This window comes from Enterobacter cloacae complex sp. P47BA (assembly GCF_014930485.1).
Classification (GTDB): domain Bacteria; phylum Pseudomonadota; class Gammaproteobacteria; order Enterobacterales; family Enterobacteriaceae; genus Enterobacter; species Enterobacter bugandensis.
Genome location: NZ_JADBRF010000001.1, coordinates 1 through 55,950, shown reverse-complemented (window position 1 = coordinate 55,950; position 55,950 = coordinate 1). Strand labels below are relative to the sequence as shown.

Sequence of the window (55,950 nt, the reverse complement as noted above, 5' to 3'; positions counted from 1 at the left end):
GTCAGGAGCTGCTCGACCGCCAGCCGGTCGGTACCGGCCCGTTCCAGTTGGCCGAATACCGCGCGGGGCAATATATTCGCCTGCAGCGCCACGAACATTTCTGGCGCGGTACGCCGCTGATGCCGCAGGTGGTGGTCGATCTCGGGTCTGGCGGAACGGGACGGCTCTCGAAACTGCTCACCGGGGAATGCGACGTGCTCGCCTGGCCCGCTGCCAGCCAGCTCACCATTTTGCGCGACGATCCGCGTCTGCGTCTGACGTTACGCCCGGGGATGAACATCGCTTATCTGGCCTTTAACACCGATAAGCCGCCGCTGAACAACCCTGCCGTACGTCACGCTCTGGCGCTGGCGATCAACAACCAGCGTCTGATGCAGTCGATCTACTACGGCACGGCGGAAACCGCCGCCTCAATTTTACCGCGCGCCTCGTGGGCCTACGACGGTGAGGCTAAAATTACGGAATACAATCCGGCAAAAGCGCGTGAACAACTGAAAGCGCTGGGCGCGGAAAACCTGACGCTCCAGCTTTGGGTGCCCACCAGCTCCCAGGCGTGGAACCCGAGCCCGCTCAAAACCGCTGAACTGCTGCAGGCGGACATGGCGCAGGTGGGCGTAAAGGTGATCATCGTACCGGTTGAGGGCCGTTTCCAGGAGGCGCGCCTGATGGATATGAATCACGACCTCACCCTGACAGGCTGGGCTACCGACAGTAACGATCCGGACAGCTTCTTCCGGCCGCTGCTGAGCTGTGCTGCGATAAATTCGCAGACCAACTACGCCCACTGGTGTAACCGGGAGTTCGACGCCGTGCTGCAAAAAGCGCTCTCTTCCCAACAGTTGGCCTCGCGCATTGACGCTTACGATGAAGCGCAAAAGATACTCGCTCAGGAACTGCCGGTGCTTCCGCTGGCCTCTTCCCTGCGCCTTCAGGCCTACCGCTATGATATTAAAGGCCTGGTGCTGAGCCCGTTCGGCAACGCCTCGTTCGCCGGCGTATCGCGTGAAAAAGAACAAGAGGTGAAAAAACCATGATTATTTTTACCTTGCGTCGGCTCCTTTTACTGCTGGTGACGCTCTTTTTCCTGAACTTTGTCGGCTTCAGCCTGAGCTATTTCACGCCGCACGCCCCGCTACAGGGCTCATCGCTGTGGGATGCCTGGCTGTTCTGGTTTAATGGTCTGCTGCACTGGGATTTCGGCGTGTCGAGCATCAACGGGCAGCTTATCTCCGAGCAGCTGAAAGAGGTGTTCCCGGCCACGATGGAGCTGTGCATTCTGGCCTTCGGCTTTGCCCTGATGGTAGGTATTCCCGTGGGCATGCTGGCCGGGATCTACCGCAACAAATGGCAGGATAAGTTTATCAGCGCCCTTGCCCTGCTCGGCTTCTCTATCCCGGTATTCTGGCTGGCGCTGCTGCTGACGCTGTTCTTCTCGCTGACGATGGGTTGGCTACCGGTCTCTGGCCGTTTTGACCTGCTCTATACGGTTAAAACGGTAACGGGTTTTGCCATCATTGACGCCTGGCTGTCCGATTCCGTCTGGCGCCATGAGATGATCGTCAGCGCCCTGCGTCATATGGTACTGCCGGTGCTGACGCTGGCGGTTGCGCCGACAACCGAGGTGATCCGCCTGATGCGCCTGAGTACCATCGAGGTGTTTGAGCAGAACTATGTCAAAGCTGCCGCCACGCGCGGATTGTCGCGCCTGACCATACTGCGCCGCAACGTCCTGCACAACGCTCTGCCGCCGGTAATTCCGCGCCTGGGGCTGCAGTTTTCCACCATGCTTACGCTGGCCATGATCACCGAGATGGTCTTTAGCTGGCCCGGGCTGGGACGCTGGCTGATTAACGCCATCCGTCAGCAGGATTATGCTGCTATCTCAGCGGGTGTGATGGTGATTGGTTCGCTGGTCATTATTGTTAACGTGTTGTCCGATATTTTGGGTGCGATGGCTAACCCATTGAAGCATAAGGAATGGTATGCCTTACGATAACGTTTACAGTGAAAAGCGCACGCCCGGTGCGCTGCGTACCGTGTGGCGTAAGTTCTATGGTGACACCACGGCAATGATCGGCCTTTATGGCTGCGCCGGTCTGGTATTGCTTTGCCTCTTTGGTTCGTGGTTTGCGCCTTATGGCATCGATCAGCAGTTCCTTGGCTATCAGCTGCTACCGCCTTCCTGGTCACGCTACGGCGAAGTCTCATTCTTCCTCGGCACTGACGATCTCGGACGCGACGTATTGAGCCGTCTGTTAAGCGGGGCTGCCCCGACGGTGGGCGGCGCGTTTGTCGTGACGCTCGCGGCGACGCTCTGTGGACTGGCGCTCGGTATTTTCGCGGGCTCCACGCATGGCCTGCGCTCGGCGGTGCTGAACCACATTCTGGACACGCTGCTGTCGATTCCGTCTCTGCTGCTGGCAATCATTGTGGTTGCCTTTGCCGGTCCGCATCTGTCGCATGCCATGTTCGCCGTCTGGCTGGCTATCCTCCCCCGCATCGTGCGCTCGGTTTACAGCATGGTGCATGACGAGCTGGAAAAAGAGTATGTCGTTGCGGCCCGTCTGGACGGCGCGACGACCTTCAATATTCTGTGGTTTGCCGTTCTGCCAAACATCGCCGCCGGGCTGGTCACCGAGATCACCCGTGCGCTGTCGATGGCGATTCTGGACATCGCTGCGCTCGGATTCCTCGACCTCGGTGCGCAGCTGCCGTCCCCTGAATGGGGTGCGATGCTCGGTGACGCGCTGGAGTTGATCTACGTGGCGCCGTGGACGGTTATGCTGCCGGGGGCGGCGATTATGGTAAGCGTGTTGCTGATCAACCTGCTGGGCGACGGTATTCGCCGTGCAATTAACGCGGGGGTGCAATAATGCCGCTTCTTGATATTCGCAACCTCACCATTGAATTCAAAACCGGTGAAGGCTGGGTTAAAGCCGTCGATCGCATCAGCATTACTCTCGCCGAGGGCGAGATTCGCGGGCTGGTGGGTGAATCTGGTTCGGGAAAAAGCCTGATCGCCAAAGCGATCTGCGGCGTGGCGAAAGACAACTGGCGCGTGACCGCCGACCGCATGCGGTTCGACGATATAGACCTGCTGCGCCTCTCTCCGCGCGAGCGTCGCAAGCTGGTCGGCCATAACGTCTCGATGATTTTCCAGGAGCCACAGTCCTGCCTCGATCCGTCCGAGCGCGTAGGCAAACAGCTGATGCAGAACATTCCCGGCTGGACCTATAAAGGCCGCTGGTGGCAGCGTTTCGGCTGGCGCAAGCGCCGCGCCATTGAGCTATTACACCGCGTCGGGATCAAAGACCATAAAGACGCGATGCGCAGCTTCCCGTATGAGCTGACCGACGGTGAATGCCAGAAGGTGATGATTGCCATCGCCCTGGCTAATCAGCCGCGTTTGCTGATTGCGGATGAACCCACCAACGCGATGGAGCCGACCACCCAGGCACAAATTTTCCGCCTGCTGTCGCGCCTGAACCAGAACAATAACACCACCATTTTGCTGATCAGCCATGACCTGCAAATGCTCAGCAAATGGGCGGATAAAATTGACGTGATGTACTGCGGGCAAACGGTCGAAACTGCCCCGAGTGAGGAGCTGATCGCCGCGCCGCACCATCCATATACGCAGGCGCTTATCCGCGCTATTCCTGATTTTGGCAGCGCCATGCCGCACAAGAGCCGTCTGAATACCCTGCCCGGAGCTATTCCGCTGCTGGAATCGTTGCCGATAGGCTGTCGGCTGGGGCCGCGTTGTCCGTATGCTCAGCGTAAATGTATCGAAACGCCGCGCCTGACCGGCGCCAAAAATCATCTTTACGCCTGTCATTTCCCGCTGAACATGGAGAGAGAGTGAAATGGTCGAAACCTTGCTGGAAGTCCGCAATCTGACTAAGACCTTTCGCTATCGCACGGGGCTGTTTCATCGTCAGACTGTCGAAGCGGTTAAACCGCTGAGTTTTACCCTGCGTGAAAAACAGACGCTGGCGATCATCGGCGAAAACGGCTCCGGTAAATCCACGCTGGCGAAAATGCTTGCCGGCATGGTCGAGCCCACTGCTGGAGAAGTGTTGATTGACGATCATCCTCTGCAGTTTGGCGATTACTCTTTCCGCAGCCAGCGCATCCGCATGATCTTCCAGGATCCGTCTACCTCGCTTAATCCACGCCAGCGCATTTCGCAGATCCTTGATTTCCCTCTGCGTCTGAATACCGAACTGGAGCCAGAGGCGCGCCGCAAGCGTATCTTCGAAACGCTGCGTATGGTTGGGCTGTTACCGGATCACGAAAGCTACTACCCGCATATGCTGGCCCCCGGTCAGAAACAGCGTCTGGGTCTGGCCCGCGCGTTGATTCTGCGCCCGAAAGTGATCGTTGCAGACGAAGCGCTTGCCTCGCTGGATATGTCTATGCGCTCGCAGCTGATTAACCTGATGCTCGAATTACAGGAAAAGCAGGGTATCTCCTACATCTACGTTACCCAGCACCTGGGGATGATGAAGCACATCAGCGATCAGGTAATGGTCATGCACCAGGGGGAAGTCGTCGAGCGCGGCAGCACGGCGGATGTGATGGCCTCCCCGCTTCATGAGCTGACGAAAAGGCTGATTGCCGGGCATTTCGGTGAAGCATTGACCGCCGATGCGTGGAGAAAAGACCGTTAAGCGCGGCGGTAAACGCGGATTGCTCCGCTCAAATAAGGATTAAATAGCCTGCGTGCGCTATTTAATCCTTTTATTTTTTATCTCCATCCCTGCTCCATATTTTAAGCAATATCCATCAATAGTTCTTCTCCAGAATACCGGGATATTACGGAGGAGAAGAAATGAACACCACCACATATGTTCTAAAATATACGGAGTATCTCATCAGAAAATGCCGTTCATATTTCATGACGGACCTCAATTTTCATACTGCAAAACTCAAAAAGACATCAGGCATAACCCCTGACATTAAATCACCCACTACGTTGAGTGAAAAAATATGTCATCGCCTGGTCTATGACCATAATAATCTCTACACAATGCTTGCCGATAAACTCGCCGTCCGCGAATACGTTGCGTCCAGAACAACGCGAGTAAAAGCGGTGCCTTTGATTGGGGTATACCGCAGGTTTTCGCATATCGATTTTTCAACACTGCCCGATCAATTCGTCCTTAAGTGCAATCATGACAGCGGAAGCACAATAATCTGTACAAACAAAGACCAGTTCAATTACCGGCAGGCCCGAAAAAAGCTCACTCTCGCATTAAAGAAGAATTTGTATTACACCACGCGCGAGTGGCAGTACAAAAATATTACACCCGTTATACTGTGTGAGCCCTATGTCGATCTTTTCAATAATGCGGACAGGAACAGCACGCCGGAAATGCTGAGAATTCACTGTTTTCACGGGGTCGCACACTATGTTGAGGCCGATTTTACGGATGACCTCGGCAGAGAGTTTATCAACGTTTACGACCGACACTGGAATTTACAGCCCTTCCAGATGGAATATCCTAATACGCCGGTTGCGCCCGGCGAGCCGAAATTGTTCCGTGAGGCTCTGCTGGCCGCTCAGGAGCTGGCGAAGGGTCTTGACTACTGCCGCGTTGACCTCATGTTGAAAAGCGATGAAATTTACTTCAGTGAAATAACCTTAAGCCCAAAACGGGGCAAACTGCGAATTACCCCTCTGGAATGGGATACAAAGTTAGGCGATATATGGCAGTTGCCGCTATCGGCGGGCAGGCCAGGCTGACCTGCCGCCAGGACTCAGGCATCGGGCCAGGTCAGTTTGAACAGGGAGTGGTTTTGCTTCGATAAGGTATACGTTACATCGCCACCATGAGCCAGCATGATGGCTTTTACCACCGATAACCCTAAACCACATCCTTCAGGATTCACATCTCTGGCACCATTATCCCGCTGGAAGGGTTGAAATAAGAAATCATGAAATTCCCTGGGGATGCCCGGCCCGCCATCCTCAATAAGGATATAATTGCCTTTATCAGAGACGCCATTTTTTACGATGAGTTTCCGCGAAGTTGAATAATGTAATGCGTTGTCAAACAGAACGGCCAGACACTGATTGATGCGCAACGGATCGAACACGCATCGCTGTTCCCTCAACGCTGTTTTAATCGCAAACTGGTTGCGCTTGAACTCGGGCATGAAAGTATCAAGCGCATCCTGGATTGTGCCTTTGAGGTCCGTTCTGGATTTATACAGCGTATAACCCGCCCCGCCGTCAGAGCTGATCACCCGAAGATCTTCAATCAAACGGGTTAACCCCTCAGTCTGCTTGAGAAGATTATTAAAAAGCAGCGGATCCGGCTCAAAAACGCCGTCTACCAGCCCCTGAAGCCGCCCGCGTAAAATCGTGACCGGGGTTCTCAGCTCATGGGCAATGGCGGCGTTCCAGGATTTCCTCTGAATATCCAGCGTCTGGAGTTTTTCCGCCATTTCATTGAAATCCGTGACCAGATGATTGACCTCTCCCAGACGGGAGCTGGTGCAATAAGCACGGGCATCCAGCTGGCCCTGAGAAATTTTTCTCAGGCTGGACGCTACCGCGTTTAACGGGGTGAGTATTCGTGAAGAAAGTTTTATCGTTAAAAATATCGCGATTATCAGACTGATTGTTGTCGCGGTCCCGATCCACACCCAGTCCCACATCGTCATTTGCTCGTCATCGCCCTCAACGGCACCGCCGGGGAGGTGATCGAGAATAAAAGAGTAAAAAAACCAGGAGCCCAGTACCGCAATGGCAATGATCATAAACGTCAGCAGCAGCATATACGTTAAGATCTGCCGACTCAGGACAGAATCTCTGTTCATTTTTTCTCCCCGAGTCGATAGCCCATCCCCCTGATGCTCTCAGGAACGCCATAAAGGCCTGCAAGCTCCAGCTTTTTACGCAGCTTGCTCATATGGCTGTCTACCGTTCTGTCGAGCGTATCGCCTTCCGGCAGACACGCGTTAAGTAACTCTTCCCGGGAACAGACCTTTCGCGGGTATCTCACCAGGTAAGTAAGAAGTTTAAATTCCGTCGTCGTTAATACTGGGGAGACTACCTCTTCGCCCACGGTGACCTCAACGTAGAAATCGTCCGGGTAGACCGTAATAAAAGGCGTCCTGAGAGGCACGGCACCCGCCTGCTGGAGAGCGGGTCTGGTTCTGCGCAGCACGGCTTCAACTCGCGCGACCACTTCGGAAGGATTGAATGGTTTGATGACGTAATCGTCCGCGCCAAGCCTGAGCCCCATCAGCTTATCCACGTCCTGATCGAGTGCGGACACCATAATGACGGGCACAGAACTTTCCTGACGGAGCGTCGTGAGTACGCTCCAGCCATCGCATACGGGCAGATGGATATCCAGCAAGATAAGATCGGGTTTATGGAGCCGATTAAGTGCTATCGCCTGCTCGCCCTGCCGGGCTCTCAGCGTTTTCATCCCAGAACGCTCTAAGTATCTCATCAGTATATCGGCAATTTCGTTTTCATCTTCAACAACAAGGATTAGAGTATTTTTGTTCATTTTATCTCCGCGGGTGAAATCCCTTTGAGCACGCTATCAGATATCTTTAGCACAATAAGACACAGACTCCGGGAAAAAGTGCCGTGGCCGCGAAAATTTCCTGGATTAATTTAAGTGCCCGGCAATTTCTCCATACAGCCTACACATTCAGTCAATAAAGACTCGACAATGTCAGCCCACAATAGTTATTCGGAGTTAAACCGTCTTTCGTTTAACGTGGTAAATACCCCTGTCGCTTAATGGCTTTCTGAATTTGGCTGAGATAATGAACATGGAACTTTCGAAATACTTCTCTCCTAAAAAAATCGGCATATTTTCTCTCTTCCTGCTGCTATCGTGGGGATTACTTTATACCTGGCTGGTATTGATGCATAAAATGGATGAGAAAGTCGCCGCAACGCTACTCTCTTCCCCCATGATCTATGGCTGCATTGCCTTGTCGGTTGTCTCTCTGATAATACAAAACAAAGCAGGCGCGTTCACTGAATTACTTCTCATCGCCTTCTGGCTAATGGTGATTTTTGTTTATCTCATTATTACGTTCACTGTGCTGCTGAACGCTACGCCAGATTTTAACGATTTGGTGTTTTACTATGAGTGTTATTTAATTCTCTTTTTTGGCGGTTCACCGTTGTACCTCATCGTGAGAATGATTTAAACAACCGTGTTGTTTCGCTCCACACTCTCTCCATAAACCGCCCATGTCCGCTAAACAGGCGAGTTGTAGACTCTCCATCACACCATCTTGAACAAAATAACTCACTGAAATAGTCACATATCTGGAAGTTAAATTAATGCCTCATTTCTTTATTGAACGTCCCATTTTCGCCTGGGTCGTGGCGCTTTTTATCGTCCTGGCGGGCGCATTGTCTATCCCCCGGCTGCCGGTTGCGCAGTATCCGGCGGTGGCACCGCCTGGGATTATTATTTCTGTCACCTACCCGGGTGCCAGCCCCGATATTATGAATACGTCGGTGGTGTCGTTACTTGAGCGCGAAATATCTGGCGTCGATAATTTGCTTTACTTCGAATCATCCAGTGACACAACCGGTTCTGCGTCTATTACCGTGACGTTTAAGCCCGGCACGGACATCAAGCTGGCGCAGATGGACCTTCAGAACCAGATTAAAATTGTGGAGCCGCGTTTGCCACAGGCGGTCAGGCAAAATGGCATCAACGTCGAGGCGGCCAATTCCGGTTTTTTAATGATGGTGGGGCTCAAGTCCGCAACCGGTAAATTTGAGGAAGCCGATTTAAGCGATTACTTTGCCCGGCATGTCAGCGACGAGCTTCGCCGCGTACCTGGAGTAGGGAAAATTCAGCTGTTTGGTGGCGAAAAAGCGCTGCGCATCTGGCTGGACCCGATGAAGCTTCATAGCTACGGACTTTCGGTGAGCGATGTGCTTACCGCCGTTGGCCAGCAAAATGCCCTGGTTTCGCCCGGCAAAACGGGAGATGAACCGGCATCTGAAGGGCAAGGCGTAACGTATCCGATCACCGTGAAGGGGCAACTCACTTCCGTAGAGGCTTTCAGGAATATTACTCTGAAATCAGAGGCCTCCGGCGCAAGGCTGAAGCTGTCCGACGTCGCGCGCATTGAGTCCGGCCTGCAAAGCTACGCTTTCGGTATCCGCGAAAATGGGGTTCCCGCAACGGCTGCGGCGGTCCAGCTATCGCCTGGCGCCAATGCGATGAGCACGGCTGCAGGCGTACGCGCACGCATCGACGAACTTTCTCAGGTGTTGCCGGAAGGAATGACGTTTACAGTTCCCTTCGATACCGCGCCTTTTGTGAAGCTCTCCATCATGAAGGTGGTGCAGACATTTGTGGAAGCGATGGTTCTGGTCTTCCTCGTAATGCTGCTCTTTCTGCATAAGATACGCTGTACGCTTATCCCGGCGATTGTTGCCCCCGTCGCACTGCTTGGCACCTTCACGGTGATGCTATTGAGTGGATACTCCATCAATATTCTGACCATGTTCGGCATGGTTCTGGCGATAGGGATTATCGTAGATGACGCCATTGTGGTCGTGGAGAACGTTGAGCGCCTGATGGAAGAAAAACAACTCTCTCCGCGCGACGCGACCCGGGAGGCCATGAAAGAAATCACGCCGGCAATTATCGGGATCACGCTGGTGCTTACCGCCGTCTTTATTCCCATGGGTTTCGCCGAAGGATCCGTCGGGATTATTTATCGACAATTTTGTATTTCCATGGCGGTACCCATACTGTTGTCGGCATTTCTTGCCCTCACGCTTACCCCCGCACTATGCGCGACGCTACTTAAGCCTCACAGCGCAGCAAAGCACGTTGGTGGCAGGTTCGCAGCAGGGTTTAACGCCCGCTTTCGTACCCTCACGACGTGGTACGAATCCGGGCTGGGCGCGGTGCTGAGACGTACCGGGCGTATGCTGCTGTTGTACGTTGCGCTATGTGCTGCCCTATGTTTGGGGCTTTCTTCGCTGCCCTCGTCCTTTCTTCCGGATGAAGATCAGGGCTATTTTATGTCCTCAATCCAGCTGCCTTCCGATGCCACAATGCAGCGCACCCTGAGAGTGGTTAAAAAATTTGAAGAGGAAATTGCGGCCCGGCCGGATATTGAAAGCAACATTATGATTCTGGGATTTGGGTTTTCAGGCTCGGGACCGAATTCGGCCATGGCCTTCACCACGCTGAAGGACTGGAAAGATCGGCAGGGTACGACTGCACAGAATGAAGCCGACCATATACAGGCCAGCATGGCTAACGTCTCTGATGCCGTCACGATGAGCCTTCTCCCGCCGGCCATTTCGGATATGGGCACCTCCTCGGGCTTCACCTGGTACGTACAGGACAGGGCGGGACTGGGCTACGAGGCGTTAAAGAGAGCGGCCGATGCGCTGGTTGTGAAAGCTAATCAACGTCCTGAACTGAGTGACGTGTATATAGACGGTCTGCCGGAAGGAACAAGCCTGGCCCTTCAGATTGACCGGGAAAAAGCGGAAGCGCTGGGCGTTTCATTTGATGAAATCAACCAGACGCTCTCGGTCAACATGGGGTCGAACTACGTTAATGACTACACGAACAAGGGCCGTGTTCAGCAGGTCATTATTCAGGCCGACGCCCCTTACCGCATGCAGCCTGAGCAGATCCTGAAATTATCGGTAAAAAACCGTATGGGGCAGATGGTGCCAGTATCTACGTTTGCGACGCTTTCCTGGAACGTTGCGCCGCAGCAGTTGACGCGTTATCAGGGATATTCTGCTATCCGCATTACCGGCAGTGCGGCCCCGGGCAAATCCAGCGGCACTGCAATGAAAGCCATGGAGACGTTGTCACGGGATTTACCGCAGGGGATGGCCGGCGAGTGGGCCGGGAGCTCATTGCAGGAGAGAAAATCCGAATCTCAGCTCCCGGGTCTGATCGTTCTGTCGATACTGGTCGTGTTCATGGTGCTCGCCGCCCTGTATGAGAGCTGGTCAATTCCCTTTGCGGTCATGCTGGTCGTTCCCCTGGGGCTTATCGGTGCGGTGGTTGCCGTCTCCGTTGCGGGCATGACGAATGATGTTTTCTTTAAGGTCGGTCTTATCACCCTGATAGGCCTGTGCGCCAAGAACGCCATTCTGATTGTCGAGTTTGCAAGGCAGCTCCACCGGGAAGGACAACCCCTGCTGGCGGCAACAATACAGGCCGCAAGCCAGCGTATGCGCCCTATTTTGATGACATCGTTAGCCTTTACGTTAGGCGTGGTGCCACTGATGCTGGCGCGTGGCGCGAGTGACAGCACGCAGCACGCTATCGGCACCGGGGTGTTTGGCGGCATGATCAGCGGCACGCTTCTCGCGATCTTTTTCGTCCCGGTATTCTTTATTGTCATTGCGCGTTTCGTTGAAAACGCCAGGAAAGTGTGAATACCGCTGACGGATCGCGGAACCTTGCTGGTTGGATGAGGCGAAGCTGCTGCCGGGTGATATACTGGACGAATGCTGAAATTTTGAGCCCCCGCCAGCCCGCGCCTCACCTTTTGGGGCATTCCTCTTCGGAGATCGACGAGAAATATCGTGACACAAGGGGCCGTGAGTGGGCTATAATTTCGAGCTAATTTCGAATGATTTTGAAATACTGCCTGTAACGCTATGAATTACAAGGCAAAATAAGCAATGAATATAAGGATTAAAGCTATGGGTTTTCTTTCCGGTAAGCGCATTCTGGTGACTGGCGTTGCCAGCAAACTGTCCATCGCATACGGCATCGCACAGGCAATGCATCGCGAAGGCGCTGAGCTGGCGTTCACCTACCAGAACGACAAGCTGAAAGGCCGTGTTGAAGAGTTTGCCGCGCAGCTGGGTTCCAGCATTGTTCTGGAATGTGACGTTGCACAAGACGAAAGCATCGACGGCATGTTTGCTGAACTGGCAAAAGCATGGCCGAAATTCGACGGTTTCGTTCACTCCATCGGCTTCGCTCCTGGCGACCAGCTGGACGGCGACTACGTGAACGCGGTAACCCGTGATGGCTTTAAAATCGCGCACGACATCAGCTCCTACAGCTTCGTTGCAATGGCGAAATCTTGCCGCGCAATGCTGAACCCGGGCGCAGCGCTGCTGACCCTGTCCTACCTGGGCGCAGAGCGTGCTATCCCTAACTACAACGTTATGGGCCTGGCGAAAGCATCTCTGGAAGCCAACGTCCGCTACATGGCGAACGCAATGGGTCCAGAAGGCGTGCGCGTTAACGCCATCTCTGCTGGCCCTATCCGCACCCTGGCGGCGTCCGGCATCAAAGATTTCCGTAAAATGCTGGCACACTGCGAAGCGGTTACCCCGATTCGTCGTACCGTTACCATTGAAGATGTGGGTAACTCTGCTGCATTCCTGTGCTCTGACCTTTCCGCAGGTATCTCCGGCGAAGTGGTTCACGTTGACGGCGGCTTCAACATCGCTGCAATGAACGAGCTGGAAATTAAATAAGCTGTGGCTCTCTTCCCGCACGGGAAGAGAGCTTTCCCCCTCCGCACTCCCCTTCGTTATTCCGTTCTGCTATTTGTTATCACCTAACAATATTTTTCCCTTTATCTGCCTTACGCCAGGATATTGATCGCCATTTTGAGATCAAGGAACGCCCATGGAACAACGCCGTTTTTCCGGCAAAGGCCACTGGTATCACGAAACCCAGTCAAACCACGCGCAGCCGGATGTGCTGCCCCTGGTGCCCGAAGCCGCTAACGTCGACGATCGTTTTTTGCTCGATTTAGCCCTGCCAGATGAAATTGTCGCCGCCTGTACCGGCTGGCTCGCTCCTGCCAGATCCTTATGTCACCAGCTGTTCCCGCTCTCACTTCCCGTAAACCGCCTGCGAACGCTTAGCGCCTACGATCGGTTAAGTACCGCGCTGACGGTGGCGCAGGCCTGCGGCGTTCAGCGGCTGTGCAACCACTACGCCGCCCTCCTCGCCCCGCTGCCGGGCCCTGACTCCTCCCGCGAAAGTAACCGACGGCTGGCACAAATCACGCAGTATGCCCGCCAGCTCGCCAGCTCACCTGACATCATTGATGATAAGGCGCGAAACCAGCTTGATGAGGTAGGTCTGTCTATCTATGACGTTGTGGTAATTAACCAGATAATCGGCTTTATCGGTTTTCAGGCGCGCGTGGTCGCCGTCTTTCAGGCACTGCTAGGCCATCCCGTCCGCTGGCTGCCGGGCCATCATATTCAGCCGCACACCCTGCCAACGTCCTCCGACGCGTGGATCTCGCTTCTGCCCGTGGTCGAGCTTCGCTATGCCAGTGCGCATCAGCTTGAGTCCCTCTCCCGCTGGCAGGCAGAGCCCACGCTTGAGGCGCTGACGCCGGTCCTGTGCCATGAACCGACCTTGCTCGACCTGATGGGGGAGATCCTGATAAACAGCCGGGAAACGATTTCGCTGCCTCCTCCGGCGCTTTCGGCAGCAGCCGAATTGCTGACACGCTCGCCGGACCGCTTCAGCGCCGCACAATTTACCCCGCTCACGGAAGAAGGACTTACTGCCGTTCAGGCGATCAACCTGCTCAGCCAATGCGCGCTGGAGGGCTGGATCAATCGACTAAAAGTCGCGTCCGGCAAAGCGGAATAACCACACTCTTTCCCCAAAGAGCGCTTGCTGTAGCAGTGAGAATCGCGTAAAACTGTCAGCCGCTCAATGGCTACGAAAATAGAACATTATGTTTCAGGACAACCCGCTGCTAGCGCAGCTTAAACAGCAACTGCATTCCCAGACGCCGCGTGCAGAAGGGGTCGTGAAAGCCACGGAAAAGGGCTTTGGCTTCCTTGAAGTTGACGCGCAGAAAAGCTACTTCATTCCGCCACCGCAGATGAAGAAAGTGATGCATGGCGATCGCGTCATGGCCGTCATCCATACCGAGAAGGAACGTGAGTCCGCCGAGCCGGAAGAACTGATCGAGCCGTTCCTGACCCGCTTTGTGGGCAAAGTGCAGAGAAAGGACGATCGTCTTTCTGTCGTGCCGGATCACCCCCTGCTGAAAGATGCCATTCCCTGCCGCGCCGCCCGCGGCGTTGAGCATGATTTTAAAGAAGGTGACTGGGCCGTGGCAGAAATGCGCCGTCATCCTCTGAAAGGCGACCGCGGTTTCTATGCTGAACTGACCCAGTTCATCACCTTTGGCGACGACCATTTCGTCCCGTGGTGGGTCACGCTGGCGCGCCATAATCTTGAAAAAGAAGCGCCGAACGGCGTGGCAACTGAGATGCAGGATGAAGGCCTGGCGCGCCGCGATCTTACCGCGCTGGAGTTTGTCACCATCGACAGCGCCAGCACAGAAGATATGGACGATGCGCTCTACGCTGAAGAGAGCGCCGATGGCAAACTGCATTTGACCGTCGCCATTGCCGATCCAACCGCCTGGATTGTGGAAGGCAGCAAGCTGGACGAAACGGCGAAAATCCGCGCGTTCACCAACTACCTGCCGGGCTTTAACATCCCGATGCTGCCGCGCGAACTGTCTGACGACCTCTGCTCGCTGCGCCCAAATGAGGTGCGCCCGGTTCTCGCCTGCCGCATGACCATTGCCGCAGATGGCACGATTGAAGACGATATCGAATTCTTTGCCGCCACCATCGAATCCAAAGCCAAGCTGGCCTATGACAATGTCTCCGACTGGCTGGAAAACACCGGCAGCTGGAAACCTGAATCCGATGCTATCGCGGCACAGATTCGTCTGCTGCACCGCATCTGCCTGAACCGCGGCGAGTGGCGTAAGACTCACGCCCTGGTCTTCAAGGATCGTCCGGATTATCGTTTTGTTCTCGGTGAAAAAGGCGAAGTGCTGGATATCGTGGCCGAGCCGCGACGCATTGCTAACCGCATCGTCGAAGAAGCGATGATTTCCGCCAACATCTGTGCCGCGCGCGTGCTGCGCGACAGGCTGGGCTTCGGTATTTACAACGTTCATACCGGATTCGATCCGGCCAATACCGAAGCGCTCGCGGCCCTGCTGAAGAATCACGATGTGCATGTTGATCCGGAAGAAGTGCTGACACTGCCGGGCTTCTGCAAGCTTCGCCGCGAGCTGGACGCTCAGCCGTCTGGTTTCCTGGATAGCCGTATTCGCCGCTTCCAGTCCTTCGCGGAAATCAGCACCGAGCCAGGCCCGCACTTTGGCCTCGGTCTGGAAGCCTACGCCACCTGGACCTCCCCGATCCGTAAGTATGGCGATATGGTTAACCACCGCCTGCTGAAAGCGATTATTAAGGGCGAAACCATTGCCCGTCCTCAGGACGACACGACCCTACAGATGGCCGAGCGTCGCCGTCTGAACCGCATGGCGGAACGTGACGTTGGAGACTGGCTATACGCGCGCTTCCTGCAGGATAAAGCCGGTACCGATACCCGCTTCGCGGCAGAAATTATTGATATCAGCCGCGGGGGAATGCGCGTACGTCTGGTGGATAACGGTGCGGTCGCCTTTATCCCTGCCCCGTTCCTGCACGCCGTTCGTGACGAACTGGTCTGCAGTCAGGAAAGCGGCACCGTGCAAATTAAAGGCGAGACGGTTTACAAAGTCACTGACGTGATTGATGTAACTATCGCTGAAGTTCGCATGGAAACCCGCAGTATTATTGCGCGCCCTGTCGCCTGATAACCTGCTCAATTGTCGGTCATTTCCGTTCAGAAAGGCCGACAATTTTCTCCCTGTCTTTCCCCCCGCAAAAGCATCATTTTTCTTACTTTTTCCGCCCCTGCCCGCCCAAAATAGCCATAATTATCTACAGTTAAAGAGTGCTCCCCTGTTCGGGCACGTGGATTTTATACGCTCAGCATTTTTATCTGCCTGATGCGTTTTATTATAAAAAAGCTGCGAAAAACAATACCTTCACTGCGGCTTTGCCGCTATTTTCAACGGAAAAGTCGACGACTAATGAATAATTTGTTCGCTAATGCGTCGCGGCGGGAGAAATCATGATCGACGAACTTGAGCAAAATTTGCTGTTTCGTTACATGGGTACTCACAGCCCGTGGTGGCGATTGTCGGCTGACAGCAACGCTCTGCACCTTGCCGCCAGCGAAAATGCTGACGTGACTCAGGAGATCGTACTGGATGATGAACAGGCCGCACAGATCCGCCAGCTAACGGTAATGACCACCAGCATTTCCCTTAACCTCTCTCTTTACGGCGAGCAAGTTCCCGTCCATCTTGTCGGACGCAAAATCACCCGAAACGAGTGGGCCGGAACGGCTTCCGCCTGGAACGATACGCCCTCCGTGGCACGCGATCTGGCTCAGGGACTCTCCTTTGCGGAACAGGTTGTTTCTGAAGCGAATTCCGTCATTGTCATTCTCGATCAAAACGGCAATATCCAGCGCTTTAACCGCCTGAGCGAAGAGTATACCGGTCTGAAAGAACATGAAGTCATTGGTCAAAACGTGTTTGAACTGTTCATGAGCCGCAGCGAAGCGGCAGCCTCGAAGCGCAACATTGCGGGTTTCTTTCGCAACGGCAGCTCCTACGAAGTCGAACGCTGGATTAAAACGCGAAAAGGGCAACGCTTGTTTCTGTTCAGAAATAAATTCGTTCACAGCGGCAGCGGTAAAAATGAAATTTTCCTTATCTGCTCCGGGACCGACATTACCGAAGAACGGCGGGCACAGGAGCGCCTGCGCGTGCTGGCCAATACCGATACCATCACCGGCCTGCCCAACCGCAATGCGATCCATGAGCTGATTTCAGACGCCATCAATAGCCGCGGCGACACGCAGGTTGGCGTGGTGTACCTCGACCTCGATAACTTCAAAAAGGTTAACGATGCCTACGGGCATATGTTCGGCGATCAGCTCCTGCAGGCGGTTGCACTTGCCCTTCTGAGTTGTCTGGATGAGGGGCAGGTTTTAGCGCGGCTCGGCGGCGATGAGTTTATCGTTATGGCCACCAATACCTCTCAGGGCTCGCTGGAAGCGATGGCGTCGCGTATTCTGACCCGCCTGCGCCAGCCGTTCAGAATCGGTCTCATTGAGGTTTACACCGGTTGCTCCCTGGGGATCGCCCTCGCGCCGCAGCATGGGAACGATCGGGAAAGCGTGATTCGCAATGCCGACATCGCCATGTACACCGCCAAGGAGAATGGCCGTGGCAAATTCTGCGTCTTCTCCCCCGAGATGAACCAGCGCGTGTTTGAGTACCTGTGGCTGGACACCAACCTGCGTAAAGCGCTGGATAACGATCAGCTCCTGATCCACTACCAGCCGAAAATGACCTGGCGCGGCGAAGTCAGAAGCCTTGAAGCGCTGGTCCGCTGGCAGTCGCCCGAGCGCGGGCTGATCCCCCCTCTGGAATTTATCTCTTATGCCGAGGAGTCCGGTTTGATTGTGCCGCTGGGTCGCTGGGTGATGCTTGATGTGGTTCGCCAGGTGGCAAAATGGCGTGACAAGGGAATTAACCTGCGCGTGGCCGTGAACGTCTCTGCACGTCAGTTGGCCGACCAGACGATTTTCAGCGAACTAAAGCAGGCGCTTAAGGATCTGCATTTTGAGTACTGCCCTATCGACGTTGAGTTAACCGAAAGCTGTCTTATCGAAAACGAAGAGCTGGCGCTCTCGGTGATCCAGCAATTCAGTCGGCTCGGGGCACAAATTCATCTGGACGATTTTGGTACCGGCTACTCCTCCCTTTCCCAGCTGGCGCGTTTTCCTATTGATGCCATTAAACTCGATCAGGCTTTTGTCAGAGATATTCACAAGCACTCTGTCTCCCAGTCTCTGGTACGCGCCATTGTCGCAGTGGCGCAGGCGTTAAACCTGCAGGTGATTGCCGAAGGGGTGGAGAACGCAAAAGAAGATGCCTTTCTGACCAAAAACGGCGTCAACGAACGGCAGGGTTTTCTTTTCGCTAAGCCGATGCCCGCTGCCGCATTCGAGCGCTGGCTAAAACGATATCAAGCGCGACAACAACGTTAACGTCATACAGAGGTTCACTTTCGTATAGGTAATTTCGTTATGGCGTTTTTTCCCTTCTCTTTTGAACCTATTTTCTGCATCATTGAAATTATTAACTTTTCGCTCCTGGGGAGAGATGATGTCTACTATTGATCCACAAGCTGTAGCACAACGTATTGATACCGTGCTGGATATCCTGGTGGCGGGTGATTATCACTCTGCGATCCGTAATCTCGAGATCCTGAAGTCTGAACTTCTCGCTCAGGATGGCGCTGACAATGCCCCCGAAAACCGACAGCCTAAAGCGCCGTGGGAAGTCTAATCCCATTGTCTCAGACCTCGTTTCGCTTTATTAATTGGATGCTATGAATTCCCGACAACAACTCATTTTGCAGATGGTCATCGATCAGGGGCGCGTAAGCGTCGTTGAGCTGGCTAAAACCACCGGCGTTTCAGAAGTGACCATCCGTCAGGATCTTAACCTGCTGGAAAAACAGAGCTACCTGCGCCGTGCGCATGGCTATGCCGTGCCGCTGGACAGCGACGACGTTGAGACGCGCATGATGAATAACTACGCGCTTAAACGAGAACTGGCAGAATTTGCCGCATCGCTGGTAAACCCTGGCGAGACGGTCTTTATTGAAAACGGCAGCAGCAACGCTCTTCTGGCACGTACGCTTGCCGAACAAAAAGACGTTACCATCATCACCGTCAGCAGCTATATCGCCCATTTGCTCAAAGAGACGCGCTGTGAGGTGATTTTGCTGGGCGGCATTTACCAGAAAAAAAGTGAGAGCATGGTAGGCCCGCTAACCCGGCAGTATGTCCAGCAGGTCCATTTCAGTAAGGCGTTTATCGGTATTGACGGCTGGCAGCCGGAGACAGGCTTCACCGGCCGGGATATGATGCGATCTGACGTTGTGAATGCCGTTCTGGAAAAAGAGTGTGAAGCCATTGTGCTGACCGACAGCTCTAAATTTGGTGCCGTCCATCCTTACACCATGGGTCCAGCCTCACGCTTTAGCCGCGTAATTACCGACGAAAGGTTAAGCGATGAACATCGTAATAAACTGGAAGATGACGGTCTGATTGTCGATATTATTAAAACGCCCGCCTGAGTCCATTTGCGCCCGTATTCCGGGCGCATATGCCCCCTTCGTCTGAGAGGATTCCTATCCATCCTTTAAGAGTTTTTACCTGTTTAACCTGCCGTAAAGTCGTAAAATTAATGTTAGCGATATAACAGGAAGTGACTATCACCTGCGTGATTACGTAACGCCTGCGCGACCAGCTTTCACGGAAAAAAGAATTGAGTATTCATTTTGACTATACTTAATGTGTACATCTTTCCGTGAATCGATAATTCAGGAGAAAGTATTATGACCTTAACCAGCAAAAAATTAGCCGCCGCTGTTCTGGCAATCACTGTAGCAATGTCCCTGAGCGCGTGCTCTAACTGGTCTAAACGTGACCGTAACACCGCAATTGGCGCCGGTGCTGGTGCGCTCGGTGGTGCAGTATTAACGGATGGTAGTACGCTGGGTACATTAGGCGGCGCTGCTGTCGGTGGTATTATCGGTCACCAGGTTGGCAAATAATTATTCTATCAGCCTTCCCGTTAAGGCGATTTAGCATCGCATTTCAGGTCTGACTAACGCACGTATATAACACGAGCCACGGCATTTGCCGTGGCTTATTTATTTTAGCCGCCTGCCAGTTTAACTTTCATGCCTTTGGCTTCAAGGAGCGATTTAATTAAATCGCGTTTATCACCCTGAATTTCGATAATGCCGTCCTTCACGGCGCCGCCGCAGCCACATTTTTTCTTCAACTCTGCTGCCAGCTTGTTCAGCTCCGCATCATCCAGATCAATCCCGGAGATCAGGCAGACCCCCTTTCCTTTTCGCCCGCTGGTCTGACGCTGGATACGAACAATACCGTCACCTTTCGGACGTTCTGCTTTCGTTTTCGGTTCGTCTATGCGCCCGCTTTCCGTCGAGTAGACCAGCCGACTGTTGGAATCAGTCATTGCGCCCCCTTTTTCAGTGATGCGTTGATAGCCTTAAGCGTCTCTGCCGGGTTCGCAGACTGCGTCACCGGCCGGCCGATAACCATGTAGTCAACGCCTGCTGCCAACGCCTGCTCAGGCGTCATAATGCGTCGCTGATCGCCCACGTCGCTGCCAGCAGGACGAATGCCTGGCGTGACCAGTTTAAAATCTTTGCCCAACTCTGACTTAAAGCGTACCGCTTCCTGCGCGGAGCAAACGACGCCATCGAGAGCACAGCTCTGCGTCAGACGCGCGAGACGCTCGGCGTGCCCGGCAGGTGACAACGTCACGCCGAGGTCGCGCAAGTCGCTGTCGTCCATGCTGGTCAGCACGGTAACCGCAATCAGTAATGGCGCATCGTTGCCGAACGGCAGGAGTGCTTCGCGAGCGGCTGTCATCATTCTCGCCCCGCCCGACGCGTGGACGTTGACCATCCATACACCCAGTTCCGCAGCGGCGGCAACCGCGTGCGCCGTGGTGTTCGGGATATCATGGAATTTGAGATCGAGGAAAACGTCAAAGCCGCGCTGTTGCAGATCGCGAACGATTTGCGGTCCAAACAGCGTGAACATCTCTTTGCCGACCTTCAGGCGGCAATCGCGAGGGTCAATGCCGTCGACAAAGGCCAGCGCTGCGTCACGCTTATTGTAATCAAGCGCAACAACAACAGGAGAATCCGTAATAACGCGGGAAGTGGAGGAAGTAACAGACGTCATGACCAGCCCTTTTCGTCTATGGGCGCGCAGCGGCGCGGAACAGATAAACGGCCTGCATTCTACCTGCCGTCGCCGCAAATTGACAGAATCCATTTATGCCCCTGCCAGGCCAGCAAGCCGCACGGTGTTGAGAAAGCAGTAAAAGCTATCAGTATGTTGTAACTAAAATGAAGGCTTTTAAAAAAATTACTGCCCATCCAGGCCGCGAATTGGCTTGATGGTGGACCAGGCCCGGCAGGACGGACAATGCCAGTAGAGCGTGTAGGCGGTAAAACCACACTTCTGGCAACGGTAGCGCGGCTTGCTGCGCACCTGCTCGCCAACCATGTCGCGCAGTACCATCAGACTCTCTTTCGCGCGCCCTTCTTCCGCATCGTTCAGATGGTAGTCCATCAGCTTGTGGAATACGCGCATCGTGGGATGACGTTGCAGCTGACGGGTAATATATACCTGTGCGGTGTCGCTCCCCTCATACTGCTCAACCACGTCAGAGAGCATCAGCTCAGCGGTCGCGCCGGTATTCTCTTCCACGCAACGGCGCAGAAATGCCACCCACTCTTCCTGCTTGTCCAGCTGCTGATAGCAGGTTTGCAGCATTTCAAGCGTTTCGCTGACCAGCTCTTTGTCCTGGTCAATCACCCGCATCAGGCTTTCAACGGCTTTAGCGTAGTCGCCGCTGGCCATAAAAACGCGCCCCATCATGATAGAGATACGCGCGCTATTGCGGTCTGCGGCGGCGCCTTTCTTGAGCAACGCCATGGCTTTATCCATGTCGTCGTTGCCCATCTGCTGAAGGGCAAGCTCGCAGTAGAAATGCGCAATTTCAACGCGCTGCTTGTCTTTGCCCAGCTTCACCAGACGCTCGGCCGTATCAATGGCTTTCTGCCAGTCGCTGGTGGCCTGGTAAATCTGCAGTAACTGCTGCAACGCGCCGATACGGAAATCCGTTTCATCCACCAGCTGTGTGAACATATCTTCAGCGCGATCGTACAGCCCCGCGGCCATATAGTCTCGGCCCAGTTGTTGTACCGCCAGGAGACGTTGTTCGTAGGTCAGGGAGGCGCTTTCCATCAAGGTCTGGTGGATACGGATAGCGCGGTCAACCTCGCCGCGCGAGCGGAACAGGTTACCGAGAGTGAGGTGGGCTTCGACGGTCCCCGTATCCTCTTTCAGCATATCGAGGAACAGGTCTACCGCTTTGTCCTGCTGATTGCTCAGGAGGAAGTTCACCCCCGCAACGTAGTCGCGGGAGAGTCGGTTAGCCTCATCCTGTTTCGTTTGTTGCGCACTTCTGCGGCCCATATACCAGCCATAGGCTGCGGCTACAGGCAAAAGCAGAAACAACAACTCCAGCATAGTCGATTATTCCTTCACGACCGGCACACCTGAACTTTCCGGCATGTCGGACGCAGGCGCAATGTGCTGTTCAAGTCGTTTAATTTTACGTTCAGCGCGCGCAAGAGAAACACGAACTTTCAACCAGAAAAGACCGCAAACCAGCCAGCCGATGGCAAAGCCTGCAGCAAATAAGACCGCCAGCAGGCTGGAGACCCGATACTCACCCTGCGCCAGCAGATAGTTAAACGTCACCTGTTGATCGTTTTGTGCACCCAATGTGACTGAAATGACAAAAATCGCCAATACCAGTAAGAAAATGAGTAAATATTTCACATTACTTCCCGTTATGTGGTTCAAGCGAATAAAGTGTGTTCAACTCACCGCAATCAGCCTTATAAACTACCATTTTAGCGACGGGCGCGAAACGGAAAAAGTAACGCGCACGTCATGGATTTATGGGCAAAATGCACAATATCAACCGTCAGGCGTCGCTTTGCTCCCTTTCGGCGATCTCTTCTTTCTCTTCAGGTGGCGGCGTGAGCGGGCCGCAGAACCGTTCTGCAAGCCAGGTTGCCAGCGTCACCAGCATCCAGGAGATCAGCGTAGCGACCACCAGATCCCGCGGCCAGTGCATTCCCAGCAGCAAGCGGCTGCCCATCACCCCTGTCGCCCAAACCAGTAAAATCGCGATGGTCATAGTGCGACGTCGAGGCCAAAGCAGCCCAACGCCCAGCAACGCCCAGCTGGCTGCAAACATCGTATGGCCGGAAGGAAACGCGAATCCCGTCTCTTTTTGCCAGTGCTTACGCAGGAACTTTGGAATATCTTCCTGTTCTGAAAGCTGTTCTTTCACCAGCGCGCCGCGATCTTTACGCTTTAAATTGTAGAACTCTTCCACCGGAACATGGTGCGCTTTTTCCAGCCAGACGACAAAAGGTCTTGGCTCCTGAACGTGATCCTTCACCCAGGACTTCACGCCCTGTCCAATAACGATCGCGCCACCGAGGATAGCAAAGAGCATCAACGCCGCGCGCAGTCGAAAGCGCAGGCACCACAAGAACCAGCCGCAGAGGATAACGTGGGTAATAATTCCCCACGGCTGCGTGACCGTCTCCGTTACCCAGTATAACGTTTTCAGCCACGTGGCATTCTGCCCCGGCTGCCACATCCAGCCGGAGACCCACACGGCCAAAGGCATAATCAGTAAAATGGCCGCGCCTGCTGCCGTACGTCTGGCGATTGAAAGCATGTCTTCTCCTTTTTCGCTAAGCCTCACAATCATAACTGAAATTCATTCGATGGGTGGATATGTCGGATCGTGCGTTTAACGTTCATATAGCATGGCGCCCATTAGGCGAACGTGCTGAGCTTGTGGCAAAATGGACAAATACAGAAAGCAAAACAGGCGCAAGGCACGAAACGTGTCAGCCTACTCTGGAGAATCACATGCAGCTTAAACGTGTGGCAGAAGCCAAACTGCCAACCCCATGGGGCGATTTCCTGATGGTGGGGTTTGAAGAACTGGCAACCGGACAGGATCATGTCGCGCTGGTCTACGGCGACATTTCAGGGCAGACGCCGGTGCTGTCCCGCGTCCATTCGGAGTGTCTGACCGGCGACGCGTTGTTCAGCCTGCGCTGTGATTGCGGTTTCCAGCTCGAAGCTGCCCTTACCCATATTGCCGAAGAAGGCCGCGGCGTGCTGCTCTATCACCGTCAGGAAGGTCGTAACATTGGTCTGCTGAATAAAATCCGCGCTTACGCTCTGCAGGACCAGGGCTACGATACGGTGGAAGCCAACCACCAGCTCGGTTTTGCCGCCGATGAACGTGATTTCACCCTCTGCGCCGATATGTTCAAGCTGCTGGGCGTGGACGAGGTTCGCCTGCTGACCAATAATCCCAAAAAGGTGGAAATCCTCACCGAAGCCGGGATCAACATCGTCGAGCGCGTACCGCTGATTGTCGGCCGCAACCCGAAAAATGCCCACTATCTCGATACCAAGGCGGCTAAAATGGGCCATCTTCTGAAAGAGTGAAAGTAAAAAGCCCGGCACAGATGCCGGGCTTTTTTTATCAATCCAGCATTTTACGAATCACATAATGTAAAATGCCGTCGTTCTGGTAGTAGGTCAGTTCGGTTGCCGTATCAATACGACACCGGCATTCCAGTACCTCACTTTTCCCGTCTGCTCGCGTAAGCTTCACCGGCACCGTTTTGCCCGGCTGCAGGTTTTGCAGGCCGCTAATATCAATCTGCTCTTCCCCCGTCAGGCCCAGCGTTTTGCGCGTGACGCCCTGAGGGAACTCAAGCGGCAGGATCCCCATGCCAATCAGGTTCGAGCGGTGAATACGTTCAAACGACTCGGCGATGACCACGCGAACGCCAAGCAGTCGCGGACCTTTCGCCGCCCAGTCACGACTGGAGCCGGAACCGTACTCTTTCCCGGCGATCACCGCCAGCGGCGTACCTTCCTGCTGATATTTGACGGCTGCGTCATAAATCGACACGACTTCCGTCCCCGGAAGATGGCGCGTCATCCCCCCTTCCACGCCCGGAACCATTTCGTTACGAATGCGGATGTTGGCAAACGTCCCACGCATCATCACTTCATGGTTACCGCGGCGCGATCCGTAGGAGTTAAAATCGCGGCGCTCCACGCCCCGGCTTTGCAGATAACGGCCCGCCGGGCTGTCGGCTTTGATGCTCCCCGCCGGAGAGATATGGTCAGTGGTGACGGAATCCCCCAGCATCGCCAGTATGCGCGCCCCGTGAATATCCTGAAGCGGTGCAGGCTCGGCCAGCATTTCATCAAAGAACGGCGACAGGCGGATATAGGTGGAATCGTCCTGCCAGTCATAGGTGTCCGAGCCCACAACGTTGATGGCTTTCCATTCCGGCGTGCCTTCAAACACTTCCGCATACTCTTTGCGGAACATCTCGGTGGAGACCTTTTCAACGGCCATCGCAATTTCACGTGAGGACGGCCAGATATCTTTCAGATAGACCGGCTCATTCTTGCGGTCGTGACCAATAGGATCGGTAGCCAGGTTGATATTCATGTTCCCGGCGAGCGCGTAGGCCACCACCAGCGGCGGCGAAGCGAGCCAGTTGGTTTTCACCAGCGGATGAATACGTCCTTCAAAGTTACGGTTACCGGAAAGGACTGCGCCAACCGTCAGATCGCCCTGCTTGATCGCCGTTTCAATAGGTTCAGGCAGCGGGCCGGAGTTACCGATGCAGGTGGTACAGCCATAGCCCACGAGGTTAAAGCCCAGCTCATCAAGATACGGCGTTAGCCTGGCCTGCGCCAGGTAATCCGAGACCACTTTGGAGCCCGGTGCAAGAGAGGCTTTGACCCAGGGCTGTGGTTTCAGCCCCAGCTCAACCGCTTTTTTAGCCAGCAGGCCGGCCGCCATTAATACGCTGGGGTTTGAGGTGTTAGTGCAGGAGGTAATGGCGGCTATGACAACCGCGCCGTCCGGGAGCTGATACTGATGTCCGTTCAGAACATAGTCGATTGGGCGATGGTCCTTCTTCGCCACGTTAACTTCCAGCTCGTTGCTTGCGGCAAACGCTTTTGGCACGTCGCTTAACGCTACGCGATCCTGCGGACGCTTCGGACCGGCGAGGCTCGCCTCAACGCTTCCCATGTCAAGCGCAAGCGTGCTGGTAAATACCGGCTCATCCCCCGGATTGCGCCACATGCCCTGCGCTTTGGTATACGCCTCCACCAGCGCCACCTGCTCTTCGCTGCGTCCGCTCAGGCGCATGTACTCCAGGGTGACGTCATCAATGGGGAAAAATCCGCAGGTTGCACCATATTCTGGCGCCATGTTGGCGATGGTCGCGCGGTCAGCCAGCGGCAGCGAATCCAGCCCGTCACCGTAAAATTCAACAAATTTTCCCACCACACCATGCTTACGCAGCATCTGGGTTACGGTGAGCACCAGATCGGTGGCGGTAATGCCTTCAGACAGCTTCCCGGTGAGCTTAAAGCCCACAACATCAGGGATAAGCATGGAGACCGGCTGACCGAGCATGGCGGCTTCCGCTTCGATACCGCCGACACCCCAGCCCAGCACGCCGAGGCCGTTAATCATGGTGGTGTGGGAATCTGTACCCACCAGCGTGTCCGGATAAGCCACCCACTCTTTGTCCTGCAATTCACTCCAGACGGCTTTACCGAGATATTCAAGGTTAACCTGGTGACAAATACCGGTGCCGGGTGGAACCACGCTAAAGCGGCTGAACGCCTGCTGACCCCACTTCAGGAAGACGTAACGCTCGTGATTTCGCTCCATCTCGAGACGCACGTTCTCGCCAAAGGCATCGTCATCACCGAAGTGGTCAACGGTTACGGAGTGGTCAATTACGAGGTCGACGGGTGAAAGCGGGTTCACTTTAGCCGTATCGCCGCCGAGGCGTTTAACCGCCTCACGCATGGCGGCGAGATCCACCACGGCAGGAACGCCGGTGAAGTCCTGCATCAGGACCCTTGCCGGGCGGTAGGCAATTTCTCTGTCGGCATGGGCATTCTTAAGCCACCCTGCCAGCGCCTGAATATCGTCGAGGGTAACGGAGTCACCGTCCTGCCAGCGCAATAGGTTTTCCAGTAAAACTTTCAAGGACTTGGGTAAACGCGAAATGTCCCCAAGCGTTCTGGCAGCCAGCGGCAGGCTATAGTAGTGCCAGGTTTTATTTTCTGCCTGTAACGTGTCCTTACTGGCTTCGCGTAGGGTTAACGACATAAGCTCCTCCTTAATTACAGAGATGTCCTGACAATCATCAGGGCCGTAATTAAAGATAACACAAAGATGTCGTAACGTTTTGATAACAACCCAAATTGATAAATTTAGGAATGGTCCAGAGGAGGGTAAAACAAAAAACCCCGCCGCAGCGAGGTTTTATGATTTAGTGGACGGCCAGCCAGATGAGCTGACTCCAGAACAGAATCGACAGGGTAAAAACGCCGATCCATGACCAGTATTTTTGAGACATCATGTTATTCATCATAGGGACACCAGGCATTATTTATTAAACGTTCCGAGGCAGGTCCTCGTGCTATATTGCTGATGTGTATTTATTAAAGAGTACAAAGGCGCATAGTCATTATTCAGACTAACTGCATCATTACGCAATAAACTAAATTATTGTTTTTTGGGTTCGTCTTCCGCGAACACATCAATAAAAGCCTGCTGCTGCGGCGTCAGTTTCCAGGATGCTGGCACTGCTGTTGCAGGCGCTTTGCGTCCCTTGTGAACAGTGTCATGATGCTGACACATCCGCTTTGCCGTTTCTGTACGTACCGTCACTGCCATATTCAACCCCAATATTTCCAGGCCAGGAGAGCAACCATCACCCAGAACAGGGCGGAAACGAGAAAGACCGCCAGCCAGGCTTTACGCTTGAGCGCAGGATCCCTTTGCGGTTCTTCACTTCCTGAAGGCATTGCTAACCTCATACAATCGATATCGCTTATCATTTAGGACCAAACAATTGGTACAATTAATCATCTGTTGAGATAAATCCTAAAGAAACTTTAGCCGAAAAGCCAGTGAATTTACGCATCAAGAGGCATGAAATATTCAATCTTTTGACCAGAAATAAATATTTGAAAAGAAAAATTTGCGTAGCCGTTAATTAGTTTCTATTTTTGTCGCCAATTCACGACATTAAAGCCACACAAATTAAAAGGATAATGACAATATATGGCAGGGGAAGTGCAGATGATGATAATTCTAATTTAGCTTTAGCCGATATTTCGGTATCTTTCCCTCAGGGAAAGATACCGGGTGTGATTATTTTTCGGGGAGTTTGATATCTTTAAACATCTCTTCGATATCTTCATTTGATCGTAATGCCACGGCGGTATCCACCACGTCACGCGTTAAATGCGGTGCAAAGCGCTGAATAAAATCATACATATAGCTTCGCAGGAAGGTACTGCGGCGGAAGCCAATTTTTGTCGTGCTGTGGCTGAAAATATCATGCGCATCAAGACGCACCAGGTCAGGGTCTGACACCGGGTCGACCGCCATGCTGGCGATCACCCCTACCCCCAAGCCAAGCCGTACATAGGTCTTTATAACGTCGGCGTCGGTGGCGGTAAAGACAATCCGCGGCGTTAACCCGGCCCGGTTGAAGGCGGTATCAAGCTCAGATCGTCCGGTGAAGCCAAACGTGTAAGTGACCAGAGGATATTGCGCCAGCTCTTCGATTGACACCGACCCTTTGCCCGCCAGCGGATGATCCGGGGTCACCACAATGGAGCGGTTCCAGTGATAGCACGGCAGCATGACCAGATCGTCATAGAGATGGAGCGCTTCCGTCGCGATGGCAAAATCTGCATTGCCCTTCGACACCGCCTCCGCAATTTGCGTCGGCGATCCCTGGTGCATATGCAGGGAGACGCGCGGATAACGCTCGATAAAGCCCTTGATAACGCCCGGTAGCGCATAGCGCGCCTGGGTGTGCGTCGTGGCAATATACAGCGAGCCTTTATCCGGCCAGGTATGTTCCCCCGCCACAGACTTAATCGCATCGACTTTGGAAAGGACTTCCCGCGCAATACGGATGATTTCCTGCCCCGCTGGCGTCACCTGGGTAAGGTGCTTACCACTGCGGGCGAAAATCTGAATACCTAATTCATCCTCCAGCATGCGAACCTGCTTGCTGATGCCCGGTTGCGAGGTATATAGCCCCTCGGCGGTGGAAGAGACATTAAGGTTGTGATTCACCACCTCAACGATATAACGAAGCTGCTGTAATTTCATGCCAGACCATCCGATTTAGCGCACGCGGTCAATCGCTTAAGACGATTTGATAATAAAAAAAGGGTTAACTATAACCACTATATCACTTATAGCCTGACTGTATAGTACGGAACAAAAAATAATAATAAGGTAATAAAAAAGGGCCGGAAGTCCGGCCCTTTCACGGGTAAGCTACGGTTAAGAAATATTATTTCTTGCCTTCAACCCATTTGCCATCGACAAAGAAGGCGGACCATCCGGTCGCTTTACCCTCTTTCTCTGCCGCAACGTACTGCTGCTTCGTTTTACGGCTAAAACGGACCACCGTCTTATTGCCTTCAGGATCCTGCTGTGGCGCATCGGCCAGATAACGCAGCTTCTCAGGCAGACGATCGCGGAAGCGATGCAGCTCTTCCACCAGCGGGGCGCGCGTTTCACGCGATTTCGGGAAGGTGTTGGCGGCCAGGAAGACACCTGCGGCACCATCACGCAGCACGAAGTACGCGTCGGATTTTTCACACGGCAATTCTGGCAGCGGAACCGGATCTTCCTTCGGCGGAGCAACCTCACCATTGCGCAGAATCTTGCGCGTGTTCTTACACTCGTCGTTGGTGCAGGCCATGTACTTACCGAAACGCCCCATTTTCAGGTGCATCTCAGAACCACACTTCTCGCACTCCACAATCGGGCCGTCATAGCCTTTAATGCGGAACTCACCCTCTTCGATCTCATACCCGTCGCACGTTGGGTTGTTACCACACACGTGCAGCTTGCGTTTAGGATCGATCAGATAGCTGTCCATCGCCGTGCCACATTTTTTGCAGCGGCGTTTCGCGCGCAGGGCGTTGGTTTCCGCATCATCACCTTCCAGCACGTTGAGAACTTCGTTCTCCGGCACCAGGTTGATGGTTGTTTTGCAGCGCTCTTTTGGTGGCAGCGCATAGCCTGAACAGCCAAGGAACACGCCCGTTGTCGCAGTACGGATCCCCATCTTGCGGCCGCAGGTCGGGCAGTCGATGCTGGTCAGAACCATCTGGTTAGGCAGCATGCCGCCCTCTTCAGGATCTTTCTCCGCTTTCTCAAGCTGGTTGGTAAAGTCGCTGAAGAAGCTATCAAGAACCTTCTTCCACTCCGCCTTGTGACTGGCCACTTCGTCGAGGCTGTCTTCCATCTGCGCGGTGAAATCGTAGTTCATCAATTCGCGGAAGTTAGCTTCCAGACGGTCAGTGACAATCTCACCCATTTTTTCGGCATAGAAACGGCGGTTCTCTACGCGAACGTAACCGCGGTCCTGAATGGTCGAGATGATTGACGCGTAGGTTGACGGACGGCCAATCCCGCGTTTTTCCAGCTCTTTAACCAACGACGCTTCACTAAAGCGCGCAGGCGGCTTGGTGAAGTGCTGGGCCGGAACCAGGTCGACAAGCGACAACTCGTCGCCTTTGTTTACCGCAGGCAGCGTACGGTCTTCATCACCTTTACGCAGTGCAGGCATCACTTTCGTCCAGCCGTCGAAGCGCAGGATACGACCGCGCGCTTTCAAACGGAAATCGCCCGCACCGACGGTCAGCGTAGTGGAATCATATTTCGCTGGCGTCATCTGACACGCGACAAACTGACGCCAGATCAGCTGATACAGCTTCTGGGCGTCGGCTTCCATATCCTTCAGCGACTCGGCTAAAACAGAGACATCAGAGGGACGAATTGCTTCGTGCGCTTCCTGAGAATTCTCTTTGCTGGCGAACTGGTTGGCGCTTTCCGGCAGGTATTTTTTACCGAAGTTGTCGCTGATGTAGCCGCGCACCATGTTCACCGCGTCCTGGCTCAGGTTCGTTGAGTCAGTACGCATGTAGGTGATGTAACCCGCTTCATACAAGCGCTGGGCCATCATCATGGTTTTCTTCACGCCGTAACCCAGACGGGTGCTCGCCGCCTGTTGCAGTGTGGACGTGATAAACGGCGCGCCAGGCTTGCTGCTGGTCGGCTTATCTTCGCGTTCCAGTACCTGGTAGCGCGCTTTTTCCAGCAGCGCCACGGCGGCCATGGTCTGATCGCGGTTTTCAGGACGGAAAGGCTTATCGTTGTGATGGCTTACCTGCAGCGGCAGCGCATCACCGCCCGGGGTGGTGACATTGGCGTCAACTTCCCAGAACTCTTCCGGCACGAAGGCTTTAATTTCGCGTTCACGCTCAACGACAAGACGCACGGCTACAGATTGCACGCGTCCTGCAGACAGGCCGCGGGCAATCTTTTTCCACAGCAGTGGAGAAACCATGTAGCCCACAACGCGGTCCATAAAGCGACGCGCCTGCTGGGCGTTCACACGGTCGATATTCAGCTCGCCCGGCTTCTCAAACGCCTGACGAATCGCATTCTTTGTAATTTCGTTAAACACTACGCGGCTGTAGCGTTTGTCATCCCCGCCGATCACTTCCCGCAGGTGCCACGCAATGGCTTCCCCTTCGCGGTCAAGGTCGGTTGCGAGATAGATGTGGTCTGCTTTTTCAGCCAGCTGCTTCAGCTCGTTAACGACTTTTTCTTTCCCGGGCAGCACTTCATATTGTGCATCCCAGTTGTGCCATGGGTTAACACCCATGCGGTTGACAAGCGCGCTACGTTCATCCTTTTTAGGCTTTTTAGCCCCTTTGGTGGAGGTAGAGTCTGCGCTCTTTTTGCTGGCTGAGCCACTGGTCGGCAAATCGCGGATGTGACCAACGCTGGACTTAACCACGTAGTCATTACCCAGATACTTATTGATCGTTTTGGCTTTTGCCGGGGACTCAACGATGACGAGAGCTTTACCCATATTCACCTTTACCTAATTTAATTCTTCCAGGAATACGCCGCACGTTGATTTCCCTTCCGCTGACGACGAGCCAATGATATTGCGACTGCGTCAGGGGATATCAACCCCTATGTCTTACCGAACGTCAGAATGGCGACATCCAGGTCATTGAGTTTTCGGGTATTTTTCTCACATCTCGTATGATTCGTGACGAATTCCCGGTCGAATGTCAAGCAATTCTGTTGCCAGAATGACGAAAGCGCACACTCTACCTGATAAAATTCGTTACGCAACTTTATTAGCATGCAAAAGCAAATCCCGCCAACCTGCCCTCTGCATCTTATCCCCTCACATTACAGGGAAAATTTGCCCCCAAAGCGCCCCCGGCGTAGACTATTGTCACTGTTTAAGGAGTGGATTATGCAGAATACGACCCAACCCATTGACCGAGCCTCTCTGCTTATCGAAGCAAACAAGCTTATTCGTGACCATGAAGATACGCTGGCAGGCATTGAAGCCACCGGCGTTGAGCAACGTAATGGCGTGCTGGTTTTCAGCGGCGAATACTTCCTTGACGAGCAGGGGTTACCGACCCCGAAAAGCACTGCCGTGTTTAATATGTTTAAATACCTGGCGCATACGCTTTCAGAGAAATATCACCTGGTCGACTAATGCAAAACGCGAGGCATATGCCTCGCGTTTTTGTTTACAGCAGCGGTTTTTATCCGCGCTGTAGCCAGCGAAGCAGCAGGCGGTCCGCGCTTTCCGCCGCACTGTTGGTAAAGCGGTCCATCAGCCGTTTGCGCTGTGTAAAGCGCACGCCTACCAGTTCCCGGCCTTCCATCAGGTTGAGCAGCAGGTCATCACTGGTACCTACTTCATCCACCAGCCCTTTTTCCTGCGCCTGGATGCCGTACCAGTGCTCACCAGTCGCCACCTGTTCAATATCCAGCGCTGGGCGCATGCGATGTACGAAGTCTTTAAAGAGATGGTGAGTTTCATTCAGATCTTCACGGAATTTTTGGCGCCCCTCTTCCGTGTTTTCCCCCAGCAGCGTCAGGGTGCGTTTGTACTGACCCGCCGTGTGAAGTTCGATATCAATCTCTTTATTTTTCAGGAAGCGGTTAAAGTTAGGGATCTGTGCGACCACGCCAATCGAACCTATGATGGAAAACGGCGCCGCAACGATTTTGTCCGCCACGCAGGCCATCATATAGCCGCCGCTCGCCGCGACTTTATCTACCGCCACGGTAAGTGGGATCTGCTTCTCGCGCAGACGCTGCAGCTGTGAAGCGGCCAGCCCGTAACCGTGTACCACCCCGCCCGGGCTCTCAAGACGCACCACCACCTGATCCTGCGGCGTTGCCACGGCCAGAACCGCAGTCACCTCTTCGCGCAGCGAAGCGACTTCATGCGCATCCATGCTGCCTTTAAAATCGAGCACATAGATGCGGGGTTTTGCGTCGCCCTGCGGCGTCGCGAGCTTTGCCTTCGCCTTCGCGGCTTTGGCTTCCTGCTTGTGTTTTTTCTTCTGGGCTTTCAGCCACAGCTTCTGCTGATGGCTATCGAGCAGCGAGAGGGACATCTCTTCCTGCATCTCTTTATACTGCTCGCTCAGGCGGGTGATGCGTAACTCCCCACGCTGACGCTTGCGCTGCGTCAGGTTGACAATCAGAACGGCAACCACGGCAATGGCAATCACCACCGTCGCGATTTTGGCCAAAAACAACCCATATTGAGAAAGTAATTCCACGCGTTCCACCTTGATTTAACCACGAATCTTTCACGGCAGTGTACAACAGCCCTGCCCCTGCGTCTCGCCCGTGACATTACCTCTGCGAGCCGTCTTCAGGAATCCCCGCGCTGCGGTTTAAATATTTGCAAATTGTTAATTTTGCAGCAATGCGTCCTGTAGACTGATTGAATTCTCACGCTAATTCGGGCATAAAGCCGAAAAGTCATTATGAAGGCGTGATTGAGACCCCGTGCGCCTGAGGAGTTACTGTGCATTATCAACCGCAAAAAAACCTGCTGCAGAACCGAATCATTCTTGTCACCGGCGCCAGCGATGGTATTGGTCGCGAAGCGGCCCTGACGTACGCTGAATATGGCGCAAGCGTAATTCTGATTGGGCGCAACGAAGAAAAGCTCAAAGGGGTCGCTCAGGAAATTGAGGCCGCAGGCGGGACACCTGCCCCCTGGTACACGCTCGATTTGCTGACATGCACCCCAGCGCTCTGCCAGGAGCTTGCTCACCGTATCAGTACCCACTACCCACGTCTTGACGGCGTACTGCACAACGCCGGTTTGTTAGGTGAAGTGCGTCCAATGGATGAACAGGATCCTGAAATCTGGCAGCAGGTAATGCAGGTTAACGTTAACGGTACTTTTTTCCTCACGCAGGCCTTGCTTCCTTTATTACTCAAATCCGAGTCTGGATCTCTGGTCTTCACCTCTTCCAGCGTAGGCCGCGAGGGACGCGCAAACTGGGGGGCTTATGCTGTCTCAAAATTCGCGACCGAGGGCATGATGCAGGTGCTGGCGGATGAGTATCAGAGCCGCCATCTGCGCGTAAACTGCATTAATCCGGGGGGTACGCGCACCAGCATGCGCGCCAGCGCGTTCCCGACGGAAGATCCGCTGAAGCTGAAAACCCCGGCAGACATTATGCCGCTCTATCTCTGGCTGATGGGCGACGACAGCCGCCGCAAAACCGGAATGACCTTTGATGCCCAGCCGGGCCGCAAACCGGGAATTTCGCAATGAGTGAAGAACGTCATCAGCAGCGACAGCAGCGTCTGAAGGAACAGGTTGACGCGCGCGTCGCGGCAGCTCAGGAGGAGCGTGGGATCGTCATCGTTTTTACCGGCAATGGTAAAGGCAAAACTACTGCCGCGTTTGGCACCGCTACGCGCGCCGTCGGCCACGGGCAAAAAGTGGGGGTCATCCAGTTTATCAAAGGGGAATGGCCCAACGGTGAGCGTAATTTGCTTGAACCTCACGGCGTTGAGTTTCAGGTGATGGCGACCGGGTTTACGTGGGATACGCAGAACCGGGAAACCGATACCGCAGCCTGTCTGGCCGTCTGGGAGCACGCTAAAAGAATGCTGGCCGATCCCTCGCTGAATATGGTGCTACTGGATGAGATCACCTATATGGTCGCCTACGACTACCTGCCGCTGGAGGAGGTGCTGGATGCACTGAAGAGCCGCCCTGCGCACCAGACGGTTATCGTTACAGGTCGTGGGTGTCATCGTGAGATTCTGGAGCTGGCAGATACCGTCAGCGAGCTGCGTCCGGTCAAGCATGCGTTTGATGCAGGCATCAAAGCACAAATTGGCATTGATTACTAAAGAAAAAGCCCAGTGAATTCACCGGGCTTTTTCAATTAACCGTTGTTATTCCGGCTGCAAGAGCGACGATTGCTGTTCACCTGGCTGTGGCGTTTCACCGCACGACGGATCTGATTCGCCTTCATACGACGACGATCTTTCTCCACCGCCACTTTAGAGGTGGTTTCCGGCGTCAGGCCAACCAGCTCGCGCAGGTAGTTAGTCTGGGTAAGATCCAGCTCGGTATAACCACCGCGCGGCAGACCTTTCGGCAGCAGAATGTCGCCGTAGCGAACGCGGATCAGGCGGCTAACCTGCACGCCTACCGCTTCCCACAGACGACGCACCTCGCGGTTACGGCCTTCGGTCAGGGTCACGTTGTACCACTGGTTAATCCCTTCACCACCGGTAAATTTGATGGTTTTGAACGCCGCAGGGCCGTCTTCCAGCTGCACGCCACGCGACAGATCGCGCAGTTTATTTTCATCGACCTGGCCGAAGACGCGAACGGCGTATTCACGCTCAACTTCACGGCTTGGGTGCATGAGACGGTTTGCCAGTTCACCATCGGTGGTGAACAGCAGCAGACCGCAGGTGTTCACGTCCAGACGCCCCACCGCAATCCAGCGGGCGCCGCGCAGTTTTGGCAGACGGTCAAACACCGTTGGACGACCTTCCGGGTCGTTGCGCGTACACAGCTCGCCTTCCGGCTTGTAATACGCCAGCACGCGGCAGATCTGTTCCGCGGACTCTTTCACGGAGATAAGATGACCGTCAATGCGGATCTTCAGCCCCGGTACGATTTCTACGCGGTCACCCAGCGTGGCGATTTTACCGTCCACACTCACGCGGCCCGCTTCAATAATGGCTTCGATTTCACGGCGCGAACCGTGGCCGGCGCGCGCCAGCACTTTCTGTAACTTCTCGCTCATTGAGCTTCCTCAGGTGTCGCCTTCACAGGCGTCGAATCAGGTCAAAAGCAGAGCCGAGCCCTGCTCTGATGGCCGCGTAGTATATCTGCTTACACCTTTACAAGAAAGGCTTAACATCACCCACGCCTTCACGAATCACTTCAGGCGCGTCTTCGGTCAGATCCACAACGGTAGTCGGCTGCTGGCCGAGATAACCGCCGTGAATAATCAGCTCCACCACCTTCTCCAGACGATCTTTTATCTCCTCCGGATCGGACTCGGTAAACTCGCTTCCCGGCAGCATCAGCGAGGTGGAGAGCATCGGCTCGCCGAGGGTTTCCAGCAGCGCCTGGGCAATCGGGTTCGACGGCACGCGCATGCCGATAGTCTTACGCTTTTCCTGCAGCAGGCGACGCGGCACCTCCTTCGTCCCTTTCAGAATGAAGGTGTAGTTACCCGGCGTGTTGTTCTTGATCAGGCGAAACGCCACGTTATCAACATACGCATAGGTCGACAGCTCAGAGAGATCGCGGCACATCAGGGTAAAGTTATGGCCGTCCGGCAGCTGACGAATACGGCAAATGCGTTCCATCGCTCCTTTATCTTCAATTTTACAGCCCAGCGCGTAGCCGGAATCGGTCGGGTAGACTATCACGCCGCCTTTGCGGACGATCTCCACGGCCTGGTTAATCAGACGTGGCTGCGGATTGTCCGGATGGATATAGAAAAACTGACTCATACTTCCCTCTCTTCAATTTGCTGCGGCTGCTCCCAGAGCTGCCAGACCGGCTCAACGCCAGCGGGTAGCCAGAGCTTGCGTCCCAGCTCGATCCACGCGCAGGGCTGGTGGAAATCAGAGCCCTGTGACCCTAGCAGGCCAAACTGGCGGGCGTAAGTCGCGAGCTGCGCGCGCTCGTTGGGCGCCTGCTGACACTGGGCGACTTCCATCGCCTCGCCACCGCATTCGGCAAAGTGCGCCAGCAGCCGTTTCAGCCATTTAGCAGAAAGATTATACCGCCCCGGATGGGCCAGCACGGCCTTACCGCCAGAATGATGAATGACATCAATAGCTTGTTTTATTGTACACCACTGTGGCGGAACGTATCCGGTTTTCCCGCGCGCCAGATACTTTTTAAAGACATCCGCCATGGTCGTCGCTTTGCCCGCTTCAACCAGAAAGCGGGCGAAATGACCGCGGGTGACCGCCCCGCCGTTCGCCAGCTTTTGCGCACCTTCCAGCGCGCCCGGAATATGCGCCTTCTCCAGACGCTCGCCGATCATCTCCGCGCGCTGGTTGCGGCGCGTTTTTTGTTCTTGCAAAAAGGCAAGAAGTGCCGGATGTTCTATATCAATGTTCAGGCCAACGATATGAATCTCATGGTTTTCCCAGACGGTCGAGATCTCGACGCCGGGCACCAGATTCAGCGCCAGCCCGCTGCGGGCAATCTCGGCGCGCGCTGCCGGAATGGCGTCGGTGGTATCGTGATCGGTTATCGCCAGCGTGCCGACACGCATTTCAACCGCGCGATGAACCAGGGCTTCGGGTGTCAGCAGGCCATCAGAGGCCTGAGTATGGCTGTGTAAATCATAAATAATCGCGTAGGTGGTATCGCTCAAAGCACTTCCCATAACAGGTTGGAGACATCCGAAAACGCCATGATACCGACTTAACGTGAAATTCTGAAATCAAGGGTTGACAATACGTCACCGAACTAGTTAACTAGTACGCAAGTTCACACGAGAAAGGTATCTGAAAATGACAGCACATTTCACTCTGCACGGTTGGTGGCGCACTTCCTGATCTTCGGGCAGTGTCACGCATCTGCGAAATGCAAACAGATACCCGCCCGCTACCCAGCGGGCTTTTTTTTGAACAGAATAAATGAGAATCACAACATGCAAACAGCCAAACCTCATCTCGAACTGTTGACCTGCGAGGCGGTCTATCGCCACAACCCGACCGCGCTGTTTCATCAGGTGTGCGGCGCGCGTCCGGCGACGCTGCTACTGGAGTCTGCGGATATCGACAGCAAGGACGATCTGAAAAGCCTGCTGCTGGTCGACAGCGCGCTGCGCATTACCGCGCTAGGTGACACCGTCACCATTAAGGCGCTCTCTGATAATGGCGCATCGCTGCTGCCTCTGCTGGATGCAGCTCTGCCCGCGGGCATCGACAATGAACGTCACCCGGACCTGCGAATTCTGCATTTCCCGCCGGTAAGCCAGCTGCTCGACGAAGATGCGCGCCTCTGCTCGCTGTCCGTGTTCGATGCCTTCCGCCTGCTGCAAAATCTTGTCACCGTGCCGGAAGATGAGCGCGAAGCAATGTTCTTCGGCGGGCTGTTTGCTTACGACCTGGTCGCCGGTTTTGAAGATTTGCCGGAAACCGAGCAGGGCAACCGCTGCCCGGACTACTGTTTCTACCTGGCCGAAACCCTGCTGGTGATCGACCATCAGAAAAAATATACCCGCATCCAGGCAAGCCTGTTCACGCCGTCTGCGTCTGAGAAAAACCGCCTTGAGCATCGCATCGCCCAGCTCCGGCAGCAGATGACGGAAGCGCCGCCTGCGCTGCCGGTACAGCACGTGGAAAAAATGACATGCGACGTTAACCAGACCGACGATCAATACGGGGCCGTGGTTCGCCAGATGCAAAAGGCTATTCGCGCCGGGGAGATTTTCCAGGTTGTGCCGTCCCGCCGTTTCTCGCTGCCCTGCCCGTCACCGCTGGCGGCTTACGACGTGCTGAAGAAGAGCAACCCGAGCCCATATATGTTCTTTATGCAGGACAATGATTTCACGCTGTTCGGCGCCTCGCCGGAAAGCTCGCTGAAGTACGACGCCACCAGCCGCCAGATTGAGATCTACCCGATTGCGGGCACCCGTCCGCGTGGCCGTCGTGCCGATGGCTCGCTGGACCGCGATCTGGACAGCCGCATCGAACTTGAAATGCGAACCGACCACAAGGAGCTCTCCGAACACCTGATGCTGGTTGACCTGGCGCGTAACGACCTGGCGCGCATTTGCACCCCGGGCAGCCGCTACGTGGCAGACCTGACCAAAGTTGACCGTTACTCCTTCGTGATGCACCTGGTCTCCCGCGTGGTGGGTGAACTGCGCAGCGACCTCGACGTGCTGCACGCCTACCGCGCCTGCATGAATATGGGCACCCTGAGCGGCGCTCCGAAGGTGCGCGCCATGCAGCTTATCGCCGAAGCGGAAGGACGTCGACGCGGGAGCTACGGCGGCGCGGTAGGTTACTTCACCGCCCACGGCGACCTTGATACCTGCATCGTGATCCGCTCCGCCTACGTCGAAGACGGTATTGCCACCGTTCAGGCCGGCGCCGGGATTGTTCTTGACTCTGTTCCGCAGTCTGAAGCTGACGAAACCCGCAGTAAAGCACGCGCGGTATTGCGCGCCATCGCTACCGCACACCACGCACAGGAGATTTTCTGATGGCTGACATTCTGCTGCTCGATAACATCGACTCCTTTACCTACAACCTGGCAGATCAGCTGCGTGCGAATGGTCACAACGTCGTTATCTACCGCAACCACGTTCCGGCTCAGACCCTGATTGACCGTCTGGCGACCATGCAAAACCCGGTGCTGATGCTCTCCCCGGGGCCGGGCGCGCCGAGCGAAGCGGGCTGTATGCCCGAACTGCTGACCCGCATGCGCGGCAAGCTGCCGATTATCGGTATCTGCCTTGGTCACCAGGCAATCGTGGAAGCCTACGGCGGTTACGTCGGCCAGGCGGGCGAGATCCTGCACGGTAAAGCCTCCAGCATTGAACATGACGGCCAGGCAATGTTTGCCGGGCTGCCGAATCCGCTCCCGGTCGCGCGCTATCATTCGCTGGTCGGCAGCAACATTCCGGCCGGGCTGACCATTAACGCTTCTTTTGAAGGGATGGTGATGGCGGTACGCCACGATGCGGATCGCGTCTGCGGGATGCAGTTCCACCCGGAATCTATACTGACGTCCAACGGCGCGCGCCTGCTGGAGCAAACGCTCGACTGGGCGTTGCAAAAGCTGGAGCAGACCAACACCCTGCAACCGATTCTGGAAAAACTGTATCAGGCCCAGACCCTTAGCCAGCAGGAGAGCCACCAGCTTTTTTCCGCCGTGGTGCGCGGCGAGCTGAAGCCTGAGCAGTTGGCGGCGGCGCTGGTGAGCATGAAAGTGCGCGGCGAAAGCCCGCAGGAGATCGCTGGTGCGGCCACCGCGCTGCTGGAAAATGCCGCTCCGTTCCCGCGCCCGGACTATCAGTTTGCCGATATCGTGGGGACCGGCGGTGACGGCAGCAACAGTATCAATATTTCTACCGCCAGTGCCTTTGTCGCCGCAGCGTGTGGACTGAAAGTGGCCAAGCACGGTAACCGCAGCGTCTCCAGCCGTTCAGGCTCGTCCGATCTGCTGGCCGCGTTTGGCATCAATCTGGAGATGAATGCCGAGCGTTCGCGTGAAGCGCTGGACGATTTGGGCGTCTGCTTCCTGTTTGCGCCGAAATATCACACCGGTTTCCGCCACGCGATGCCGGTTCGCCAGCAGCTTAAAACCCGCACGCTGTTTAACGTGCTCGGCCCGCTGATCAACCCGGCCCATCCGCCGCTGGCATTAATTGGTGTTTACAGCCCTGAGCTGGTCCTGCCGATTGCCGAGACGCTGCGCGTGCTGGGTTACAAACGCGCCGCCGTGGTGCACAGCGGCGGAATGGATGAAGTTTCGCTGCATGCGCCGACGCTGGTGGCCGAGCTTAACGATGGTGAAGTACTCAGCTATCAGCTTGAGGCGTCTGATTTCGGCTTAACGCCGTACCATCAGGAAGCGCTGGCAGGCGGTACGCCGGAAGAAAACCGTGACATTCTGACGCGCTTACTACAAGGTAAAGGTGAGGCCGCTCATGAGGCCGCCGTGGCTGCCAACGTCGCCATGCTGATGCGTTTGCACGGTGAGGAAGACCTGAAGGCCAATGCTCAAAAAGTTCTGGATGTACTGCGCTCCGGTGCAGCTTACGATCGCGTTACCGCACTTGCGGCAAGAGGGTAAAGAATGCAGACCGTTTTAGCGAAAATCGTTGCCGATAAGGCCATCTGGGTGGAAGCACGCAAAGCAGAGCAGCCGCTTGCCAGTTTCCAGAATGACGTCGTCCCGAGCAGCCGTCGTTTCTATGACGCCCTGCAGGGTGCACGTACCGCCTTTATTCTGGAGTGCAAAAAGGCCTCTCCCTCAAAAGGCGTTATTCGTGACGATTTCGACCCGGCGCGTATCGCCGGTATTTATAAGCATCATGCGTCGGCAATCTCCGTGCTGACGGATGAGAAATATTTCCAGGGCAGCTTCGATTTTCTGCCGATCGTCAGCGGCATCGCACCGCAGCCGATCCTGTGCAAAGACTTTATTATCGACCCGTATCAGATCTGGCTGGCGCGTTTCTACCAGGCCGATGCCTGCCTGCTGATGCTCTCGGTACTTGATGACGAACAGTATCGCCAGCTTGCTGCCGTGGCGCACAGCCTGAACATGGGCGTGCTGACCGAAGTGAGTAACGAAGAAGAGCTTGAGCGCGCCATCGCGCTGGAAGCCAAAGTGGTCGGCATCAACAACCGCGATCTTCGCGACTTGTCGATTGACCTGAACCGCACCCGCCAGCTGGCGCCGCGTCTGGGTGCGGGCGTCACGGTGATCAGCGAGTCCGGCATTAACAGCTACGCCCAGGTGCGCGAGCTGAGCCACTTCGCCAACGGTTTCCTGATTGGCTCCGCCATGATGGAACATGACGACCTCAATGCGGCTGTGCGTCGCGTGCTGCTGGGTGAAAACAAAGTCTGCGGCCTGACCCGCGAACAGGATGCGCTGGCCGCGTATGAGGCTGGAGCAATCTATGGCGGTTTAATCTTCGTCGACACCTCTCCTCGTGCAGTCAATGAGGAACAGGCCCGCAAGGTAATCGCGGCGGCCCCGCTGAGCTATGTTGGCGTGTTCCGCAATGCGGATGTCGCGGATGTTGTGGCAAAAGCCGACGCGTTATCCCTGAGTGCCGTTCAGCTCCATGGCGATGAAGATCAGGCGTATATCAATGCCCTGCGCGACGCGCTGGCACCGCAGGTTCAAATCTGGAAAGCACAAAGCGTGGGCAACACCCTGCCCGCACGTAATCTTCACCACGTTGACAAATACGTGCTCGACAACGGCCAGGGCGGCACCGGACAACGTTTTGACTGGTCGCTGCTGAACGGCGAAAAGCTGGACAACGTCCTGCTGGCGGGCGGACTAAGCCCGGATAACTGTGTGGAAGCCGCGAAAACCGGCTGCGCAGGCCTCGATTTCAATTCAGGCGTAGAGTCGCAACCGGGTATCAAAGATGCCAGCAAGCTGGCCTCGGTGTTTAAAACTCTGCGTGCATATTAAGGAAGAGAAGATGACGACATTACTTAACCCGTATTTTGGTGAATTCGGCGGGATGTACGTTCCGCAAATCCTGATGCCCGCGCTGCGCCAGCTGGAAGAAGCGTTCGTGAGCGCGCAGAAAGATCCGGCGTTTCAGGCAGAGTTTACCGACCTGCTGAAAAACTACGCCGGGCGTCCAACCGCGCTGACCAAATGCCGCAACCTGACCGAAGGCACCAAAACCACGCTGTATCTTAAGCGTGAAGATCTGCTGCACGGCGGCGCGCATAAAACTAACCAGGTGCTGGGCCAGGCGCTGCTCGCGAAGCGTATGGGTAAAACCGAAATCATCGCCGAAACCGGCGCGGGCCAGCACGGCGTGGCTTCTGCGCTCGCCAGCGCCCTGCTCGGCCTGAAGTGCCGCATCTATATGGGTGCTAAAGACGTTGAGCGTCAGTCGCCGAACGTGTTCCGTATGCGCCTGATGGGTGCGGAAGTGATCCCGGTGCACAGCGGTTCTGCGACGCTGAAAGATGCCTGTAACGAAGCGCTGCGCGACTGGTCCGGCAGCTACGAAACCGCGCACTATATGCTCGGCACCGCGGCAGGTCCTCACCCGTTCCCGACCATCGTGCGCGAATTCCAGCGCATGATCGGTGAAGAGACCAAAGCGCAGATCCTTGAAAAAGAGGGTCGCCTGCCGGATGCAGTCATTGCCTGCGTCGGCGGCGGGTCTAACGCCATCGGCATGTTTGCCGATTTTATCGACGAAACCCGCGTGGGGCTGATTGGCGTCGAGCCTGCCGGTCATGGGATTGAAACCGGCGAGCACGGTGCGCCGCTGAAGCATGGCCGCGTGGGGATCTACTTCGGCATGAAAGCCCCGATGATGCAGACCGATGAAGGGCAGATTGAAGAGTCTTACTCAATTTCTGCCGGACTGGACTTCCCGTCCGTTGGGCCACAGCACGCGTTCCTGAACAGCACGGGGCGCGCGGACTATGTCTCCATTACCGATGACGAAGCGCTGGAAGCCTTCAAAACGCTGTGCCGCAGCGAAGGGATCATCCCGGCGCTGGAGTCTTCCCACGCGCTGGCGCACGCGCTGAAAATGATGAAAGAGAACCCGGAAAAAGAGCAACTGCTGGTGGTGAACCTTTCCGGTCGCGGTGACAAAGATATCTTCACCGTTCACGATATTTTGAAAGCACGAGGGGAAATCTGATGGAACGCTACGATAACGTATTTGCTGAACTGAAATCCCGCCAGGAAGGCGCGTTCGTCCCCTTCGTTACCCTGGGCGACCCCGGCCCTGAGCAGTCTCTGAAGATTATCGACGCCCTGATTGAAGCCGGCGCCGACGCGCTGGAGCTGGGTATTCCGTTCTCCGATCCGCTGGCGGATGGCCCGACCATCCAGAACGCCACCCTGCGCGCCTTTGCGGCAGGCGTGACCCCAACCCAGTGCTTTGAAATGCTGGCGGCGATCCGCCAGAAGCACCCAACCATTCCAATTGGCCTGCTGATGTACGCCAACCTGGTGTTCAACCGTGGTGTTGACGAGTTCTATGCCGAATGCGCGCGCGTGGGTGTCGACTCGGTCCTGGTAGCAGACGTGCCCGTGGAAGAGTCCGCGCCGTTCCGCCAGGCTGCGATGCGTCACAATGTCGCCCCTATTTTCATCTGCCCGCCTAACGCCGATGATGAACTGCTGCGCCAGATAGCCTCTTACGGGCGCGGGTATACCTATCTGCTTTCGCGCGCGGGCGTGACTGGCGCCGAGAATAAAGCTGCACTGCCGCTGCATCATCTGGTGAAAAAGCTGGCCGAGTACCATGCCGCGCCTCCGCTGCAGGGCTTTGGGATTTCATCTCCCGACCAGGTCACGGCGGCGATTGAGGCTAACGCAGCCGGTGCAATCTCAGGCTCCGCTATCGTTAAAATCATTGAGAAGAACGTGGACAAGCCAGAGCAAATGCTGGCTGAGCTGAAAACGTTTGTCAGCGCAATGAAAGCGGCAACGCGCAAAGCGTAACCTCTCCACCGTCTGGCTTCGCCGCCAGACGGTGTTTCTTTAGCGCCGTCATTCTGGGCACTGCCACGCACATTCGCCTGCTTTTATCGCCTGGAACGAATTTGAAAATAAAGTTACTGACCGCAACAAAATAGCTCGGTGCGGCTTAGGATTCAGGTCGTGGACTTGCCTGTACCGGATATGCCATTATATGATTTGGTTAAATTTTTGTATTTATCTCCTGAATGAGGTTAATACATAATGGCATACGATTCAGGCGATAAGCGATGGTGTACTTGGATTATTTATTAACATTCATAGAAAGCAATCCGGCTCTGGCCATTGGATTTAATCTTATTCTGCTGGTCATCTCCGGTTTCTTTGCGCACCTAATGTGCAAATTTCTGCTCATAAAAATCGTTCGTAAGGTCTTCTTTGCCAGCCATAAACAGGATGTCCCGCTGGAAAAAGATCGTCGTATTGCCGAGAAGCTGTCGAATTTCATTCCGGTTATTATCGTTTATTATGTCCTGCAGTTTATGCCCAATATGCCGACATCGTTGGTGACGGCAATAAATACCATCTGTGGGATTTTATTCTTTATTTTTCTGTCGGTTTTCTTCAATGAGATGCTGGATATTGTCAACAGCTCTTATTTACGCAAGACGAAGCGTAAAAATCACTCTATCAAAGGCTACATCCAGATAGGGAAAATATTTATCCACATCATCGCTGCGATCATGATACTTGCCGTCATGTCGAATAAATCCCCTGCGATCATTATTTCCAGCCTCGGGGCCGTGGCGGCCGTACTGATGTTAGTCTTTCAGCACACCCTGCTTTCGCTCGTGGCCAATATCCAGCTTTCGTCAAATGATGTCCTGCAGTTGGGGGACTGGATTGAAATGCCCGATAAGAACCTGAGTGGCGAAGTGACCGACATAGCGCTGCACACCATTACCATCCGTAACTGGGATAACACGATCTCGCGTATACCGACCAAAAACTTCCTGACCGAAACGTATACCAACTGGCAGGCCATGTTTTCGTCAGGCGCGCGCCGGATTATGCGCAGCACCACTATCGATCAGCACTCCGTTAAATTTCTCACTCAGGAAACCCTGGCCCCGATGCTGGCCCTGCGCGGCACGAATGAACCGCTGGCAAAGCTCATCGACGGGCGTGATCCCATGGGCGTACCGGACAGTTGGTTTATGGATAATGGCCTGACAAATTTAACGCTTTTTCGGCACTACCTGATGGCATGGCTCGCCGATCGGCCTGATATTATCAAAGATATGTATATTGTCGTGAGAACGCTAAAGCCTACGCCGTCGGGTATTCCCCTGGAAATTTATTGCTTTACCTCTTCCGTACTGTGGATGGAGTATGAAAATACCCAGTCAGCGATATTTGAATACATCACCGCTGTCGCCGGTCAATTCTCGCTCCGCTTATATCAGCATCCGGCTGGTCATGATTTCTGGCGTTTATCACAGGAATACAGCCTTCGGGACCGTATCCCGCCTCCGGGTGAAGGATAATTGTCTCTGAAAACAGGTCGACAAGACAGAATAACAATTCTCCTGAAGTCTTAAAAAAACCCGCACTCGGCGGGTTTTTTGTTATCAGTGAAACTTAACTGCTCAGACTCGCATCTTCATCGCTATCGTAAGGGTCATTGATAACAGGCGCGACTTACAGCGGAGAAACATTACCCGCTGCCGGGCCTTTAGCGCCATTTTCAATGGTGAAGGACACTTTCTGGCCTTCATCAAGCGATTTGAAGCTGTCGCTCTGAATAGCAGAGAAATGTACGAATACATCTTTGCTGCCGTCGTCAGGCGTGATAAAACCAAAACCATTATCAACATTAAACCATTTTACTAAACCAGTCATTTTATTAGACATAGATAATTCCTTATTTTTTGAGCCACTAAGCGCGGCGATGATGGCCTGTATTTAGAGAGTAACTTATTTGGCACTTAGGAGGAGGCTCACGAAGAAGAGTATCTATTGATAACACCTGAACTGAGGACTGCTTTACTAAACTGCTTTTATAAGGTCTATATTCCAAACCGAAGACGCTATCCAGGCACAGAAAAATTTTTTAAGTAAAGTTTTTATTTTTTATTATAACCACTTAAACACCCGGACGGCTTAATGGTTATGAAAACTAAAGCCGCTGGAGCCATGTATTCGCATCCTGTAATAACCAAAGCATATCGCCGCTTTTAGTGACGGAGAGCTCCGTGAAAGTGGGGGAGCTTATCGGCACAGAGTGAACACCCCCTCACTATGTAGCTCAATATGCTTAAAATTCATGCCTATAGCGCACAAAGTGAAATAGATTTTCGTTCGAAGCCACTTATCATAGGTGTTTTGAATGAAAGTGGTGGTGTTAATGTCTGTACTCAAAAGCTTTTTCTTCTTTCTTTTCGCGTCAGCAGCCTGCTCCTTGCCCGTACTTTGTCTGTGGGCGGATATCTCTTTATTTAATCTGGATATACCGGAGATATCGCTGACCGAAATTGTGCAGGAATCGGTTTTAGGGGGCATCGTATTTATTCACTTCCTGCTGGCGAAGAAATGGGAATTCATGCGCTATTGCAACATCCTGATCGGCGGTTTTTTCCTCTCCATGCTGATTCGCGAACTGGATGCATTTTTTGATCTTCTGGCTCATGGAAGTTGGGTGTGGTTTGCACTACTTTCCGCCATTTGCGCTTTGCTTTATCCCGTTGTCCATTTCCGACTTACTCTTACGCAACTGACCCACTATACCCGTACCCCCTGGTATGGCATGATGCTCAGTGGTCTGCTGGCAGTCCTGGTTTTCTCCCGGCTGTTTGGAATGCACGAATTATGGTACGCGATACTCGATCAAAGCTACGTCAGGGTGGTCAAGAATGTCGTGGAGGAAGGCAGCGAATCATTCGGGTATATGCTCTGCCTTACCGCATCTGTAGGGTACTACTGCTCTTTCCGATCCCTCTCCCGCCAGAAATGATTCGGGCATTCGAACAGGTGATAAACGAAGCTCCGGTGTGTAAAACCGGAAGCCTCGTTTTGGCTACGCAAGCTTTGCCAGCGCCTCGCCGATGCTTTTTGCTCCGCCGTAGAGATCATGGCCGCTGATAATGTGCTCAGTGCTGTCAACCGTAACCAACAGCAGCGGAACCCCGCTGAAACCTTTTTGATTCATAAGACGCTTTACGTCAGCGATCCTGTCGTCCGTCAGGCTACGAAGCGCGTTATCGGCATCAAGCCGGCCGGCAAAGTTATTGGGGTTGAGGTCAACGTTATTTTCCCGAGCCCAGGCGATGCCGATCTCTTCCACCACATCACTTTGCGAGGTATCACGCCCCAGTACATAGCGAGCATGTTGCAGTGCACGAAGCAGCCCTGCCTCTGCCACCGGGCTGATTTCATGAAAAGCCGTAAGTGCCCGGTTCATAAACGTCGAATCAAAGCGCGCACCTGAGTTCAGGAACTGGTGATAGCTCTCACTGAATGGCTGACCGGTCAGCGAAGCGATACGCCGATCGTTTGTCCACGCATATTCTGCCCATTGGGCGGTGATGTGCCGGGCACCCTCATCACAAAAAAGACCGCTGGGCATTAACGTGAGTTTTTCGATGTAATGTTGTGCCAGATAATTCAGGGCGGGCGAGCTGGCATAACACCAGCCGCAAAGTGGGTCAAAAAAATACTGTAGATTGTCAATGCGCATGTGGTATCCCCTGGGAATCATTAGCCCTCATCATAATGAGATTCCTCAATGCGAAAAACAGCCCTCCAGTAAATTCAGTGTTTCATAGAGCGTACGAATGGACAGTATGTCTGTGCCCGAATGACCCCATCAGGCCAGGTCATTGGCGTCCGGTTTCTGCGCACGGTGGATCTTGTCACGGATCTTATCGACTGATGCTTTGATGTCAGCAATGATGTCAGCGTCCATCCCCAGGGTATCCACAATACAGCGCGTGATAGTGCTGGTCTCGCTTTTCAGCGCCTCCCCCTTCTCCGTCAGGTGGATAAGCACTTCGCGCTCATCCTTCGGATTACGTGTCCGGGTGATCAACCCCGCAGTCTCCAGCCGCTTCAGTAAAGGGGTCAACGTGCTGGACTCAAGAAAAAGAATTCCACTCAGTTCCTTCACTGTTCGCCCATCCTGATTCCACAAGGTAACCATCACCAGATACTGGGGATAGGTCAGGCCAAGCTTATCAAGCATGGGACGATAGAGCTGAGTAAAAACATGTCCTGCAGAGTAAAGAGAGAAACAGAGCATACCGTGCACATCTGGCAGGGAATCCTCGAAATTAGTGTGTTTAGTCATATGTCCTCCAGTCCCCTTAAAATAGTTTGCATACGATTTAATTGCAAGCGATTGACAAAGACAAAAAGGGCTGCCATATTCATTTGCACACAAACAAATCGCACACAAACAAATAACGCAACACATAACAGGAGTACAAAATGACAACTTTCATCACCAAAGACGGAACAGGCATTTTTTACAAAGACTGGGGTTCAGGTCAGCCTATCCTCTTCGCTCACGGATGGCCGTTATCGTCTGATGCCTGGGATCAGCAAATGCTGTTTTTCAGCCAGAATGGTTTCCGGGTTATCGCGCATGACCGTCGCAGCCATGGGCACTCAGACCAGACTTTCCACGGCAACAATATGGATCAGTATGCGGACGATCTCGCTGAGCTGATTGAGTCGCTGGATCTGAAGGATCTCATTTTAGTGGGTCACTCCACAGGGGGCGGCGAAGTTGCACATTATATCGGCCGTCATGGTACCTCACGCGTGGCTAAAGTCGTTCTGGTCGGCGCAGTCCCTCCTCTTATGCTCCGGACGGATGGCAATCCAGACGGTACTTCGATTGAGGTGTTTGATGCTATCCGCGAAGGCACGGCCAAAAACCGCTCACAGTTTTACTTTGACCTGACAATTCCGTTCTATGGCTTTAACCGTGACCATGTCCCCACCAATGACGGGTTACGGGAAAACTTCCGCAGAATTGGCCTGCAGGGCGGCATTAAAGGGCAATATGACTGCATCCATGAGTTCTCTGAAGTCGATTACACACGCGACCTGCAGCAGATTGATCGCCCTACGCTGATTATTCATGGCGACGATGACCAGATTGTCCCCATTAAGGCATCCGCACACCGCGCCGCTGAGATCGTTGCGAATGCGACGCTGACGATATATGCCGGTGGTTCACATGGATTGGCTGAGACAGAGGCCGATCGCTTTAACGCTGACGTACTGGCCTTTATTCGCGGCTAACCAGGTGGCCTGTTCCAGACAGGCCCCCCTACGCATACCCTTTAAACTGTATTGAAAAGAGGAATGATCATGTCCAAATTTGCTGCCTCCCTTGCCGTTGCCGCCGTTCTGCTGTCTGCCAGCGCAATCGCCGAAACCGCTAAGCCGACCGTTGTCCTGGTTCATGGTGCCTTTGCCGACTCTTCTAGCTGGAATGGCGTTACCCGGATCCTGCAAAAGGATGGATATAATGTCGTTGCTGCGGCGAATCCGCTGCGCAGTGTTTCGGGTGATGCGGCTTACGTCTCTTCTGTGGTGAACAACATTAAGGGGCCGGTCGTCCTTGTCGGGCATTCCTATGGTGGCCAGGTTATTACGAACGCGGCCCGTGATACAAACAATGTCAAATCGCTGGTTTATGTCGCCGCATTTGCTCCCGACGCGGGTGAAGCCGCGGCCGACCTGGCAGGAAAATTCCCTGGCGGCACGCTTGGCCAGGCGCTCGCCGCACCGGTGAAGCTGGCTGATGGTAGCGTCGATCTCTCCATCGATCAGGCGAAGTTCCACCAGCAATTCGCGCATGACGTTTCAGCTGAAGAAGCGGCGCTGATGGCCGCAGGGCAAAGACCGATTACCGAAGCGGCTTTAACTGAAAAATCGGGTGCGCCAGCCTGGAAAAAACTGCCCTCTTACTTCATTTACGGTGACGGCGACAAGAATATCCCCGCCCAGGGTTTGCGATTCATGGCTGAACGCGCGGGATCAAAACACACCGTTGTGATTAAAGGCGCATCCCATGTCGTGATGGTTTCACATCCGCAGGATGTCGCCACACTTATCGAGGAAGCGGCGAAGTAAACATCATTCTCCCGCCCCGAAAGCCCCCCCTCGCCTGAGGGGGGGCCATATCCGTAATGCCCTGGTTTTAATCCCGCGCAGAGTACAACGTATCGCAAGATTTAATGACTGAAGTCATAAAAAATGACGCTATCCCGGAGAGTAGGTTTGGAGAGGTTTTAGAGTAACCCAAAAAGTTATATATTCCAGCCCGTTAAATCCAAATACACCTTCTGAGTTCAGAGGCTTACTCATGTCATGGCAATCCTTCAAACAGACTTACCTGGTTAAGTTCTGGTCACCTGCTCCGGCCGTCATCGCGGCAGGCATTCTCTCTACTTATTATTTCGGCATTACCGGCACCTTCTGGGCCGTCACCGGTGAATTCACCCGCTGGGGTGGGCAACTGCTGCAGCTCGCAGGCGTACATACCGAAGAGTGGGGATACTTCAAACTTATTCACCTGGACGGTACCCCGCTTACCCGCATCGACGGAATGATGATTATCGGCATGTTCGGCGGCTGTTTCGCTGCGGCGCTGTGGGCAAACAACGTTAAGCTGCGCATGCCCAAAAGCCGCGTTCGCATCATGCAGGCGGTAGTCGGGGGTATGATTGCCGGGTTTGGCGCCCGCCTGGCGATGGGCTGTAATCTGGCCGCGTTCTTTACGGGGATTCCGCAGTTCTCCCTTCATGCCTGGTTTTTTGCCGTGGCCACGGCGATTGGCTCTTACTTCGGAGCAAAATTCACCCTTCTGCCGCTGTTCCGCATTCCGGTGAAAATGACAAAAGTCAGCGCGGCGTCCCCGCTAACCCAAAAACCGGAGCAGGCAAAGCGCCGTTTCCGCCTCGGAATGCTGGTCTTTTTCGCCATGGTGGCATGGGCGCTCTGCACCGCCCTGAACCAGCCTAAGCTCGGTCTGGCGATGCTGTTTGGCGTGGGTTTTGGTCTGCTCATTGAACGCGCGCAGATCTGCTTCACCTCCGCGTTTCGCGATATGTGGATCACCGGACGCACGATGATGGCGAAGGCGATTATCGCCGGGATGGCGGTCAGCGCCATCGGCATCTTCAGCTATGTTCAACTGGGCGTCGAACCGAAAATCATGTGGGCCGGTCCTAACGCGGTCATTGGCGGCCTGCTGTTCGGCTTCGGGATCGTGCTGGCTGGCGGATGTGAAACCGGCTGGATGTATCGCGCCGTCGAAGGCCAGGTGCACTACTGGTGGGTGGGGCTGGGTAATGTGATTGGCTCGACGATCCTGGCGTACTACTGGGATGACGTGTCACCCGTCCTGGCCACCCGCTGGGATAAGGTTAATCTGCTGAATACCTTCGGACCTCTCGGCGGCCTGCTCGTCACCTACGCCCTGCTGTTGGTCGCTTTTTTACTGGTCGTCGCACAGGAGAGACGTTTCTTCCGCCGTGCGAGCGTTAAAACAGAAACGCAGGAGAATGCAGCATGAAAGAGATCGTGCCTGATTATCGTCTGGATATGGTTGGCGAGCCCTGTCCCTATCCGGCGGTGGCTACGCTTGAAGCGCTGCCGCAGCTTAAGAAAGGTGAAATTCTGGAGGTGGTCAGCGACTGCCCGCAGTCCATCAACAACATACCGCTGGATGCGAAAAACCACGGTTATACGGTGCTGGATATCCAGCAGGATGGTCCAACCATTCGCTATCTGATTCAAAAATGATCGCTAAGGGCCTCGTCAGGGGCCTTTATCGTATTGAATTATAAGACATCTTGATCCACGACAAAAACGTTATTTATGACTTAAGTAAAATCTCATTTCCCTTTTGAAGGAGGTTTTCGCGGTTTGATGTATTTACGAGCTTTACTGGTCTTCGCCTTATTGATTCCCTTCCACGCGCTGTCCCTGAATTTCTCTTCTACTTTCCTGCGTCTTAATTGTCCGCAAAGAGGACTTGTCGAGGTTATTCTGCACGTTTATGACCACACTCAGGAACGGTGGCGCGGCCATTTTGAAACCGGTGCGGGGCATAAACGTGCGGGTGATACCGAAATGATCCCGTTTGCCAACGGCGATATTCTCTTCCATTCCGTATCCAGCGACGCTTTCAGCTATTTATATGATGGGGAAACGATCCTGAGGCACTGCGTAAAGCTCGATGAGCGGCCGGTTTATCCGTCGTTTTGACGTGAGCAAAGCAAACTGGCCACCCTGTGGCCAGTTTGACGGGGGATCAGAAACGATAACCCGCAGAGAACATAAACACCCACGGATCCAGGCGAGTGCTGATACTTTGCTGCTGACCGCCCGCCTTGAAGCGTACGTCCGTATCAATATCCATATACCAGACCGAGGCGTTGATCAGCCAGTCGCGGTTAATCAGATAGTCCAGACCAACCTGCCCAGCCATACCCCACGAGTCTTTCAGGCTGAGATCGGAGAGTCCTGCTTCTTTGCCGGTATCGTTGAATTTCTCATCGAAGAAGGTGGTGTAGTTCACACCCGCGCCAATATATGGACGCACCTTGCTGCTGGCATCGCCAAAGTACCATTGCGCCATCAGCGTTGGCGGTAAATGGTGAACCGTGGCGATATCACCGGTCGCACCAAGACCGACACGGTGACGGAACGGTGTTGCCGCCAGAAGCTCAACCCCAACGTTATCCGTCGCCATCCAGGTGAATGTTAAACCTAACTGGGTGTTGTTACTGACGTTAAAACCGCCCATACCCAGCACGTTATCCGATCCTTCAGTTGGGCGAACCGTAGCCGAACCGGCACGAATAAAGAATTCGCCTGCTTCATGCGCGTACGCGCCGCCAGAGAGACTGCTTAATACAAGGGCTGCCACCGCTAATTTTTTCATATCCGCTCCATCGTTGTGGTTTTAATCGCGGATGAGAATATACTCACAAAAGAGTAATAAGTGATCTGCCACAGATCACATTAAAACCAGTAAGTTAACATTCATTGATCTGGGTTAATTTTTTGTGGCGCTTTGAAAAGCAATAAGTTGTTTCTATGTCAATTTTTGGCATTTCACAGTTACAAAATTTTCTCTTTTCCCCCTCTTGCTCTTCCTCTGTCGGCTGGATAATTTATCGCTCTCACAAGTTGATTTGATGCGTTCTTTTTTGCAGGTGTGCCATGAGTGAAGTTAACCCGTGCATGACGTGCGGAGCCTGTTGTGCGTATTTTCGAGTCTCTTTCTACTGGGCTGAAGCCAACGATGGCGGCGGTACCGTTCCGGTTCATCTTACTGAGCCGTTAACCCCCTTTCTACGCTGCATGAGCGGCACCAATCAAAAGCAGGCCCGCTGCGCGGCCTTACAAGGTGAGCCCGGGGTTTCGACCCGGTGCGCAATCTATGAGGATCGCCCCAGCCCGTGCCGGGAATTTGCCATGTCGGGGGAAGATGGGCAGGTCAACGAAGCCTGTAATCGCGCCCGCGCGCGCTTTGGATTACCGCCGCTTTACAAAGATATGCTTTTCCATACAAGCCTTGATGCTGCCACAGCAGGTTCATCCGGTGTACAATTGCCGGCTAATTAACACCTGCAATACTCAAGGAGAGTGCATGTCTATCACGGCGAAGTCTGTCTACCGTGACACGGGAAATTTTTTCCGCAATCAGTTCATTACCTTTTTACTGATCGCGTTGCTTTGCGCCTTTATCACTGTGGTGCTGGGTCATGCGTTCTCACCGAGTGAAGAACAGATTGCCAGCCTGAGCCAGGGCGACCATCTTGCAGGAAGCGTTGGGCTATTTGAACTGGTGCAAAACATGACGCCAGAGCAGCAACAAATTCTGCTCCGGGCGTCTGCCGCATCCACGTTTTCTGGCCTGATTGGTAACGCCATTCTGGCGGGCGGCGTTTTGCTGATGATCCAACTGGTGTCGGCGGGCCACCGGGTCAGCGCCTTGCGGGCGATTGGTGCCAGCGCGCCGGTCTTACCTAAGCTGTTTATTCTGATCTTTTTAACCACCATGCTGGTGCAGATGGGAATTATGCTGGTTGTGGTGCCGGGCGTGTTACTGGCTATTGTGCTCGCTTTTGCCCCAGTAATGGTCGTTCAGGATAAAATGGGAATTTTTACCGCGATGCGCAGCAGCATCCGACTCGCATGGGCTAATATGCGTCTGGTGGCTCCCGCAGTCATTGCCTGGCTGCTGGCAAAAACGCTCCTGCTCCTGTTTGCTCCGAATTTTGCGGTATTAACCCCGAACGTCGGCGCGGTGGTCGCGAATACACTGAGCAACCTGATTTCAGCGGTGCTGCTTGTCTATCTGTTCCGCCTGTATATGTTAATTCGTCAGTAACCCTGATGCCGGGTGCATGACAGGGCCCGGCTCAACAGAGAAGATGGAATCACAGAATGAAGCAGTTTCTTGATTTTTTACCGCTGGTGGTCTTTTTCGCGTTTTACAAACTGTATGACATTTATGCTGCCACCACGGCGCTGATTATTGCGACAGCGGTTGTGCTGATCTACAGTTGGGTGCGCTACCGTAAAGTTGAAAAAATGGCGCTGGTGACGTTCGTCCTGGTCGCCGTATTCGGTGGGCTAACCCTCTTCTTCCACAATGATGAATTTATCAAGTGGAAAGTGACGGTGATCTACGCGCTGTTTGCGGGTGCGCTGCTCATCAGCCAGTGGGTGATGAAAAAGCCGCTGATCCAGCGCATGCTCGGCAAAGAGTTGACGCTGCCACAGGAAGTCTGGTCGCGCCTGAATATTGCCTGGGCCGTGTTCTTTATCCTTTGCGGTCTTGCCAATATCTATATCGCTTTCTGGCTGCCACAGAATATCTGGGTCAACTTTAAGGTCTTCGGCCTGACGGCCCTGACGCTGATATTCACCCTGCTAAGCGGCATTTATATCTATCGCCACATGCCGCAGGACGACAAGCACTGATTGCTGACTGACCAGAACGTGTTCGACAGGCGTTCTGGTCTATTCTCTCCGCTGTGAAATCATAGTAGCATCCCGCCTGAAGTCTTCCGTTATGAGTTAAAACAATGACAACAAATAACGCCCCTCAGGGCGAACTGGTTTTACGCACACTGGCAATGCCCGCTGACACCAATGCCAATGGCGATATTTTTGGCGGCTGGCTGATGTCGCAGATGGATATGGGCGGCGCAATTCTGGCAAAAGAGATTGCTCACGGACGCGTGGTGACCGTGCGGGTGGATGGAATGACCTTCCTGCGTCCGGTTGCGGTAGGTGATGTGGTTTGCTGTTACGCCCGCTGCGTAAAGCGCGGCAATACATCCATCTCCATCAATATTGAAGTCTGGGTGAAGAAAGTCTCTTCTGAACCGATTGGACAGCGCTATAAAGCAACTGAAGCGCTGTTTATTTATGTCGCTGTCGATAGCGACGGTAAACCTCGTCAGCTTCCGCCAGCCTGAGTGGCAGGCAAAAAAAAGCCTCCTTTCGGAGTAATGCCGATCAGTTAAGGATCGGTTGACCGATCCAGTGGCTGTGTAAGAATCCGGAAATGTTTACCCGTTTCCGGATTTTTTATGCACATTGGACAGGCTCTTGAGCTGGTATCACGTTACGATTCTCTGCGTAACCCTCTGACTTCTCTGGGCGACTATCTTGACCCGGAACTGATTTCC

General features: G+C 54.2%; 58 protein-coding genes, 1 pseudogene and 1 other annotated feature (1 of these 60 only partly in view). Of the genes and pseudogenes, 38 read left to right on the top strand and 21 right to left on the bottom strand.

Annotation, left to right across the window (positions count from 1 at the left end; translation table 11 throughout):
- From sapA to IM299_RS00255, 6 genes are all read left to right on the top strand, one after another.
- A protein-coding gene (sapA, locus tag IM299_RS00280; RefSeq protein WP_028013381.1) for an ABC transporter substrate-binding protein SapA crosses the window boundary here: on the top strand, positions 1 to 1,034 show its 3' portion. It extends 607 nt beyond the left edge of the window; the window shows 1,034 of its 1,641 coding nt (coding positions 608-1,641); the start codon falls outside the window, past its left edge; its stop codon occupies positions 1,032 to 1,034.
- Positions 1,031 to 1,996 carry a putrescine export ABC transporter permease SapB gene (gene sapB, locus IM299_RS00275; protein ID WP_041909670.1) on the top strand — a complete coding sequence of 322 codons (966 nt, stop codon included), beginning with the start codon at positions 1,031 to 1,033 and terminating at the stop codon, positions 1,994 to 1,996. Before sapA ends, sapB begins: the two co-directional genes overlap by 4 nt.
- Complete coding sequence (gene sapC / locus IM299_RS00270) at positions 1,983 to 2,873, top strand: putrescine export ABC transporter permease SapC (RefSeq protein ID WP_028013383.1); 891 nt, start codon at positions 1,983 to 1,985, stop codon at positions 2,871 to 2,873. The genes sapB and sapC overlap by 14 nt, the downstream gene beginning before the upstream one ends.
- Positions 2,873 to 3,865 (top strand): putrescine export ABC transporter ATP-binding protein SapD, encoded by a 993-nt coding sequence (sapD, locus tag IM299_RS00265; protein ID WP_028013384.1) that lies wholly within the window; start codon positions 2,873 to 2,875, stop codon positions 3,863 to 3,865. The genes sapC and sapD overlap by 1 nt, the downstream gene beginning before the upstream one ends.
- 1 nt (position 3,866) lies before the next feature.
- A complete protein-coding gene (gene sapF, locus IM299_RS00260; RefSeq protein ID WP_041909668.1) occupies positions 3,867 to 4,673 on the top strand; it encodes a putrescine export ABC transporter ATP-binding protein SapF in 807 nt (268 codons plus the stop codon).
- Positions 4,674 to 4,834: 161 nt separating this feature from the next.
- Positions 4,835 to 5,749 (top strand): ATP-grasp fold amidoligase family protein, encoded by a 915-nt coding sequence (locus tag IM299_RS00255; RefSeq protein WP_041909666.1) that lies wholly within the window; start codon positions 4,835 to 4,837, stop codon positions 5,747 to 5,749.
- Positions 5,750 to 5,763: 14 nt separating this feature from the next.
- On the opposite strand, the gene IM299_RS00250 is transcribed toward IM299_RS00255, so the two are convergent.
- Together IM299_RS00250 and IM299_RS00245 are read right to left on the bottom strand one after the other, a co-directional pair.
- Positions 5,764 to 6,828, bottom strand: a complete 1,065-nt coding sequence (locus tag IM299_RS00250) for an ATP-binding protein (protein WP_193356803.1) — start codon at positions 6,826 to 6,828, stop codon at positions 5,764 to 5,766.
- Positions 6,825 to 7,529, bottom strand: a complete 705-nt coding sequence (locus IM299_RS00245; RefSeq protein WP_041909662.1) for a response regulator — start codon at positions 7,527 to 7,529, stop codon at positions 6,825 to 6,827. The genes IM299_RS00250 and IM299_RS00245 overlap by 4 nt, the downstream gene beginning before the upstream one ends.
- A 271-nt stretch (positions 7,530 to 7,800) precedes the next feature.
- Here IM299_RS00245 and IM299_RS00240 point away from each other — a divergent pair, with 271 nt between their 5' ends.
- The 9 genes from IM299_RS00240 (at position 7,801) to osmB (ending at position 19,531) form a co-directional block, all read left to right on the top strand.
- Positions 7,801 to 8,187: a hypothetical protein gene (locus IM299_RS00240; protein WP_041909660.1), complete on the top strand. Its 387-nt coding sequence runs from the start codon at positions 7,801 to 7,803 to the stop codon at positions 8,185 to 8,187.
- Between the two features lie 136 nt (positions 8,188 to 8,323).
- On the top strand, positions 8,324 to 11,419 hold the full coding sequence (locus tag IM299_RS00235) for a multidrug efflux RND transporter permease subunit (protein WP_193356802.1): 3,096 nt from the start codon (positions 8,324 to 8,326) through the stop codon (positions 11,417 to 11,419).
- Between the two features lie 270 nt (positions 11,420 to 11,689).
- Entirely contained in the window at positions 11,690 to 12,478 is a 789-nt protein-coding gene (gene fabI / locus IM299_RS00230; protein WP_003856831.1) for an enoyl-ACP reductase FabI, read from the top strand.
- A 154-nt stretch (positions 12,479 to 12,632) separates the two neighbouring features.
- Complete coding sequence (locus IM299_RS00225) at positions 12,633 to 13,619, top strand: CMD domain-containing protein (RefSeq protein WP_193356801.1); 987 nt, start codon at positions 12,633 to 12,635, stop codon at positions 13,617 to 13,619.
- 88 nt (positions 13,620 to 13,707) lie between these two features.
- On the top strand, positions 13,708 to 15,642 hold the full coding sequence (locus IM299_RS00220; protein WP_045260657.1) for an exoribonuclease II: 1,935 nt from the start codon (positions 13,708 to 13,710) through the stop codon (positions 15,640 to 15,642).
- A 320-nt stretch (positions 15,643 to 15,962) separates the two neighbouring features.
- Positions 15,963 to 17,954 carry a cyclic di-GMP phosphodiesterase gene (gene pdeR / locus IM299_RS00215; RefSeq protein WP_028013393.1) on the top strand — a complete coding sequence of 664 codons (1,992 nt, stop codon included), beginning with the start codon at positions 15,963 to 15,965 and terminating at the stop codon, positions 17,952 to 17,954.
- Positions 17,955 to 18,072: 118 nt separating this feature from the next.
- Complete coding sequence (locus IM299_RS00210) at positions 18,073 to 18,255, top strand: hypothetical protein (RefSeq protein ID WP_041909652.1); 183 nt, start codon at positions 18,073 to 18,075, stop codon at positions 18,253 to 18,255.
- Between the two features lie 43 nt (positions 18,256 to 18,298).
- A complete protein-coding gene (locus tag IM299_RS00205; RefSeq protein WP_041909650.1) occupies positions 18,299 to 19,051 on the top strand; it encodes a DNA-binding transcriptional regulator YciT in 753 nt (250 codons plus the stop codon).
- Between the two features lie 261 nt (positions 19,052 to 19,312).
- Complete coding sequence (gene osmB, locus IM299_RS00200; protein WP_008501216.1) at positions 19,313 to 19,531, top strand: osmotically-inducible lipoprotein OsmB; 219 nt, start codon at positions 19,313 to 19,315, stop codon at positions 19,529 to 19,531.
- Positions 19,532 to 19,635: 104 nt separating this feature from the next.
- Here osmB and yciH read toward each other — a convergent pair whose 3' ends face one another.
- The 5 genes from yciH to pgpB all read right to left on the bottom strand — a co-directional run bounded on the left by yciH (position 19,636) and on the right by pgpB (position 23,286).
- The gene (gene yciH, locus IM299_RS00195) at positions 19,636 to 19,962 is read right to left on the bottom strand and encodes a stress response translation initiation inhibitor YciH (RefSeq protein ID WP_045630534.1); all 327 of its coding nucleotides are present in this window, start codon (positions 19,960 to 19,962) and stop codon (positions 19,636 to 19,638) included.
- A complete protein-coding gene (pyrF, locus tag IM299_RS00190; protein ID WP_193356800.1) occupies positions 19,959 to 20,699 on the bottom strand; it encodes an orotidine-5'-phosphate decarboxylase in 741 nt (246 codons plus the stop codon). The genes yciH and pyrF overlap by 4 nt, the downstream gene beginning before the upstream one ends.
- A 186-nt stretch (positions 20,700 to 20,885) precedes the next feature.
- Positions 20,886 to 22,055, bottom strand: coding sequence for a lipopolysaccharide assembly protein LapB (gene lapB / locus IM299_RS00185; protein ID WP_041909646.1), 1,170 nt, complete (start codon positions 22,053 to 22,055; stop codon positions 20,886 to 20,888).
- Between the two features lie 6 nt (positions 22,056 to 22,061).
- Entirely contained in the window at positions 22,062 to 22,370 is a 309-nt protein-coding gene (locus tag IM299_RS00180) for a LapA family protein (protein WP_028013399.1), read from the bottom strand.
- Positions 22,371 to 22,518: 148 nt separating this feature from the next.
- Positions 22,519 to 23,286 (bottom strand): phosphatidylglycerophosphatase B, encoded by a 768-nt coding sequence (gene pgpB / locus IM299_RS00175; RefSeq protein WP_048956169.1) that lies wholly within the window; start codon positions 23,284 to 23,286, stop codon positions 22,519 to 22,521.
- Positions 23,287 to 23,483: 197 nt separating this feature from the next.
- Here pgpB and ribA point away from each other — a divergent pair, with 197 nt between their 5' ends.
- The gene (gene ribA, locus IM299_RS00170; protein WP_028013401.1) at positions 23,484 to 24,074 is read left to right on the top strand and encodes a GTP cyclohydrolase II; all 591 of its coding nucleotides are present in this window, start codon (positions 23,484 to 23,486) and stop codon (positions 24,072 to 24,074) included.
- A gap of 37 nt (positions 24,075 to 24,111) precedes the next feature.
- Here ribA and acnA read toward each other — a convergent pair whose 3' ends face one another.
- The 6 genes from acnA to topA form a co-directional block, all read right to left on the bottom strand.
- A complete protein-coding gene (gene acnA, locus IM299_RS00165) occupies positions 24,112 to 26,787 on the bottom strand; it encodes an aconitate hydratase AcnA (protein WP_028013402.1) in 2,676 nt (891 codons plus the stop codon).
- Positions 26,788 to 26,950: 163 nt separating this feature from the next.
- Positions 26,951 to 27,049 carry a small membrane protein YmiC gene (gene ymiC / locus IM299_RS22810; protein WP_032644994.1) on the bottom strand — a complete coding sequence of 33 codons (99 nt, stop codon included), beginning with the start codon at positions 27,047 to 27,049 and terminating at the stop codon, positions 26,951 to 26,953.
- Positions 27,050 to 27,186: 137 nt separating this feature from the next.
- Positions 27,187 to 27,357, bottom strand: coding sequence for a hypothetical protein (locus IM299_RS00160; protein WP_032644881.1), 171 nt, complete (start codon positions 27,355 to 27,357; stop codon positions 27,187 to 27,189).
- 2 nt (positions 27,358 to 27,359) lie between these two features.
- Complete coding sequence (locus IM299_RS00155; RefSeq protein ID WP_213743510.1) at positions 27,360 to 27,500, bottom strand: YmiA family putative membrane protein; 141 nt, start codon at positions 27,498 to 27,500, stop codon at positions 27,360 to 27,362.
- Between the two features lie 337 nt (positions 27,501 to 27,837).
- On the bottom strand, positions 27,838 to 28,812 hold the full coding sequence (gene cysB, locus IM299_RS00150; protein WP_028013403.1) for an HTH-type transcriptional regulator CysB: 975 nt from the start codon (positions 28,810 to 28,812) through the stop codon (positions 27,838 to 27,840).
- Positions 28,813 to 28,999: 187 nt separating this feature from the next.
- Positions 29,000 to 31,597 carry a type I DNA topoisomerase gene (gene topA / locus IM299_RS00145; protein ID WP_041909639.1) on the bottom strand — a complete coding sequence of 866 codons (2,598 nt, stop codon included), beginning with the start codon at positions 31,595 to 31,597 and terminating at the stop codon, positions 29,000 to 29,002.
- Between the two features lie 399 nt (positions 31,598 to 31,996).
- Here topA and IM299_RS00140 point away from each other — a divergent pair, with 399 nt between their 5' ends.
- On the top strand, positions 31,997 to 32,248 hold the full coding sequence (locus tag IM299_RS00140; RefSeq protein WP_003856804.1) for a YciN family protein: 252 nt from the start codon (positions 31,997 to 31,999) through the stop codon (positions 32,246 to 32,248).
- Between the two features lie 49 nt (positions 32,249 to 32,297).
- On the opposite strand, the gene sohB is transcribed toward IM299_RS00140, so the two are convergent.
- A complete protein-coding gene (gene sohB, locus IM299_RS00135; protein ID WP_193356799.1) occupies positions 32,298 to 33,329 on the bottom strand; it encodes a protease SohB in 1,032 nt (343 codons plus the stop codon).
- Positions 33,330 to 33,580: 251 nt separating this feature from the next.
- Between sohB and IM299_RS00130 the strand changes: the two genes are divergently transcribed.
- A complete protein-coding gene (locus IM299_RS00130) occupies positions 33,581 to 34,342 on the top strand; it encodes a YciK family oxidoreductase (protein ID WP_028013406.1) in 762 nt (253 codons plus the stop codon).
- A complete protein-coding gene (cobO, locus tag IM299_RS00125; RefSeq protein WP_060571745.1) occupies positions 34,339 to 34,929 on the top strand; it encodes a cob(I)yrinic acid a,c-diamide adenosyltransferase in 591 nt (196 codons plus the stop codon). Before IM299_RS00130 ends, cobO begins: the two co-directional genes overlap by 4 nt.
- 35 nt (positions 34,930 to 34,964) lie before the next feature.
- Here cobO and rluB read toward each other — a convergent pair whose 3' ends face one another.
- From rluB to rnm, 3 genes are all read right to left on the bottom strand, one after another.
- Positions 34,965 to 35,840 (bottom strand): 23S rRNA pseudouridine(2605) synthase RluB, encoded by an 876-nt coding sequence (gene rluB / locus IM299_RS00120; protein WP_193356798.1) that lies wholly within the window; start codon positions 35,838 to 35,840, stop codon positions 34,965 to 34,967.
- A 97-nt stretch (positions 35,841 to 35,937) separates the two neighbouring features.
- Complete coding sequence (locus IM299_RS00115; RefSeq protein WP_003856793.1) at positions 35,938 to 36,558, bottom strand: L-threonylcarbamoyladenylate synthase; 621 nt, start codon at positions 36,556 to 36,558, stop codon at positions 35,938 to 35,940.
- Positions 36,555 to 37,436 (bottom strand): RNase AM, encoded by an 882-nt coding sequence (gene rnm / locus IM299_RS00110; RefSeq protein ID WP_028013409.1) that lies wholly within the window; start codon positions 37,434 to 37,436, stop codon positions 36,555 to 36,557. Before rnm ends, IM299_RS00115 begins: the two co-directional genes overlap by 4 nt.
- 139 nt (positions 37,437 to 37,575) lie before the next feature.
- Here rnm and trpL point away from each other — a divergent pair, with 139 nt between their 5' ends.
- The 8 genes and pseudogenes from trpL to IM299_RS00075 all read left to right on the top strand — a co-directional run bounded on the left by trpL (position 37,576) and on the right by IM299_RS00075 (position 45,771).
- Positions 37,576 to 37,620, top strand: coding sequence for a trp operon leader peptide (trpL, locus tag IM299_RS23065; RefSeq protein ID WP_106993556.1), 45 nt, complete (start codon positions 37,576 to 37,578; stop codon positions 37,618 to 37,620).
- Positions 37,597 to 37,690, top strand: a sequence feature (Trp leader region). Its footprint overlaps the gene before it by 24 nt.
- Positions 37,691 to 37,715: 25 nt before the next feature.
- Positions 37,716 to 39,278 (top strand): anthranilate synthase component 1, encoded by a 1,563-nt coding sequence (locus IM299_RS00100; protein WP_063942357.1) that lies wholly within the window; start codon positions 37,716 to 37,718, stop codon positions 39,276 to 39,278.
- Positions 39,278 to 40,873 (top strand): bifunctional anthranilate synthase glutamate amidotransferase component TrpG/anthranilate phosphoribosyltransferase TrpD, encoded by a 1,596-nt coding sequence (gene trpD / locus IM299_RS00095; RefSeq protein ID WP_028013411.1) that lies wholly within the window; start codon positions 39,278 to 39,280, stop codon positions 40,871 to 40,873. The genes IM299_RS00100 and trpD overlap by 1 nt, the downstream gene beginning before the upstream one ends.
- Positions 40,874 to 40,876: 3 nt before the next feature.
- Positions 40,877 to 42,235, top strand: coding sequence for a bifunctional indole-3-glycerol-phosphate synthase TrpC/phosphoribosylanthranilate isomerase TrpF (gene trpCF, locus IM299_RS00090; protein WP_047364958.1), 1,359 nt, complete (start codon positions 40,877 to 40,879; stop codon positions 42,233 to 42,235).
- 10 nt (positions 42,236 to 42,245) lie between these two features.
- A complete protein-coding gene (trpB, locus tag IM299_RS00085; RefSeq protein ID WP_028013413.1) occupies positions 42,246 to 43,439 on the top strand; it encodes a tryptophan synthase subunit beta in 1,194 nt (397 codons plus the stop codon).
- Positions 43,439 to 44,248, top strand: coding sequence for a tryptophan synthase subunit alpha (gene trpA, locus IM299_RS00080; protein WP_193356797.1), 810 nt, complete (start codon positions 43,439 to 43,441; stop codon positions 44,246 to 44,248). Before trpB ends, trpA begins: the two co-directional genes overlap by 1 nt.
- Before the next feature lie 266 nt (positions 44,249 to 44,514).
- Positions 44,515 to 44,935: pseudogene (locus IM299_RS22805) on the top strand (hypothetical protein).
- Positions 44,857 to 45,771, top strand: coding sequence for a mechanosensitive ion channel family protein (locus IM299_RS00075; RefSeq protein WP_224955230.1), 915 nt, complete (start codon positions 44,857 to 44,859; stop codon positions 45,769 to 45,771). The pseudogene IM299_RS22805 and the gene IM299_RS00075 overlap by 79 nt, the downstream one beginning before the upstream one ends.
- Before the next feature lie 154 nt (positions 45,772 to 45,925).
- On the opposite strand, the gene cspA is transcribed toward IM299_RS00075, so the two are convergent.
- Positions 45,926 to 46,138: an RNA chaperone/antiterminator CspA gene (cspA, locus tag IM299_RS00070; RefSeq protein WP_048956179.1), complete on the bottom strand. Its 213-nt coding sequence runs from the start codon at positions 46,136 to 46,138 to the stop codon at positions 45,926 to 45,928.
- 493 nt (positions 46,139 to 46,631) lie between these two features.
- Between cspA and IM299_RS00065 the strand changes: the two genes are divergently transcribed.
- The gene (locus IM299_RS00065; RefSeq protein WP_047365473.1) at positions 46,632 to 47,237 is read left to right on the top strand and encodes a hypothetical protein; all 606 of its coding nucleotides are present in this window, start codon (positions 46,632 to 46,634) and stop codon (positions 47,235 to 47,237) included.
- 63 nt (positions 47,238 to 47,300) lie between these two features.
- On the opposite strand, the gene IM299_RS00060 is transcribed toward IM299_RS00065, so the two are convergent.
- Entirely contained in the window at positions 47,301 to 47,960 is a 660-nt protein-coding gene (locus IM299_RS00060) for a DsbA family protein (RefSeq protein WP_048956180.1), read from the bottom strand.
- 129 nt (positions 47,961 to 48,089) lie between these two features.
- Entirely contained in the window at positions 48,090 to 48,569 is a 480-nt protein-coding gene (locus tag IM299_RS00055; protein ID WP_193356796.1) for a MarR family winged helix-turn-helix transcriptional regulator, read from the bottom strand.
- 140 nt (positions 48,570 to 48,709) lie between these two features.
- Between IM299_RS00055 and IM299_RS00050 the strand changes: the two genes are divergently transcribed.
- The 5 genes from IM299_RS00050 to IM299_RS00030 all read left to right on the top strand — a co-directional run bounded on the left by IM299_RS00050 (position 48,710) and on the right by IM299_RS00030 (position 52,507).
- Positions 48,710 to 49,531 (top strand): alpha/beta fold hydrolase, encoded by an 822-nt coding sequence (locus IM299_RS00050; RefSeq protein ID WP_047364946.1) that lies wholly within the window; start codon positions 48,710 to 48,712, stop codon positions 49,529 to 49,531.
- Between the two features lie 69 nt (positions 49,532 to 49,600).
- The gene (locus IM299_RS00045) at positions 49,601 to 50,368 is read left to right on the top strand and encodes an alpha/beta fold hydrolase (protein ID WP_047364945.1); all 768 of its coding nucleotides are present in this window, start codon (positions 49,601 to 49,603) and stop codon (positions 50,366 to 50,368) included.
- Positions 50,369 to 50,600: 232 nt separating this feature from the next.
- Positions 50,601 to 51,812, top strand: a complete 1,212-nt coding sequence (gene yedE / locus IM299_RS00040) for a selenium metabolism membrane protein YedE/FdhT (RefSeq protein WP_193356795.1) — start codon at positions 50,601 to 50,603, stop codon at positions 51,810 to 51,812.
- Positions 51,809 to 52,042 carry a sulfurtransferase-like selenium metabolism protein YedF gene (gene yedF / locus IM299_RS00035; protein WP_003856774.1) on the top strand — a complete coding sequence of 78 codons (234 nt, stop codon included), beginning with the start codon at positions 51,809 to 51,811 and terminating at the stop codon, positions 52,040 to 52,042. Before yedE ends, yedF begins: the two co-directional genes overlap by 4 nt.
- 126 nt (positions 52,043 to 52,168) lie before the next feature.
- The gene (locus tag IM299_RS00030; RefSeq protein ID WP_071530987.1) at positions 52,169 to 52,507 is read left to right on the top strand and encodes a hypothetical protein; all 339 of its coding nucleotides are present in this window, start codon (positions 52,169 to 52,171) and stop codon (positions 52,505 to 52,507) included.
- Between the two features lie 46 nt (positions 52,508 to 52,553).
- Here the strand turns inward: IM299_RS00030 and ompW are convergent, their stop codons facing one another.
- On the bottom strand, positions 52,554 to 53,186 hold the full coding sequence (gene ompW / locus IM299_RS00025) for an outer membrane protein OmpW (RefSeq protein WP_041909620.1): 633 nt from the start codon (positions 53,184 to 53,186) through the stop codon (positions 52,554 to 52,556).
- 281 nt (positions 53,187 to 53,467) lie between these two features.
- Here ompW and IM299_RS00020 point away from each other — a divergent pair, with 281 nt between their 5' ends.
- The 5 genes from IM299_RS00020 to IM299_RS22800 all read left to right on the top strand — a co-directional run.
- The gene (locus IM299_RS00020) at positions 53,468 to 53,872 is read left to right on the top strand and encodes a YkgJ family cysteine cluster protein (protein ID WP_193356794.1); all 405 of its coding nucleotides are present in this window, start codon (positions 53,468 to 53,470) and stop codon (positions 53,870 to 53,872) included.
- Between the two features lie 25 nt (positions 53,873 to 53,897).
- Complete coding sequence (locus IM299_RS00015; protein ID WP_045630546.1) at positions 53,898 to 54,641, top strand: YciC family protein; 744 nt, start codon at positions 53,898 to 53,900, stop codon at positions 54,639 to 54,641.
- A 56-nt stretch (positions 54,642 to 54,697) separates the two neighbouring features.
- A complete protein-coding gene (locus tag IM299_RS00010; RefSeq protein ID WP_028013419.1) occupies positions 54,698 to 55,237 on the top strand; it encodes a septation protein A in 540 nt (179 codons plus the stop codon).
- Positions 55,238 to 55,341: 104 nt separating this feature from the next.
- Positions 55,342 to 55,737 carry an acyl-CoA thioester hydrolase YciA gene (yciA, locus tag IM299_RS00005; protein ID WP_041909616.1) on the top strand — a complete coding sequence of 132 codons (396 nt, stop codon included), beginning with the start codon at positions 55,342 to 55,344 and terminating at the stop codon, positions 55,735 to 55,737.
- 114 nt (positions 55,738 to 55,851) lie between these two features.
- On the top strand, positions 55,852 to 55,950 hold a 99-nt coding region (locus IM299_RS22800), incomplete at its 3' end, for a hypothetical protein (RefSeq protein WP_227013014.1).

What these genes read in the sequence shown, in the direction of transcription:
- sapB (WP_041909670.1), top strand. Translation starts at nt 1,031, where the DNA reads ATGATTATTTTTACCTTGCGTCGGCTCCTTTTACTGCTGGTGACGCTC.
- sapC (WP_028013383.1), top strand. Translation starts at nt 1,983, where the DNA reads ATGCCTTACGATAACGTTTACAGTGAAAAGCGCACGCCCGGTGCGCTG.
- sapD (WP_028013384.1), top strand. Translation starts at nt 2,873, where the DNA reads ATGCCGCTTCTTGATATTCGCAACCTCACCATTGAATTCAAAACCGGT.
- sapF (WP_041909668.1), top strand. Translation starts at nt 3,867, where the DNA reads ATGGTCGAAACCTTGCTGGAAGTCCGCAATCTGACTAAGACCTTTCGC.
- IM299_RS00255 (WP_041909666.1), top strand. Translation starts at nt 4,835, where the DNA reads ATGAACACCACCACATATGTTCTAAAATATACGGAGTATCTCATCAGA.
- IM299_RS00250 (WP_193356803.1), bottom strand. Translation starts at nt 6,828, where the DNA reads ATGAACAGAGATTCTGTCCTGAGTCGGCAGATCTTAACGTATATGCTG.
- IM299_RS00245 (WP_041909662.1), bottom strand. Translation starts at nt 7,529, where the DNA reads ATGAACAAAAATACTCTAATCCTTGTTGTTGAAGATGAAAACGAAATT.
- IM299_RS00240 (WP_041909660.1), top strand. Translation starts at nt 7,801, where the DNA reads ATGGAACTTTCGAAATACTTCTCTCCTAAAAAAATCGGCATATTTTCT.
- IM299_RS00235 (WP_193356802.1), top strand. Translation starts at nt 8,324, where the DNA reads ATGCCTCATTTCTTTATTGAACGTCCCATTTTCGCCTGGGTCGTGGCG.
- fabI (WP_003856831.1), top strand. Translation starts at nt 11,690, where the DNA reads ATGGGTTTTCTTTCCGGTAAGCGCATTCTGGTGACTGGCGTTGCCAGC.
- IM299_RS00225 (WP_193356801.1), top strand. Translation starts at nt 12,633, where the DNA reads ATGGAACAACGCCGTTTTTCCGGCAAAGGCCACTGGTATCACGAAACC.
- IM299_RS00220 (WP_045260657.1), top strand. Translation starts at nt 13,708, where the DNA reads ATGTTTCAGGACAACCCGCTGCTAGCGCAGCTTAAACAGCAACTGCAT.
- pdeR (WP_028013393.1), top strand. Translation starts at nt 15,963, where the DNA reads ATGATCGACGAACTTGAGCAAAATTTGCTGTTTCGTTACATGGGTACT.
- IM299_RS00210 (WP_041909652.1), top strand. Translation starts at nt 18,073, where the DNA reads ATGTCTACTATTGATCCACAAGCTGTAGCACAACGTATTGATACCGTG.
- IM299_RS00205 (WP_041909650.1), top strand. Translation starts at nt 18,299, where the DNA reads ATGAATTCCCGACAACAACTCATTTTGCAGATGGTCATCGATCAGGGG.
- osmB (WP_008501216.1), top strand. Translation starts at nt 19,313, where the DNA reads ATGACCTTAACCAGCAAAAAATTAGCCGCCGCTGTTCTGGCAATCACT.
- yciH (WP_045630534.1), bottom strand. Translation starts at nt 19,962, where the DNA reads ATGACTGATTCCAACAGTCGGCTGGTCTACTCGACGGAAAGCGGGCGC.
- pyrF (WP_193356800.1), bottom strand. Translation starts at nt 20,699, where the DNA reads ATGACGTCTGTTACTTCCTCCACTTCCCGCGTTATTACGGATTCTCCT.
- lapB (WP_041909646.1), bottom strand. Translation starts at nt 22,055, where the DNA reads ATGCTGGAGTTGTTGTTTCTGCTTTTGCCTGTAGCCGCAGCCTATGGC.
- pgpB (WP_048956169.1), bottom strand. Translation starts at nt 23,286, where the DNA reads ATGCTTTCAATCGCCAGACGTACGGCAGCAGGCGCGGCCATTTTACTG.
- ribA (WP_028013401.1), top strand. Translation starts at nt 23,484, where the DNA reads ATGCAGCTTAAACGTGTGGCAGAAGCCAAACTGCCAACCCCATGGGGC.
- acnA (WP_028013402.1), bottom strand. Translation starts at nt 26,787, where the DNA reads ATGTCGTTAACCCTACGCGAAGCCAGTAAGGACACGTTACAGGCAGAA.
- ymiC (WP_032644994.1), bottom strand. Translation starts at nt 27,049, where the DNA reads ATGAATAACATGATGTCTCAAAAATACTGGTCATGGATCGGCGTTTTT.
- IM299_RS00160 (WP_032644881.1), bottom strand. Translation starts at nt 27,357, where the DNA reads ATGGCAGTGACGGTACGTACAGAAACGGCAAAGCGGATGTGTCAGCAT.
- IM299_RS00155 (WP_213743510.1), bottom strand. Translation starts at nt 27,500, where the DNA reads ATGAGGTTAGCAATGCCTTCAGGAAGTGAAGAACCGCAAAGGGATCCT.
- cysB (WP_028013403.1), bottom strand. Translation starts at nt 28,812, where the DNA reads ATGAAATTACAGCAGCTTCGTTATATCGTTGAGGTGGTGAATCACAAC.
- topA (WP_041909639.1), bottom strand. Translation starts at nt 31,597, where the DNA reads ATGGGTAAAGCTCTCGTCATCGTTGAGTCCCCGGCAAAAGCCAAAACG.
- IM299_RS00140 (WP_003856804.1), top strand. Translation starts at nt 31,997, where the DNA reads ATGCAGAATACGACCCAACCCATTGACCGAGCCTCTCTGCTTATCGAA.
- cobO (WP_060571745.1), top strand. Translation starts at nt 34,339, where the DNA reads ATGAGTGAAGAACGTCATCAGCAGCGACAGCAGCGTCTGAAGGAACAG.
- rluB (WP_193356798.1), bottom strand. Translation starts at nt 35,840, where the DNA reads ATGAGCGAGAAGTTACAGAAAGTGCTGGCGCGCGCCGGCCACGGTTCG.
- IM299_RS00115 (WP_003856793.1), bottom strand. Translation starts at nt 36,558, where the DNA reads ATGAGTCAGTTTTTCTATATCCATCCGGACAATCCGCAGCCACGTCTG.
- IM299_RS00100 (WP_063942357.1), top strand. Translation starts at nt 37,716, where the DNA reads ATGCAAACAGCCAAACCTCATCTCGAACTGTTGACCTGCGAGGCGGTC.
- trpD (WP_028013411.1), top strand. Translation starts at nt 39,278, where the DNA reads ATGGCTGACATTCTGCTGCTCGATAACATCGACTCCTTTACCTACAAC.
- trpCF (WP_047364958.1), top strand. Translation starts at nt 40,877, where the DNA reads ATGCAGACCGTTTTAGCGAAAATCGTTGCCGATAAGGCCATCTGGGTG.
- trpB (WP_028013413.1), top strand. Translation starts at nt 42,246, where the DNA reads ATGACGACATTACTTAACCCGTATTTTGGTGAATTCGGCGGGATGTAC.
- trpA (WP_193356797.1), top strand. Translation starts at nt 43,439, where the DNA reads ATGGAACGCTACGATAACGTATTTGCTGAACTGAAATCCCGCCAGGAA.
- IM299_RS00075 (WP_224955230.1), top strand. Translation starts at nt 44,857, where the DNA reads ATGCTGGATATTGTCAACAGCTCTTATTTACGCAAGACGAAGCGTAAA.
- cspA (WP_048956179.1), bottom strand. Translation starts at nt 46,138, where the DNA reads ATGTCTAATAAAATGACTGGTTTAGTAAAATGGTTTAATGTTGATAAT.
- IM299_RS00065 (WP_047365473.1), top strand. Translation starts at nt 46,632, where the DNA reads ATGTCTGTACTCAAAAGCTTTTTCTTCTTTCTTTTCGCGTCAGCAGCC.
- IM299_RS00060 (WP_048956180.1), bottom strand. Translation starts at nt 47,960, where the DNA reads ATGCGCATTGACAATCTACAGTATTTTTTTGACCCACTTTGCGGCTGG.
- IM299_RS00055 (WP_193356796.1), bottom strand. Translation starts at nt 48,569, where the DNA reads ATGACTAAACACACTAATTTCGAGGATTCCCTGCCAGATGTGCACGGT.
- IM299_RS00050 (WP_047364946.1), top strand. Translation starts at nt 48,710, where the DNA reads ATGACAACTTTCATCACCAAAGACGGAACAGGCATTTTTTACAAAGAC.
- IM299_RS00045 (WP_047364945.1), top strand. Translation starts at nt 49,601, where the DNA reads ATGTCCAAATTTGCTGCCTCCCTTGCCGTTGCCGCCGTTCTGCTGTCT.
- yedE (WP_193356795.1), top strand. Translation starts at nt 50,601, where the DNA reads ATGTCATGGCAATCCTTCAAACAGACTTACCTGGTTAAGTTCTGGTCA.
- yedF (WP_003856774.1), top strand. Translation starts at nt 51,809, where the DNA reads ATGAAAGAGATCGTGCCTGATTATCGTCTGGATATGGTTGGCGAGCCC.
- IM299_RS00030 (WP_071530987.1), top strand. Translation starts at nt 52,169, where the DNA reads ATGTATTTACGAGCTTTACTGGTCTTCGCCTTATTGATTCCCTTCCAC.
- ompW (WP_041909620.1), bottom strand. Translation starts at nt 53,186, where the DNA reads ATGAAAAAATTAGCGGTGGCAGCCCTTGTATTAAGCAGTCTCTCTGGC.
- IM299_RS00020 (WP_193356794.1), top strand. Translation starts at nt 53,468, where the DNA reads ATGAGTGAAGTTAACCCGTGCATGACGTGCGGAGCCTGTTGTGCGTAT.
- IM299_RS00015 (WP_045630546.1), top strand. Translation starts at nt 53,898, where the DNA reads ATGTCTATCACGGCGAAGTCTGTCTACCGTGACACGGGAAATTTTTTC.
- IM299_RS00010 (WP_028013419.1), top strand. Translation starts at nt 54,698, where the DNA reads ATGAAGCAGTTTCTTGATTTTTTACCGCTGGTGGTCTTTTTCGCGTTT.
- yciA (WP_041909616.1), top strand. Translation starts at nt 55,342, where the DNA reads ATGACAACAAATAACGCCCCTCAGGGCGAACTGGTTTTACGCACACTG.